Source organism: Luteimonas gilva (genome assembly GCF_005239095.1).
In the GTDB taxonomy this organism is placed as follows: Bacteria; Pseudomonadota; Gammaproteobacteria; order Xanthomonadales; family Xanthomonadaceae; genus Luteimonas_C; species Luteimonas_C gilva.
On the sequence record NZ_SZUA01000002.1, the window covers coordinates 735019 to 790732 of the forward strand.

General features: G+C 66.6%; 58 protein-coding genes, 1 other RNA gene and 1 pseudogene (2 of these 60 running past the window's edge). 27 read left to right on the forward strand and 33 right to left on the reverse strand.

Translation table 11 applies throughout. The annotated features are described in order from the left end of the window. On the reverse strand, positions 1–1948 hold the 5' portion of the coding sequence (locus FCE95_RS11325; protein WP_137267120.1) for a bifunctional DedA family/phosphatase PAP2 family protein. It extends 41 nt beyond the left edge of the window; only the first 1948 of its 1989 coding nucleotides appear in the window; its start codon is at positions 1946–1948; the stop codon falls past the left edge of the window. 197 nt (positions 1949–2145) lie between these two features. Here FCE95_RS11325 and FCE95_RS11330 point away from each other — a divergent pair, with 197 nt between their 5' ends. From FCE95_RS11330 to FCE95_RS11355, 6 genes are all read left to right on the forward strand, one after another. Next, positions 2146–2964, forward strand: a complete 819-nt coding sequence (locus FCE95_RS11330) for an SDR family oxidoreductase (protein ID WP_137267121.1) — start codon at positions 2146–2148, stop codon at positions 2962–2964. A 146-nt stretch (positions 2965–3110) separates the two neighbouring features. After that, entirely contained in the window at positions 3111–3530 is a 420-nt protein-coding gene (locus FCE95_RS11335) for a VOC family protein (RefSeq protein WP_137267122.1), read from the forward strand. 127 nt (positions 3531–3657) lie between these two features. Further along, positions 3658–4194, forward strand: a complete 537-nt coding sequence (locus FCE95_RS11340) for an RNA polymerase sigma factor (RefSeq protein WP_223266870.1) — start codon at positions 3658–3660, stop codon at positions 4192–4194. Continuing rightward, positions 4191–5276, forward strand: coding sequence for a FecR domain-containing protein (locus FCE95_RS11345; RefSeq protein ID WP_137267123.1), 1086 nt, complete (start codon positions 4191–4193; stop codon positions 5274–5276). Before FCE95_RS11340 ends, FCE95_RS11345 begins: the two co-directional genes overlap by 4 nt. Positions 5277–5388: 112 nt before the next feature. Next, positions 5389–6060, forward strand: coding sequence for a hypothetical protein (locus FCE95_RS11350; protein ID WP_137267124.1), 672 nt, complete (start codon positions 5389–5391; stop codon positions 6058–6060). 131 nt (positions 6061–6191) lie between these two features. Then, positions 6192–7397 carry an acetylornithine transaminase gene (locus FCE95_RS11355; protein ID WP_189644733.1) on the forward strand — a complete coding sequence of 402 codons (1206 nt, stop codon included), beginning with the start codon at positions 6192–6194 and terminating at the stop codon, positions 7395–7397. Positions 7398–7572: 175 nt separating this feature from the next. Here the strand turns inward: FCE95_RS11355 and FCE95_RS11360 are convergent, their stop codons facing one another. Genes FCE95_RS11360 through thiE form a run of 4 tightly spaced genes read right to left on the reverse strand, consistent with a single transcriptional unit; the run spans position 7573 to position 11219 of the window. Continuing rightward, positions 7573–8691 carry a trans-sulfuration enzyme family protein gene (locus FCE95_RS11360; protein ID WP_137267125.1) on the reverse strand — a complete coding sequence of 373 codons (1119 nt, stop codon included), beginning with the start codon at positions 8689–8691 and terminating at the stop codon, positions 7573–7575. After that, on the reverse strand, positions 8681–9313 hold the full coding sequence (locus tag FCE95_RS11365; protein WP_137267126.1) for an HAD family hydrolase: 633 nt from the start codon (positions 9311–9313) through the stop codon (positions 8681–8683). The genes FCE95_RS11360 and FCE95_RS11365 overlap by 11 nt, the downstream gene beginning before the upstream one ends. Beyond that, a complete protein-coding gene (gene hemL / locus FCE95_RS11370) occupies positions 9310–10599 on the reverse strand; it encodes a glutamate-1-semialdehyde 2,1-aminomutase (RefSeq protein ID WP_137267127.1) in 1290 nt (429 codons plus the stop codon). The genes FCE95_RS11365 and hemL overlap by 4 nt, the downstream gene beginning before the upstream one ends. Then, positions 10596–11219 carry a thiamine phosphate synthase gene (gene thiE, locus FCE95_RS11375; RefSeq protein ID WP_137267128.1) on the reverse strand — a complete coding sequence of 208 codons (624 nt, stop codon included), beginning with the start codon at positions 11217–11219 and terminating at the stop codon, positions 10596–10598. Before thiE ends, hemL begins: the two co-directional genes overlap by 4 nt. On the opposite strand from thiE, the pseudogene FCE95_RS11380 reads away from it, so the two are divergent. The 6 genes and pseudogenes from FCE95_RS11380 (at position 11218) to FCE95_RS11405 (ending at position 13920) form a co-directional block, all read left to right on the forward strand. Further along, positions 11218–11479 (forward strand): annotated as a pseudogene (locus tag FCE95_RS11380) (rubredoxin). The gene thiE and the pseudogene FCE95_RS11380 sit on opposite strands and share 2 nt — an antisense overlap. Positions 11480–11487: 8 nt before the next feature. Next, the gene (locus FCE95_RS11385; RefSeq protein WP_137267130.1) at positions 11488–11991 is read left to right on the forward strand and encodes a GNAT family N-acetyltransferase; all 504 of its coding nucleotides are present in this window, start codon (positions 11488–11490) and stop codon (positions 11989–11991) included. Positions 11992–12188: 197 nt separating this feature from the next. After that, positions 12189–12536 (forward strand): ArsR/SmtB family transcription factor, encoded by a 348-nt coding sequence (locus FCE95_RS11390; protein WP_137267131.1) that lies wholly within the window; start codon positions 12189–12191, stop codon positions 12534–12536. A 25-nt stretch (positions 12537–12561) separates the two neighbouring features. Continuing rightward, entirely contained in the window at positions 12562–13047 is a 486-nt protein-coding gene (locus FCE95_RS11395) for an SRPBCC family protein (protein ID WP_137267132.1), read from the forward strand. Between the two features lie 44 nt (positions 13048–13091). Next, positions 13092–13520, forward strand: coding sequence for a hypothetical protein (locus FCE95_RS11400; RefSeq protein ID WP_137267133.1), 429 nt, complete (start codon positions 13092–13094; stop codon positions 13518–13520). A gap of 28 nt (positions 13521–13548) precedes the next feature. Next, the gene (locus FCE95_RS11405; protein WP_137267134.1) at positions 13549–13920 is read left to right on the forward strand and encodes a VOC family protein; all 372 of its coding nucleotides are present in this window, start codon (positions 13549–13551) and stop codon (positions 13918–13920) included. A gap of 11 nt (positions 13921–13931) precedes the next feature. Here the strand turns inward: FCE95_RS11405 and FCE95_RS11410 are convergent, their stop codons facing one another. The 11 genes from FCE95_RS11410 to FCE95_RS11460 form a co-directional block, all read right to left on the reverse strand. Further along, a complete protein-coding gene (locus FCE95_RS11410) occupies positions 13932–14687 on the reverse strand; it encodes a DNA alkylation repair protein (protein ID WP_137267135.1) in 756 nt (251 codons plus the stop codon). A gap of 12 nt (positions 14688–14699) precedes the next feature. Further along, positions 14700–15545: a SirB1 family protein gene (locus tag FCE95_RS11415; RefSeq protein ID WP_137267136.1), complete on the reverse strand. Its 846-nt coding sequence runs from the start codon at positions 15543–15545 to the stop codon at positions 14700–14702. A 152-nt stretch (positions 15546–15697) separates the two neighbouring features. Next, complete coding sequence (locus tag FCE95_RS11420) at positions 15698–16144, reverse strand: DUF192 domain-containing protein (RefSeq protein WP_137267137.1); 447 nt, start codon at positions 16142–16144, stop codon at positions 15698–15700. A gap of 52 nt (positions 16145–16196) precedes the next feature. Beyond that, complete coding sequence (locus FCE95_RS11425) at positions 16197–17684, reverse strand: DNA polymerase Y family protein (RefSeq protein ID WP_137267138.1); 1488 nt, start codon at positions 17682–17684, stop codon at positions 16197–16199. Between the two features lie 285 nt (positions 17685–17969). Continuing rightward, positions 17970–18617: a ribose-5-phosphate isomerase RpiA gene (gene rpiA, locus FCE95_RS11430; protein WP_137267139.1), complete on the reverse strand. Its 648-nt coding sequence runs from the start codon at positions 18615–18617 to the stop codon at positions 17970–17972. Between the two features lie 4 nt (positions 18618–18621). Then, positions 18622–19086, reverse strand: a complete 465-nt coding sequence (locus FCE95_RS11435) for an EVE domain-containing protein (protein WP_137267140.1) — start codon at positions 19084–19086, stop codon at positions 18622–18624. Further along, entirely contained in the window at positions 19083–19694 is a 612-nt protein-coding gene (locus FCE95_RS11440; RefSeq protein WP_425481298.1) for a 5-formyltetrahydrofolate cyclo-ligase, read from the reverse strand. Before FCE95_RS11440 ends, FCE95_RS11435 begins: the two co-directional genes overlap by 4 nt. Before the next feature lie 172 nt (positions 19695–19866). After that, a non-coding RNA gene (gene ssrS, locus FCE95_RS11445) (6S RNA) lies at positions 19867–20050 on the reverse strand. 66 nt (positions 20051–20116) lie between these two features. After that, the gene (locus FCE95_RS11450) at positions 20117–20416 is read right to left on the reverse strand and encodes a cell division protein ZapA (protein WP_137267141.1); all 300 of its coding nucleotides are present in this window, start codon (positions 20414–20416) and stop codon (positions 20117–20119) included. Then, a complete protein-coding gene (locus FCE95_RS11455) occupies positions 20413–20634 on the reverse strand; it encodes a TIGR02449 family protein (protein WP_137267142.1) in 222 nt (73 codons plus the stop codon). The genes FCE95_RS11450 and FCE95_RS11455 overlap by 4 nt, the downstream gene beginning before the upstream one ends. 30 nt (positions 20635–20664) lie before the next feature. Then, entirely contained in the window at positions 20665–22977 is a 2313-nt protein-coding gene (locus FCE95_RS11460; RefSeq protein ID WP_223266871.1) for a putative bifunctional diguanylate cyclase/phosphodiesterase, read from the reverse strand. Between the two features lie 136 nt (positions 22978–23113). Between FCE95_RS11460 and FCE95_RS11465 the strand changes: the two genes are divergently transcribed. Next, positions 23114–23656, forward strand: coding sequence for a UPF0149 family protein (locus FCE95_RS11465; RefSeq protein WP_223266872.1), 543 nt, complete (start codon positions 23114–23116; stop codon positions 23654–23656). Between the two features lie 113 nt (positions 23657–23769). Next, on the forward strand, positions 23770–25092 hold the full coding sequence (locus tag FCE95_RS11470; protein ID WP_137267144.1) for an aminopeptidase P N-terminal domain-containing protein: 1323 nt from the start codon (positions 23770–23772) through the stop codon (positions 25090–25092). Between the two features lie 91 nt (positions 25093–25183). Here FCE95_RS11470 and FCE95_RS11475 read toward each other — a convergent pair whose 3' ends face one another. The 14 genes from FCE95_RS11475 to rph form a co-directional block, all read right to left on the reverse strand. Further along, entirely contained in the window at positions 25184–26038 is an 855-nt protein-coding gene (locus FCE95_RS11475) for an ankyrin repeat domain-containing protein (RefSeq protein WP_137267145.1), read from the reverse strand. Between the two features lie 8 nt (positions 26039–26046). Further along, a complete protein-coding gene (locus tag FCE95_RS11480; protein ID WP_137267146.1) occupies positions 26047–26406 on the reverse strand; it encodes a VOC family protein in 360 nt (119 codons plus the stop codon). 22 nt (positions 26407–26428) lie between these two features. Next, positions 26429–26827, reverse strand: coding sequence for a VOC family protein (locus FCE95_RS11485; protein ID WP_137267147.1), 399 nt, complete (start codon positions 26825–26827; stop codon positions 26429–26431). Then, positions 26824–27459, reverse strand: a complete 636-nt coding sequence (locus FCE95_RS11490; protein ID WP_137267148.1) for a hypothetical protein — start codon at positions 27457–27459, stop codon at positions 26824–26826. Before FCE95_RS11490 ends, FCE95_RS11485 begins: the two co-directional genes overlap by 4 nt. Before the next feature lie 168 nt (positions 27460–27627). Further along, a complete protein-coding gene (locus FCE95_RS11495; RefSeq protein ID WP_137267149.1) occupies positions 27628–28425 on the reverse strand; it encodes a LytR/AlgR family response regulator transcription factor in 798 nt (265 codons plus the stop codon). Continuing rightward, positions 28422–29528 (reverse strand): sensor histidine kinase, encoded by a 1107-nt coding sequence (locus FCE95_RS11500; RefSeq protein WP_137267150.1) that lies wholly within the window; start codon positions 29526–29528, stop codon positions 28422–28424. Before FCE95_RS11500 ends, FCE95_RS11495 begins: the two co-directional genes overlap by 4 nt. Positions 29529–29691: 163 nt before the next feature. Further along, a complete protein-coding gene (gene pepQ / locus FCE95_RS11505; RefSeq protein WP_137267151.1) occupies positions 29692–31020 on the reverse strand; it encodes a Xaa-Pro dipeptidase in 1329 nt (442 codons plus the stop codon). A 74-nt stretch (positions 31021–31094) separates the two neighbouring features. Continuing rightward, positions 31095–31457, reverse strand: coding sequence for a PilZ domain-containing protein (locus FCE95_RS11510; protein WP_137267152.1), 363 nt, complete (start codon positions 31455–31457; stop codon positions 31095–31097). Next, complete coding sequence (locus FCE95_RS11515; protein WP_189644734.1) at positions 31454–33712, reverse strand: DUF1631 family protein; 2259 nt, start codon at positions 33710–33712, stop codon at positions 31454–31456. The genes FCE95_RS11510 and FCE95_RS11515 overlap by 4 nt, the downstream gene beginning before the upstream one ends. Before the next feature lie 129 nt (positions 33713–33841). Continuing rightward, positions 33842–34027 (reverse strand): CPXCG motif-containing cysteine-rich protein, encoded by a 186-nt coding sequence (locus FCE95_RS11520; RefSeq protein WP_137267154.1) that lies wholly within the window; start codon positions 34025–34027, stop codon positions 33842–33844. A 112-nt stretch (positions 34028–34139) separates the two neighbouring features. Continuing rightward, a complete protein-coding gene (gene hemW, locus FCE95_RS11525; RefSeq protein WP_137267155.1) occupies positions 34140–35294 on the reverse strand; it encodes a radical SAM family heme chaperone HemW in 1155 nt (384 codons plus the stop codon). 55 nt (positions 35295–35349) lie between these two features. Further along, complete coding sequence (gene rdgB / locus FCE95_RS11530) at positions 35350–35943, reverse strand: RdgB/HAM1 family non-canonical purine NTP pyrophosphatase (RefSeq protein ID WP_137267156.1); 594 nt, start codon at positions 35941–35943, stop codon at positions 35350–35352. After that, a complete protein-coding gene (locus tag FCE95_RS11535) occupies positions 35940–36332 on the reverse strand; it encodes a VOC family protein (protein ID WP_137267157.1) in 393 nt (130 codons plus the stop codon). Before FCE95_RS11535 ends, rdgB begins: the two co-directional genes overlap by 4 nt. Before the next feature lie 91 nt (positions 36333–36423). Further along, on the reverse strand, positions 36424–37152 hold the full coding sequence (gene rph, locus FCE95_RS11540; RefSeq protein WP_137267158.1) for a ribonuclease PH: 729 nt from the start codon (positions 37150–37152) through the stop codon (positions 36424–36426). Between the two features lie 127 nt (positions 37153–37279). Here rph and FCE95_RS11545 point away from each other — a divergent pair, with 127 nt between their 5' ends. The 5 genes from FCE95_RS11545 to FCE95_RS11565 all read left to right on the forward strand — a co-directional run bounded on the left by FCE95_RS11545 (position 37280) and on the right by FCE95_RS11565 (position 42177). After that, positions 37280–38140, forward strand: a complete 861-nt coding sequence (locus FCE95_RS11545; protein ID WP_137267159.1) for a YicC/YloC family endoribonuclease — start codon at positions 37280–37282, stop codon at positions 38138–38140. Positions 38141–38142: 2 nt separating this feature from the next. Then, positions 38143–38763: a guanylate kinase gene (gene gmk / locus FCE95_RS11550; protein ID WP_137267160.1), complete on the forward strand. Its 621-nt coding sequence runs from the start codon at positions 38143–38145 to the stop codon at positions 38761–38763. A 267-nt stretch (positions 38764–39030) separates the two neighbouring features. Continuing rightward, positions 39031–39333: a DNA-directed RNA polymerase subunit omega gene (gene rpoZ, locus FCE95_RS11555; RefSeq protein WP_137267161.1), complete on the forward strand. Its 303-nt coding sequence runs from the start codon at positions 39031–39033 to the stop codon at positions 39331–39333. Positions 39334–39485: 152 nt separating this feature from the next. After that, entirely contained in the window at positions 39486–41666 is a 2181-nt protein-coding gene (locus FCE95_RS11560) for a RelA/SpoT family protein (RefSeq protein ID WP_137267162.1), read from the forward strand. Positions 41667–41793: 127 nt separating this feature from the next. Then, complete coding sequence (locus FCE95_RS11565) at positions 41794–42177, forward strand: RidA family protein (protein WP_137267163.1); 384 nt, start codon at positions 41794–41796, stop codon at positions 42175–42177. A 55-nt stretch (positions 42178–42232) separates the two neighbouring features. On the opposite strand, the gene FCE95_RS11570 is transcribed toward FCE95_RS11565, so the two are convergent. Next, the gene (locus FCE95_RS11570; RefSeq protein WP_137267164.1) at positions 42233–43282 is read right to left on the reverse strand and encodes an AraC family transcriptional regulator; all 1050 of its coding nucleotides are present in this window, start codon (positions 43280–43282) and stop codon (positions 42233–42235) included. Between the two features lie 127 nt (positions 43283–43409). On the opposite strand from FCE95_RS11570, the gene FCE95_RS11575 reads away from it, so the two are divergent. The 8 genes from FCE95_RS11575 (at position 43410) to FCE95_RS11610 (ending at position 53741) form a co-directional block, all read left to right on the forward strand. Beyond that, positions 43410–44618, forward strand: a complete 1209-nt coding sequence (locus tag FCE95_RS11575; protein WP_223266873.1) for a parallel beta-helix domain-containing protein — start codon at positions 43410–43412, stop codon at positions 44616–44618. A gap of 182 nt (positions 44619–44800) precedes the next feature. Further along, positions 44801–45910, forward strand: coding sequence for an SO2930 family diheme c-type cytochrome (locus FCE95_RS11580; RefSeq protein ID WP_223266874.1), 1110 nt, complete (start codon positions 44801–44803; stop codon positions 45908–45910). Positions 45911–45975: 65 nt separating this feature from the next. Beyond that, complete coding sequence (locus FCE95_RS11585; RefSeq protein ID WP_137267166.1) at positions 45976–48411, forward strand: TonB-dependent receptor; 2436 nt, start codon at positions 45976–45978, stop codon at positions 48409–48411. 5 nt (positions 48412–48416) lie between these two features. Then, entirely contained in the window at positions 48417–50603 is a 2187-nt protein-coding gene (recG, locus tag FCE95_RS11590; protein WP_262982805.1) for an ATP-dependent DNA helicase RecG, read from the forward strand. A 36-nt stretch (positions 50604–50639) separates the two neighbouring features. Beyond that, positions 50640–50900 carry an excalibur calcium-binding domain-containing protein gene (locus FCE95_RS11595; RefSeq protein WP_223266875.1) on the forward strand — a complete coding sequence of 87 codons (261 nt, stop codon included), beginning with the start codon at positions 50640–50642 and terminating at the stop codon, positions 50898–50900. A 9-nt stretch (positions 50901–50909) separates the two neighbouring features. Further along, the gene (locus FCE95_RS11600; RefSeq protein ID WP_137267169.1) at positions 50910–51851 is read left to right on the forward strand and encodes a nucleoside hydrolase; all 942 of its coding nucleotides are present in this window, start codon (positions 50910–50912) and stop codon (positions 51849–51851) included. A gap of 83 nt (positions 51852–51934) precedes the next feature. Continuing rightward, positions 51935–52177 carry a type B 50S ribosomal protein L31 gene (locus FCE95_RS11605; RefSeq protein ID WP_137267170.1) on the forward strand — a complete coding sequence of 81 codons (243 nt, stop codon included), beginning with the start codon at positions 51935–51937 and terminating at the stop codon, positions 52175–52177. A gap of 274 nt (positions 52178–52451) precedes the next feature. Then, positions 52452–53741 (forward strand): citrate synthase, encoded by a 1290-nt coding sequence (locus tag FCE95_RS11610; RefSeq protein WP_137267171.1) that lies wholly within the window; start codon positions 52452–52454, stop codon positions 53739–53741. A 145-nt stretch (positions 53742–53886) separates the two neighbouring features. Here the strand turns inward: FCE95_RS11610 and FCE95_RS11615 are convergent, their stop codons facing one another. Together FCE95_RS11615 and FCE95_RS11620 are read right to left on the reverse strand one after the other, a co-directional pair. After that, complete coding sequence (locus FCE95_RS11615; RefSeq protein WP_137267172.1) at positions 53887–54534, reverse strand: hypothetical protein; 648 nt, start codon at positions 54532–54534, stop codon at positions 53887–53889. Between the two features lie 214 nt (positions 54535–54748). Next, a protein-coding gene (locus FCE95_RS11620; protein ID WP_137267173.1) for a penicillin-binding protein 1A crosses the window boundary here: on the reverse strand, positions 54749–55714 show its 3' portion. Its footprint extends 1512 nt past the window's final position; 966 of the gene's 2478 nt are visible here — the last part of the coding sequence; its start codon lies off the right edge, out of view — the gene reads right to left on this strand; its stop codon occupies positions 54749–54751.

Here is a 55714-nt window from a genome sequence, read left to right on the forward strand (position 1 = left end):
TCGGATTGCGCTCCTCGCGCGCGTCCGCGCCGCGCAACGCCTCGCGCAAGGCCGCATGCGCCGGTTGCGGATCCTGCATCGGTTGCCAAAGCCCCGCGACGCCGAAGGGGCGCCGGTATTCCAGGACTTGCGCGGTGCCGATCCAAAGCGGCGCGCCGTCGTTCAAGCGCGCCGGCGCCGGCCACAGCCGCAAAGCGAATTGGTGCTTGCCGTCTTCGCCCGCACGCAGCATCAGCAAGGCTTCGGCGCGGCCTTCGAATGTCGCCGGCAGCACCGGTTGTTCCAGCGGCGGAGTATCGTCGTCCAGCAATCCGAGCGTGGCGATCCAATCGGCTTGCGGCTGCTCGCGCCAGCCCGCGGCGCCCAGGCGATCGCGCAAAGGTTCCAAAGATCCGGCGACTTGCAGATCGAGCGGCCAGGCCAGGCTCTTGGAGCGTTCGTCGCGCCGGGTCGGCAATTCGGCCCAGCCGTGTTGCCACCAGTTTTCCGTTTCCAGCGAATACGCCGGCGGCGGCGGCGCGAATTGCGCCAGCAAGCGTTGCGGCTGATGCGGCGCATGCCACAGCGCGGCGACTACGAACACGCCGTAGAAAATGCCGGCCAACGGCCGCATCAGGAAGGAACGCGCCACATGGCGGCGATAGGCGATGCCCAGCAGCAACAGCCAGACCACGCCGAACAACATGCCGCCGGCGATATCGCTCAACCAGTGCGCGCCGAGATACAAGCGCGCGAAACCCAGCGTCGTGACCACCACGCCGGACACCAGATAAGGCCATACCCGATTGCGCCCCGGCAGTTCGCGCGCGATCAGCACCGCGAAGAAGCCGAAAGCGATGGTCGCCATCGTCACCGAGATCGACGGGAAGCCGAAGCCGCTGGATGCGGTCGGCGGACGCGGCATGTCGATCGCCGCGCCGAGCAATGCGGTCAGCGCCAAGCCGAACACCAGAGCGCCCAGCCAATGCGCCGCCGCCATCCAGCGCCGCCGCCACAACAGCCAGGCCAGCGCGGCCGCGGCCGCCGGCACCAGGATTTGCGCATCGCCGAGCGAAGCCAGCGCCGCCATCAATTGGTCGGCCAGCGGATTGCGCAGCTTCGACATGGCTTCGTAGATGCTGCGGTCGATCGCCAGCGGCCCGCCGCGCGCCAACACCGCGGCCAGCCAGGCGAACCAAGCCCAGCCGATCGCCAGCAAGCAAGCGGCGAGCAGCACCAGCGACGGCGATTCGGGGCGATTGGGGTCGATCAGCGCCGCCGCGTACTTGCCCAAGTGCGGATGCTCGCGCGTCCATTTCAATGCGCGCGCCAGCAGATGGTTGGCGTGCGCGGCGAACCAGCGATAGGTGTACAGCACCACCGCCCAGACCAGCACCAGCACGGCCAACAACGCGCCGATCGCGAGGCTCAGTTTGTCGGCCACCGCCGCGACGGCATCGTAGGAAGCGCCGAAAACCCAGCCCGGGGCCAGGAACGCCGCCGCCCACGCGACGCAGGCGAACAAGCTGGCCGGCGCGTAACGGCGCAGCGGCATCCGCAGCATGCCGGCGATGGCCGGCACGAACGGCCGCACGGCGCCGACGAAGCGGGCGATGACGATGCCCAGGCTGCCGTGCCGGCGGAACATCCGTTCGCCGCGCGCGAGGAACTGCGGATAGCGGCGGAACAGCCACTGTTCGCTCAGATGCGTGCCCCAGCGGCGGCCGATCCAATAGCTCAGGCCATCGCCGAAGAAAGCGCCCAGCGCGGCGCAGGCCAGCGCATACGGGCCGTCGATGTGGCCGAGCCCGATCAGGGTGCCGACCGCGAACAGCAGCGGCAACGCCGGCACCACGATGCCGATCACCGCCAACGCGTCGCAAAACGCGATCAGCGCGATCAGCACGCCGGCGGCGAGCGGATGCGCGGTGATCCAGGCGACCAGGCTGTCTAACCAAGCGGTAGGCATCGGCCGATTATAGGCAACGAATGCGTCATGCCCGCCAGCCGTCTGCTGTTCTCCCCCTTTGAAAAAGGGGGACGCAGGGGATTTTCTTTGATCTTGTTTTAAAGGCAACGGCAAGGAGCAAATCCCCTCAATCCCCCCTTTTTCAAAGGGGGAGGAACAGCAAGGGTAGAATGCGATCCCAGTCCCGGGTACACACCATGCCTACACTTTCCGGAAAAACGCTGTTCATCACCGGCGCCTCGCGCGGCATCGGCCTGGCCATCGCCTTGCGCGCGGCGCGCGACGGCGCCAACGTGGCGATCGCGGCCAAATCCGCGGTGCCCAATCCGAAATTGCCCGGCACCATCCACGAAGCCGCGCAGGCGGTGGAGGCCGCCGGCGGCCGCGCGCTGGCGCTGAAATGCGACATCCGCGAGGAAGACGAAGTGCGCGCCGCGGTCGCGGCGACGGTGGACGCGTTCGGCGGCATCGATATCCTGGTCAACAACGCCAGCGCGATCTGGCTGCGCGGCGCGCTGGACACGCCGATGAAGCGCTTCGACTTGATGCAGCAGGTCAACGCGCGCGGCAGTTTCCTGTGCGCGCAGGCTTGTTTGCCGCATCTGCTGCAAGCGGCCAATCCGCATATCCTGACCTTGGCCCCGCCGCCGTCGCTGGAGCCGAAATGGTGGGCGCCGCACACCGGCTACACCTTGGCCAAGATGGGGATGAGCTTCGTCACATTGGGCCTGGCCGGCGAATTCGGTCCGCAAGGCGTGGCGGTGAACGCGCTGTGGCCGCGCACGCTGATCGCGACCGATGCGCTGAACATGATTCCCGGCGTGAGCCAAGCCAACGGGCGCAAGCCCGAAATCATGGCCGATGCGGCGCACGCGGTACTGACCAAGCCGGCGCGCGGTTTTACCGGGAAATTCCTGATCGACGACGAAGTGCTGCGCGAGGCCGGCATCACGGATCTTTCGCGCTATGCGGTCGACCCTGCGCAGCCGCTGTTGCCGGATCTGTTCCTGGACTGAAGCGCGCCGACTCTACGAAAAGCGGGCGTATGCGCAGTCGTAACGCTCCGTTGCGCATGCGTCGGCGAAAATGGCCTCCGGCAAGCACCCGGCGCGGGTTAAGCTGAAGCCCTGCCTGCTGCTTCAAAGGCTACGGAGACAACGTAATGAAATATCTGCACACGATGATCCGCGTCCGCGATTTGGACGCCACGCTGAAATTCTTCTGCGAAGGCCTGGGCCTGAAGGAGAACCGGCGGATGGACAACGAGCAGGGCAAGTACACGCTGGTGTTCCTGTCCGCGCCGGAAACGCCGCAGGCCGAAATCGAGCTGACCTACAACTGGGGTTCGGAAGAGGACTACGGCAGCGCGCGCAACTTCGGCCATCTCGCGTTCCGGGTCGACGACATCTACGCCACTTGCGAGCGTTTGCAGGCGATGGGCTACACGATCAACCGCCCGCCGCGCGACGGGCATATGGCTTTCGTGCGTTCGCCGGACCTGATTTCGGTGGAATTGCTGCAGGAAGGGCATCTGCCGCCGAAGGAGCCTTGGGCGTCGATGCCGAATACCGGCACCTGGTAATTCATGCCGTGATCCCGGCTTTCGCCGGGATCACGGTCGAATTCAGCATCGGCGGCCTCGACCGGCGGCTCGGTTAACGCTCCGCCTTCCGGTAACGTCTTCCCCTCGGTCCACAGGCAAGGACGACGTGAGCGAGGCGGCCATCCCCGATTTGGTCGAAGCGGCGCGCACCGGCGACGGCAGCGCGATGGACGCGCTTTATCGGCGTTTCGCGCCGGTCGTGCACGGCGTGCTGCTGGGCTACGTGCAAAAGGCCGATGCCGACGATCTCACCCAGGACGTGTTCGAGACCGCGATCCGGCGCTTGCACGAATTGCGCGACAGCGCGGCGTTCCCGGGCTGGATCGTGCGCATCGCGCGCCATGCCGCGCTCGACGCCAAGCGCCGGACCACGCCGTTGACGGGCATGGCATGGGACGACGCGGCCGCGCCGGACAAGCCGGACGAGCATCTGGAAGCCGAGCGTTCGCTGCGCGCGATCGTCGCCTTGCCCGAGGCTTACCGCGAAACCTTGTTGTTGCGCCTGGTCGAAGGATTGACCGGGCCTGAAATCGCCGAGCGCACCGGCCTGACCCCGGGCAGCGTGCGCGTCAACCTGCACCGCGGCATGGCGATGCTGCGCATCGCCTTGGCCACGCCGGCCGCGCGAGGAACCACGGCATGAGCCAAGAGCACGACATCGACCGCGACGACGATTATCTATGGGACCGCAGCGGCCCCGTGGATCTGGAGATCGCACGCCTGGAACGCCTGCTGGCGCCTTACGCGCTGCACGACGCATGCCATGCGCCGCGTCCGGCCGCATCGCGTTCGCGTCGCCGTCGCGGTTGGCGGATCGCGCTGGCCAGCGCGGCGGTGCTGGCGATGTTCGCGGTGGGCGTCGGCACCTGGTACCGGCAACGCCTGCTGTGGCCCGAAGCGCAGCCGTGGCGGATGGCGGCGATCGGATCGGTGCGGATCGACGGCCGCGATGCGTCCGCAGCCGAAACGCTGGCGCCCGGCCGCGTGCTGGAAACCGGCAAAGGCGGATCGGTGCGGCTGCGCGCGGCGCGCATCGGCGAGATCGTGCTTGGCGAAGGTTCCCGCTTCAGTCTGGTCGAAACGCGCAGCGGCCGGCACCGCGTGGATTTGCGCCAAGGCAGCTTGTGGGCGCGCGTCTGGGCGCCGCCGGGCTCGCTGGGCGTGGCCACGAAGCATGGAGACGTGCTGGATCTTGGCTGCGAATTCGTGTTGAAGAGCGACGCCGGCGGCAACGGCAGCCTGGAAGTGCGCAGCGGCTGGGTGCAGATCGACGACTTCTGGCGGGAAACGCTGGTGCCGCAAGGCGCGCGCGTCGAATTCCGCGGCGACGGTCCGCCGGGCACGCCTTACGACGTGGGCGCGAGCGCCGAATTCGTGGCCGCATTGCGCGAAATCGATGCGCAGGGCGGCGACGTCTCCGCGATCGCGCCGGCGGTGCGCCAGCTCGCGGAAAACGCGCGGCCGCAGGATGCGATCACCCTGTTGTCGCTGCTTAAACGGCATCCGCGGCTGGGCGAAGGCCCCTTGTTCGATCGCTTGGCGGCGATCATGCCGGCCGACGCTGGGGTGACGCGCGAGCAATTGCGGCAGCGCGGCGCGGATGCGTTGAGCCCTTGGTGGCAAAGCCTGCCGTATCCGCGCATGAAACGCTGGTGGATGCAGTGGCCGGATGCGTTCGCGAGCAAAGCGCCCGCCGAAGCGTTGTTCAGCGAACAGCCACGCTGAGGGTTAACGGCTCGGCGGCGGCGGCCGTCCATTCGATGCGCACACCTGTGACGCGATCCGGCGGCGCCTAGTTCGCGGCGCCGCGGATCCCACCGCATCGGAGGAATCCCTCATGAAAATTTCCACGTCCCGAACCATCCTGTACGGCGCCGTGCTGTCGGCGACGTTGCTGTTTTCGGCCGCCGCGTTCGCCGGCCCGCCGCTGCTCTGCCATCCCTTCGACACCGCCGGCGCGCCGTCGCTGGCTTGGGGCGGCAAGGGTTGGAACCAAGCGCGCAGCGATTACGACCTGAGCAAGCTCGTAGCCAACGTTTCGGCATTGCTGGCGCCGGAAACGCCGGTGATCGCGCGGATGGAAACCCTGCGCCGCGCATCGATCTACGCCAGCCGCAACGGCGCCGTCGCCCGCGACTTGGCCGCCAGCCTCGACGCGCGCGTCGCCCGGGCTTCGACGCCCGATGCGCGCGCCTCGGCCTTGTTCGACGCGGGTTACTACGCCGAAACCTTGCAGGACATCGTGCGTTTGCAAGGCTACGACATGCCGGGCGTCGGTCGGGCCGACACCGCCGCGCTGCGCGCGATCCTCGCCCAGGGCGACGGCAGCGCGAAGATCGACCAGGCCTTGAAGCTGCGTCCGAACGATCCCGGCATGAACTTCGCCGCCGCCCTCGTCGCCTCCGCGGACCAGCGCCAAGCGGACGTCGCCGCGCACACGCGCCTGGCGCGCGCCGGGGTGGGCCGCGATCGCCTGGTGGCGATGAACATCGGCAAGATTTCCAACTGAGGCACAGGTGCGTTTTCCCTCTCCCTTTTACGGGGGAGGGAAAGGCGCGAAGCACCAGGGAGAGGGTTCGGCTTTTGCCTTGGCGGGAGCGCATCTGGCTACAATTCCGAAAACCTCTCGGAATCCACGTTGTGTCCTCCACCGCCGACCTGATCGCCCTAGGCCAACAGTACTACCTGCCGGTCTACCGCCCGCGCGAAGTGATCCTCGAGCGCGGCCAAGGCTCGCGCCTATGGGATCGCGACGGCCGCGAATACATCGATTTCGCCGCGGGCATCGCGGTGTGCGGTTTGGGCCACTGCGATCCGGATTTGGTCGCTGCGCTGACCGAACAGGCGGGCAAACTCTGGCACACCAGCAATGTCTTCTACAGCGAACCGCCGCTGCGCCTGGCCGAAGAATTGGTCGCCGCATCGCGCTTCGCCAGCCGCGCCTTTCTGTGCAATTCCGGCGCCGAAGCGAACGAAGCGGCGATCAAGCTGGTGCGCAAATGGGCGGCGGCGCAAGGGCGCGCGCCGGAGCGGCGCGTCATCGTCACCTTCCGCGGCAGTTTCCACGGCCGCACCTTGGCCGCCGTTACGGCGACGGCGCAGCCGAAGTACCAGGAAGGCTACGAACCCTTGCCGCAAGGATTCCGCTACGTCGACTTCAACGATGCCGCGCAACTCGAAGCCGCGATGGCGCCCGGCGACGTGGCCGCGGTGCTGCTCGAGCCGGTGCAGGGCGAGGGCGGCGTGATGCCTGCGGCGGACGGTTTCCTGAAAAACGTGCGCGAGCTTTGCGACCGCCACGGCGCTTTGCTCGTGCTGGACGAAATCCAGTCCGGCATGGGCCGCACCGGCACGCTGTTCGCGCATTGGCAGGACGGCGTGGTGCCGGACATCGTGACCTTGGCCAAGGCGCTGGGCGGCGGTTTCCCGATCGGTGCCCTGCTGGCCGGGCCGAAAGTCGCCGAAGTCATGCAATTCGGGGCGCACGGCACCACGTTCGGCGGCAACCCGCTGGCGGCGGCGGTGGCGCGCGCCGCGTTGCGGAAATTGTCTTCCCCGGAGATCGCCGCGAACGTCGCGAAGCAGTCGGCCGCGTTGCGCTCGGCGTTGCAGGAAATGGGCCGCGACACCGGCCTGTTTTCGGAAGTGCGCGGCCGCGGCTTGATGATGGGCGCGGTGCTGTCCGAGGCGCACCGCGGCAAGGCGGGTGAAATTCTCAACCGTGCGGCGGAACGGGGGCTGCTGTTGCTGCAGGCCGGGCCCGATGTATTGCGCTTCGTGCCGGCTTTGAACATCGGTGACGAAGACATCGCCGAAGGCCTGAAACGTCTCCGCGCCGCTGTGTAGAGAGGTTTGCTCCGCTGCTTTTCTTCGTAGGAGCGGCTTTAGCCGCGAGCTGTTTCTCGGAAATCGTGGCGATGTCCCGATTTGAAAGAAAGAGCTCGCGGCTAAAGCCGCTCCTACGAAGAGCCGGAGCCGAAGCAGCGGAGCAAGCTCCGCTCTACAAGAAAGCAGCGAAAAGTCAGCCCAACGCTTGTTCGAGATCGCCGATCAAATCGTCGATATGCTCCAACCCCACCGACAGCCGCAGCAGATTCTGCGGCGACACCGGATTCGGACCTTCGACCGAAGCGCGGTGTTCGATCAGCGATTCGCAACCGCCCAGCGAAGTAGCGTTGGTGAAGATCTTCAGCTTGCCGGCGAAGGCCAGCGCGGCCTCGCGCCCGCCGCGGAACTGCACCGACAGCATGCCGCCGAAATCGCGCATCTGCTTGGCGGCGATGGCGTGCCCCGGATGCGAAGCCAAGCCGGGATAGTTGACCCGTTCGATTTCCTCGCGCGAGGCGAGGAATTCGGCCACGCGGCGCGCGTTGGCGCAGTGCAGCGCCATCCGCGCCGGCAGCGAGCGGCAGCCGCGCAAGGTCAGCCAGGCGCTGAACGGAGCGAGGGTGGCGCCGGTGACGTGCAGCCGGTGCGCGACGCGTTCGAACAGCCCGTCGCGCCGCGCGAACGCGAGCGCGCCGCCCAGCACGTCGCTGTGGCCGCCGAAATACTTGGTGGTGGAATGCATGGCCACGTCCGCGCCCAAGGCCAGCGGCTGCTGCAGCACGGGCGAGGCGAAGGTGTTGTCGCAGGCGAGCAGGGCGCCGTGTTCGTGCGCCAGCGCGGCGATCGCGGCGATGTCGCAGACCTTCATGCCGGGGTTCGACGGCGTTTCGATCCACAGCAGATCGAGCCCCGCTGCGCAGGCGGCGCGCACCGCCTGCAGATCGGAGAAGTCGACCTTGGACACCGTGTGGCCGCGCTCCGGCAGGAATTCCGCCGCCAGCGCGCGCACGCCGGTGTAGCAATCGTCGGGTATCGCGATACGCGAACCGTTCGGCAACGATTCCAACAGCGCGGCGATCGCCGCCATGCCGGAGGCGAAGGTCAACGCCGCCGCGCCGCCTTCCAGCGCCGCGATCGCGCTGCGCAGGCGGTCGTTGTTCGGGTCGCCTTCGCGCTGGTATTCGTAACCGGCGATGCGTTCGCCCGCCGGGCCGTGCTTGAAGGTCGTGGCCAAGTGGAGCGGCGGCGCGACGGCGCCGGTCTCGCGGTCGGCCTCGCCGCCGGCGTGGATGGCCAGAGTCTCAAGTCGCATGGTTTTTCTCCACAAGGCCGAGCGCGCGCAGTTCGGCGCGCAGCGACGACGGGTCGGTGAAATGATGGCCCAGCAAGCCGGCGCGGATCGCCCCTTCCACGTTGGCGAGTTTGTCGTCGACGAAGATCGCGCGCTCCTCGGCGATGCCGAGCGCGGCCAGGCAGCGCCGGTAGATGTCCGGGTCGGGCTTTTCGATCTTGAATTGCGCCGAGCAGAACACGCGCGCCGAGAACAGCGGGAACAGCGGCGGGCAGATCTGCGGCAGATAGTCGCGCACCATCAGGCCGTTGTTGGTGAGGATGGCCACGCCGGCGGCGCGCGAAACTTCGGTCGCCAGCGTCAGCATTTCCGGGAAGATAGACATCGAGGCCGCGCGCGCCCGCACGCAATCGTCCAGCGTCGCCGGCGCGCCGAGTCGGCGCGTCAGTTCGTCGGCTTGGCCTTGCGCGGTGTATTGGCCGCGATCGGAGCCGGCTTCGAGTCCGGAATCGAACAGCGCCGCTTTCACCGCGGCGGTGTCCTTGCCGGTGCTCTTCGCCAGCGAAGCGAGCCGCGCTTCTTGATCGTAATGGACCAATACGCCGTCCAGATCGAACAGCACCAACGCCGGCGCGGCGCTCATGCTTTCGCCTCGCGGAAGGCTTCGCGCGCGGCGGCGACCGTGGCGTCGATCGTTTCGTCGTCGTGCGCCGAAGACATGAATCCGGCTTCGAACGCCGATGGCGCCAGGTAAACGCCGCGTTCGAGCATGGCGTGGAAGAAGCGATTGAACGCGGCGGTGTCGCAGGCCACGGCTTGCGCGTAGGTATCGACTTTTTCGTCGCTGAAGAACAAGCCGAACATGCCGCCGACGCGCTGCGTGGTTATCGCAACGCCGGCTTCTTGCGCCGCGTCCTCGAAACCATCGCACAACGCGTTGGTGCGGCGTTCGATGTCGGCGTAGAAGCCCGGCGCCTGGATCAACTCCAACATCGCCAGCCCGGCCGCCATCGCCACCGGATTGCCGCTGAGCGTGCCGGCCTGGTAGATCGGCCCGCTCGGCGCGATCTGCCGCATCAAATCGGCGCGTCCGCCGTATGCGCCGACCGGCATGCCGCCGCCGATCACCTTGCCGAAGGTCGACAAGTCCGGCGTCACGCCGTAGCGCGCCTGCGCGCCGCCCAGCGCGACGCGGAAGCCGGTCATCACTTCGTCGAAGATCAGCAACGCGCCGTGACGCGTGCACAGTTCGCGCAGATGCTGCAGATAGCCGTCGCGCGGCGGCAGGCAATTGGCGTTGCCGACCACCGGCTCGACGATCAAGCCGGCGATGTCGTCGCCGCATTCGTCGAACAGCGCGGTGGCGCCGTCGAAATCGTTGTACGACAGGGTCAGCGTCAGGTCCGCGAGCGCCTTCGGCACGCCCGGCGAAGTCGGCACGCCGAAGGTCAGCGCGCCGCTGCCGGCCTTGACCAGGAAGGAATCGCCGTGGCCGTGATAGCAGCCTTCGAACTTGACGATGCGCGCGCGACCGGTGGCGCCGCGCGCCAGGCGAATCGCCGACAGCGTGGCTTCGGTGCCGGAATTGACCATGCGCACCATTTCGCAAGCGGGCACCAAGCGCGAGATCGTCTCGGCCATCGTCACTTCGAGCGGATTGGGCGTGCCGAAGCTCAATCCGTCGCGCGCGGTGCGCAGTACCGCGTCCAGCACCGCCGGGTGGTTGTGGCCGACGATCATCGGGCCCCACGAACCGACGTAATCGATGTAGCGGTTGCCGTCGACGTCGAACAAATACGGCCCTTCGGCGCGGGCGACGAAGAACGGCTCGCCGCCGACCGACTTGAAAGCGCGTACCGGCGAATTGACCCCGCCGGGCATCAGCGCTTGCGCGCGGGCGAAGAGCTCGTGGGATTTGTGCGTATTCATCGGTCGAAAAGATTCCGGTAGGCGCGCGCTGCGGCGAGAGGATCGGCGGCGTCGAAGACCCCGCCGACGACGGCGATCAAATCCGCGCCGGTCGCAACGAGTGCAGGCGCATTGTCGGGCGTTATGCCGCCGATCGCCACCCGCGGCAGGCCGAGCGCGGCACTGTCGCGCAGCAGGTCCGGCGTGGCGCGCCGCGTTGCGGCTTTGGTGCGGCTGGGGAAGAACGCGCCGAAAGCGACGTAATCGGCGCCGGCGGCCGCGGCGCGTCGCGCGCGTTCCAGCGAGTCGTAGCAGGAAACGCCGAGGATCGCATCGTCGCCGAGCAGTGCGCGCGCGGCCGCGACGTCGCCGTCGTCCTCGCCCAGATGCGCGCCGTCGGCGCCGATCTCGGCCGCCAGCGCGGCGTCGTCGTTGACGATCAGCGGCACGCCGCGTTCGCGGCACAGCGCCAGCAACGCCTGCGCCTGTTCGCGGCGCAATGCGCCGTCGGCGGCCTTGTTGCGGTATTGGAGCCAGGACGCTTCGGCCAGCACCGCGGCGACGCGATCGAGCAAGCTTCCGGTGTCGGAAGCGTCGGGCGTGATCAGGTACAGGCCGCGGCGCGGCCAGCGGGGGTTCATGGGATGGGTTTCCGTGCCGGGCGCGGGGTGGGACAATGCCGCCTCGCCAGATACGCATTATCGCTCCGATGTCCGAAACCGCCCAAGCCACCGCCTACCGCACCTGGATGTGCGTGGTTTGCGGCTTCATTTACGACGAGGCGGCGGGCCTGCCGGAAGAGGGCATCGCGCCCGGCACGCGCTGGGAAGACATCCCGGACACTTGGACCTGCCCGGATTGCGGCGTGACCAAGGACGACTTCGAAATGATGCCGGTCTGAGCGCGGCGATGGACGGCAAGGACGCGCCGCCGCTGCGCTTCCGCGCCTGGCGCGAGGACGATCGCGATACCGGCTTGGCCTTGTTCGACAGCAACGTCCCGCAATTCTTCGCCGCGCAGGAACGCGCGGATTTCATCGAATTCATCGAAGACCTGCCGGGCCCGTATTTCCTCGCGCTGGACGCCGACGGCGCCGCCGTAGGCTGCGGCGGCTATGCGGTGCACGACAAGAAGCCCGAAACCGCGGCCCTGTGCTGGGGCATGATCCATCGCGATCATCACAAACGAGGCTGGGGCGATGCGCTGCTGCGCCATCGCTTGGACGCGATCGCGCGCGAACCCGTTTTCCGCTGGGTCGAAATCGAAACTTCGCAGTTCAGCCGCGGCTTCTTCGAGCGCTACGGGTTCGTGCAGCGGAAACAGGTGGCGGACGGTTTCGCGCCCGGCATCGACCTGATTGAGATGACGCTGGATATGGACGCATATCGGAAAGCCGGTCGCGCGAATCTTTAATCCCGCGCGTCGTCCCTGCGAAAGCCGGGATCCAGAATTCCCGTCGAGTGTTCGGCTGTTGCGCGGCCGGGATCCCGGCTCTCGCAGGGATGACGGCATCAAAAACCTAACTAAATGATTTAAAAGAAAAAATTATTGCTTGACAGGTGATGACTTTTATATAACCATGAAGTTATGGAACTTTGAGGTTATAGAAGATGACGCCGACCCAACTCGACAACACCTTCGCCGCTCTGGCCGACCCCACCCGCCGCGCCATCCTCGCCCGATTGGCCCTGGGCGAAGCGACCGTCAACGAACTGGCCGAGCCCTTCGACATGAGCCAGCCCGCGATTTCCAAGCACATCAAGGTGCTCGAGCGCGCCGGCCTGGTCAGCCGCGGCCGCGACGCGCAGCGGCGGCCGGTGCGGATCGAAGCCACGCCGCTGGCCGAAGCCAATATCTGGCTCGAGCGCTACCGCGAGATCTGGGAACGCAATTACCAACGGCTGGACGCTCTGCTCGAAGCGATGCAAGCCATGCCGAAAACCCCGCAACGCGATTGAAACCGCCTACGAAAGGAGAGACGAGATGAGCACCGCCAACACCCTGCAAGTCGCCACGCCGAGCGACCGCGAAATCCTGATCAGCCGCGACTTCAACGCGCCGCGGCAAATGGTCTTCGATGCGCACACCCAACCGGAACTGATGAAGCTGTGGCTGTTTGGGCCGGACGGCTGGCGCTTGGACGTGTGCGAAGTCGATCTGCGCATCGGCGGCAAATACCGTCTGGTCTTCGCGAAGGGCGACACCTCGATGGGCATGGGCGGCGAATACCGCGACATCGACGCGCCGGCGCGCTTGGTGACCACCGAACTGTTCGACCAGGACTGGACCGGCGGCGAAACCCTGTGCACCGCCACTTTCGACGAGCGCAACGGCAAGACCCGGCTCGAAACGCGCGTGCTGTATTCGTCCAAGGAAGCCCGCGACGGCGCGCTGCGGTCCGGCATGACGGACGGCATGGAAGCCGGCTACGCCCGCCTGGAAAAAATCCTGGCGGCCAAGGCGGCTTGAAGCCGCCAGCCACCGGTCTTCGTATCCCATCTTGGAGAAAAGCCATGACGACGATCGCAACCACCGATGCGTCCTCGCCCGGACGCAACCTCTGGCGCAGTGCGCGCGCGGTACTGCTGGGCCTGCTCGCGGTATTCGTGCTGTCCCTGGGCGCCGACCAACTGCTGCATATGCTGCGGGTCTATCCGCCTTGGGGCGTGCCGATGCACGATCCCGGATTGAACCTGCTGGCGTTGTCCTATCGCTTGGCGTTCGGCGTGGTCGGCGGATACGTCACCGCGCGTTTCGCGCCTTGCCATGCGCTACGCCATGCGCTTGCGCTGGGCGCCATCGGACTGGCGCTGAGCGCGCTCGGTGCGGTTGCGGCGATGCAGGCCGCTCTCGGCCCGGCGTGGTACCCGGTCCTGCTCGCATTGAGTTCGATTCCGACCGCATGGCTGGGCGGCGTGCTGTACCAGCGCAAGCGCCGCTAAGCCGATCCTTCCATTCCACAGGTGCCCCATGCTCAAGAAAGTCGCTTTCACCATGTATCCGATCCGCGACGTCGCCCGCGCCCGCGATTTCTACGAGAACAAACTCGGCCTGAAGATCGGCTCGCACGGCAACCGCGCCGATCAGCACTGGATCGAATACGACCTGCCGGACGGCGGCTGCATCGCGCTGACCAATTTCATTCCCGACGAGCCCAGCGCCAAGGCGGGCGGGACGATCGCGCTCGAAGTCGCCGATCTGGATGCGCTGATGACGGACCTGAAAGCGAAAGACGTCGTGTTCACCAGCGACGTCATCCCCAGCCCGGTTTGCCGGATGGCGGTGTGCCTGGATTCGGAAGGCAATTCGATCTTGCTGCACCAGCTCAAGCCGAAAACATAGCCGGCGGGCGGTCAGCCCGCCTTCGTGCGGGCGGCCGCTTTCGCGATGTCGCGCAACGCGTCTTTTCCTACCCAGCGCCGCGCGGCATCGGGAGAAGCGGCCAAACGTTCGGCGACGGCGACCGCCGCTTTCTTGAACACCGGGTCGCGTTTCTTGCCGATCGAGCGCAGCGCCCAGTTGATCGCCTTGGACACGAAATTGCGCGCGTCGCCCGCCTCGCGTTCGACCAGCTCCAAGCCGCGCAGGAACAACGCCGGATCCGCATCCCTGTCGTGGATGGTCAAGCTGGCCAGCATCGCGAACGCGGCGCGCTTGACGAATTCGTCGCGCTTGCCGGCCCATTGTTCGACTTTTTTCCACGCGTGCGGCGTGCGGTCGAACAACGAGAAGCAGATCGTGTCGCAGACGGCCCAGCTGTCGAAGTCGCGGGCCCAGCGGTCCATCTGCGTGGGCGCGACCGCAGCCGGGTCGTCCACGTAGGCGCATAGCAGGCGCGCTTCGTACTGGCCGGTTTCCCACAGCGCCAGCGCGAGTTCGTGGTTCTTGCCGAATTGCTTACCCAACTTTTGGATGTCGGGCATGGTCACGCCGTAGGCATTGCCCAGCGGAATGCCGTAGCGCGCCATGCCGTCGCGCCGCGCCTTCGTGCCGTGCCGCTTCAGCCAGGCCAGGGCCTCTTGAACTTGCTTTTCGACCGGTACGGCCGCTGCCGCTGCGGGCTTTTTCTTCGCGACCGCGGGTTTCTTCGCGGATTTTGCGGCGGCCATCGCTCGTTCCGGTCAATGCATGCGCGCCGAGCCGGCGCTGAGTTCCACCAAGCGCTCGCGCATCGCGGCGGCGTCCGAGGCGTCCGCATGGCGCTGCAGATAGCGCGCCAGGTCGTGCCGCGCGCCGCCCGTGTGGCCCAAGCGCAGATAGGCCAGGCCGCGGTCGCGCAGCGCTTCGGGCTGATCGGGCGACAATTTCAGGATGCGGTCGGCGCTGCGCGCCGCGCGCTCCCAATCGTCGCTTTCGGCGTAGACGCTGTGCAGGTTGCGCAACACCCGCACCAGGATCGCGCGGTGCGAGGCGGGATTGAGGATATGCAGCAGCGCGCCGTCGTCGGGCAGCTCGCCGCCCAGATGCGGCTTGGCGCGTTCGCGCAGCTCGTCCACGCCCAGCGGGCGGCCGCGGTTGAACGGGTCCATCACCAGCAGGCCGTCGTCGACCGGCAGCCGCACCAGGAAATGGCCGGGAAAAGACACGCCGTCCAGCGGCACGCCCAGCCGGCGCGCGACTTCGATCTGGACCAGCGCCAACGAGATCGGATTGCCCCGGCGCCGCTCGAACACTTGGTTGAGATAGCTGTTGCGCGGATCGTAGTATTCGTCGCTGTCGCCGGAATAGCCGAGCTCGTCGAACAGGTGGCGGTTGATCGCGGCCATCTTCAGCGGCCAGGCATCGATCGCGTCGATCTCCCCGCGCAGCGCCTCGGCGTGCTCCTGCAGCAGCGTGTCGTACAAGTCGGCGTCGAGCGAAGGATATTCGTCGCGGGCGATCAGCAGCGCGGTGCTGAGCAGCGGCATCGTGTCGTCGTCCAGGCCGGCCAGGCTGTTCCATTCCGGCAGGGGAAAGCGCTCGCGCATGGGCGAAGAGTGAGCCGGTTTTTGCGCGGAATCAAGAGCCCTTCGCCACGCTTTTTGTGGGAGCGGCTTTAACCGCGAGCTTTGCGATCAGATCGTCGCGGCATATGGAAACAGCTCGCGGCTAAAGCCGCCCCCACAAAAAAGCGCAGCGCTCAGCGCGCGGGCGGAATCGCCGGCGAAAGTTTCAGCTCCGCGCCGTCCTGCAGCTTCAGCTTCGCCGCTTGGCCGGCGTTCAACTCCAGCACGTAACGGGCCGGCGCTTCGCTCGGATAATTGGGGCACCTGTCGCCCAGCGTGCAAGGCGGCACGTCGACTTGCTTGGACACCAGCTTGCGCTCGTTGTCGAAGTACAGGATGTCGAGCGGGATCTTGGTGTTCTTCATCCAATAGGCGACCGGTTCCAGCTCGTCGTGGATGAACAGCATGCCGTGGTCGGGCGCCATTTCTTCGCGGAACATCAAGCCGCGGGCGCGCTCGGCTTCGTCGTCGGCGATTTCGACCGTGTAGCGCTGTCCGCCCACTTCGACCCAGGGGCCGCTGGCGCTGGCGCAACCGCTGAGCAGCAGGACGGCGAACAGCAGCGGACGAAGGGGAGTCATGGCGGCTCCGGGCATGGGCGATGGGATTAGTTTATCGGCAATCCGGTGCCGTTCAGAACAAAGGCTGGGTTTCGCCGATCTCGGCGTCCGGATCTTTTTTCCGGGCCGCTCCCCAGCCGCCGGCGCCGGCCTTGAACGGTTCGGCCGCGGGCGGGCGGCCCTTGCGCTTCTGTTGTTCGCGGTGGGCGTTTTCGGCCAGCACCTTGAACTGGCGTTCGCGCTGCAGGTAAAGCTCGTCGGCCGACTCCGCGGCCTTGGCCGCGGCGCGCTTGCGGGTGGTCACGTCCTCGTCCCGGCCCGGTTTGGGAATGCTGGAGAAGGGGATGCGCATCGGCGCCGCGTCGTGGGCCATGGCCTGCTGCATTGCGCCGAAGTACACCGCGTTGTTGCCGTACTTCTCGTTGATCTTGTCGACCACCGCGCTCATGGTTTTGTCGCGGCGGCGCTCGACCATCAGTTCCTCGGTGACGCTGCCCACCGGCTCCAGGCCGACCAGGGTGACGGCCACCGATAGCGGCGGATTGCGTTGCGGATTCCAGCGCTTGCGCTGGATCGCCTTTTGCAGCTGCTCCATCTGTTCGCCCAGCAATCGCAGGAAGGTCGGCGTGTCGTCGATGGGCGCGAAGTTCAGGTCGCGTTCGAACCGGGATTCCAACCCGACGAAGCGGATGCGCAAGGCCATGCCGCTGGCCAGATAGCGTTCGTCGCGCAGCCGCATCGCCGCCTTGGCCAGCAGCTTGAACAGCACCGAGCGCGCGCCTTCGAAGCTGCGCAGTTCGGGGCCGAGCACGTGCGAATGGCCGACCGAGCCGCGCTTGGTCGCGCGATCGGGCACGTCGTGCCCGCGCAACTGCAGCCAATAGCGCTCGCCTTCGATGCTGCCCCAGGCCGCGCGCAGATGTTCGCGGGTGGCGCCGCACAGCTGTTCGACGCTGTGGATGCCGGCATCGCGCAATCGGCGCTCCATCGACGGGCCGATGCCGCAGAAGTCGCGCAGTTCCAGCGCGTGCAGCTTGTGCGGCAGATCGTCCAATTCCAGCACGGTCAGGCCGTCGGGCTTGACGATGTCGGACGCGGTCTTGGCCAGGAATCGGTTCGGGGCGATGCCGATGGAGCAGCGGATCGCTGGGCTGTAGCCGCGATCGACCAGGGTTCGCTTGATCTTGCGGGCGATCGCTTCGGCGTTCTCGCGCTTGCGTTCGCGGCCGATCAGGTAGCAGGGCACTTCGTCGATCGACGCGGCCTGGCCGTGCGGAATGCAATCCTGGATCGCATCCATCAACAGGTGGTGCAGCTCGACGTAGCGCGCCGGCCGCGCTTCCACCAATTTCAAGTCCGGACACTTCTCCATCGCTTCCCACACCGGCGTGCCGGTGGTGATGCCGTACCGCTTGGCTTCGACGCTGGCGGCGATGCAGCAAGTGGTCGCGGCGACCACCGGCACCACGCCGACCGCCTGCCCGCGCAGCGACGGGTCGTCGTATTGCTCGACCGAGGCGAAGAACGAGTTGAAGTCGACGAACAGGCAGCGCAGCGTCATGGCGCGGTAGAGCGGATAGCGCTTGGGACGACAGTATCGCGCCGTTCCGTCTCGGCCTGTGAGACCGCAGCAAAATCAAGCGCTTAAGCTAAACAGTCCTCGCTTGTGTAGAGCGGAGCTTGCTCCGCTGCAATTGCTTTGTAGAGCGGGGCTTGCCCCGCTGCTTGCTCTGGATCCCGGTTGCGAAAAAACAGCGGGGCAAGCCCCGCTCTACAAAGCTAAGCCGGGCAAACAGCGGAGCAAGCTCCGCTCTACACGAGCAAAAGCAAAAACGGCAGGAAGTTGTCAGAGCACCAGCGGCGGTTCGCCGCCGACGATCACCACATCCGCCCGGCGGCGCGCGAACAAGCCGACGCTGACCACGCCGGGAATCTGGTTGAGCTCGCGCTCCATCGCCACCGGATCGACGATCTTCAGGCCGTGCACGTCCAGCACCCAGTTGCCGTTGTCGGTGACTACGCCTTCGCGCCACACCGGCTGGCCGCCGGTGTGGGCGAGGATTTCGCGCGCGACCAGGCTGCGCGCCATCGGGATCACTTCCACCGGCAACGGAAATTTGCCGAGCACGTCGACCCGCTTGGCCGGATCGACGATGCAGACGAACTTGGCGCTGGCCTCGGCGATGATCTTCTCGCGGGTCAGCGCCGCGCCGCCGCCCTTGATCAGGCATTTGTTGGGATCGCATTCGTCGGCGCCGTCCACGTACAGCGCCAGCGGGCCGCTGTTGTTGAGATCGATCACCTCGATGCCGTGGCCGCGCAAGCGTTCCGTGCTCTGCTCGGAACTGGACACCGCGCCGGCGATGCGGTGCTTGATCCGGCCCAGCGCGTCGATGAAGAAGGCGACGGTGGAACCGGTGCCGACGCCGACGATCATGCCGTCTTCGACGTAATCGATGGCTTTTTCGCCGGCCAGGCGCTTGGCTTCGGACACGGAACTACTCCAGGGACAAAAGGAATTTCCATTGCGCCGCCGACACCGGCAGCACCGACAGCCGGTTGCCGCGCTGGGTCAGCGCGAACGGGCCGAGTTCGTCGGCGTGCGCCTTGATCTCTTCCAGCGGGATCACCCGCTTGAGCTTGCGGTCGAAGCTGACGTCGACCATTTCCCAGCGCGGCTGTTCGCGCGCGCTCTTGGCGTCGAAATAATCGGAATTCTTGTCGAACTGGGTCGGGTCCGGATAAGCGGTATTGGCCACCGTGGCGACGCCGGCGATGCCGGGCACTTCGCAGCTGGAGTGGTAGAACAGCACGCCGTCGCCGACCTGCATTTCTTTCATGTGGTTGCGCGCCTGGTAGTTGCGCACGCCGGTCCACGGTTCGGTCTTCACCTTGGCCAGGTCGTCGATGGAGAACGTGTCCGGCTCGGTCTTCATCAGCCAGTAGCGTTTGCGCGCGCTCATGCGGGCTTCCTCGCGGGAATCAGGGCTTCGGTTTCGGTGCAGACCGCGTCCAGCGGCACGTCCCAGGCTTGCGCGTCCAGCGCGTCGATCCGCTGCGCGTCGAACGCAGCGCCGACCAGCCAAGGCGGCGCCGCGCGTTCGTGGCGGAACGCGAAGCTGCGATCGTACCAGCCGGCGCCCATGCCGAGCCGGCGCCCGCGTTCGTCGAAGCCGACCAACGGCGCCACGACCAACGACAATGCGGCGGCTTCGAGCAAGGAATCCGACGAGAGGTCCGGTTCGGGAATGCCGTAGCGGTTGGACACCAGCGGATCGCCGGGACGCCACGGCGCGAAACGCAGATGCTCGCCGTGCAGCACCGGCAGGCAATAGACGACGTCCTTCGGCAAACGCAGCTGCCAGACGTGCAGCGCGATTTCGCCGTCCATGGCCCAATAGCCGGCGACGTAGCCGGTCTTGGGCGCGAACGGCAGCGCCAACAAGCGTTCGGCGACCTTTTCCGCGGCGGCGATGCGTTCGGCCGCGGGGATGTCGCGCCGGCGCCGGCGCAATTCGCGACGCAGAGCGGCGCGGTCTTCGGGCAGGAGCGGGGTTTCGGCGCCGGTCATGGCGCGGATTCTAAACGCTTTTGATTTCTCCCCCTTTGAAAAAGGGGGACGCAGGGGGATTTGCTTTTGCGGTTGCTTCGAGCCGCAAGATCAAGAGCAAGTCCCCCTTGATCCCCCTTTTCAAAGGGGGAAAAAACAAAAGCCCGCGACGAGCGCGGGCTTTCGTAAAAATGCATCCTCCGCCATGCCGATGCATGCGAAACGACCTTGAACCCGGGGTTCAAGTGGGAACGCTGGGAGGCCTTCGGGCTTTCCGCAACGGGGCGGACTTGCACGCCTGGCGTCGTCGCATTCCCGGTGTCGTTTTTAAGGGACAAGGCGAATGTTTTGCACGCCGTCGAACACGGCAGAGGACGCGAACGAAGTATAGCGCGGAGATCCGGATCGTGTCGCCCGTTCGTCGGGCGAAAACATGCCCGCGTTCAGGCCGGCGCGTCGAGCGCGCCGTCGAGCTTGCGCTGCAATTCGGTCAGCGTGCGGGACAATTCGCGGTCGCGGCTGTCGCTTTCGCTGCGCAATTGTTGCAGTTCGTGCGCCAGATTCAGCGCGGCGAGCACCGCGATGCGATCGACCGCGGCCATCCGATTGCCGCCGCGGATCTCGCGCATCTTGCCGTCGAGCAGCTTGGCCGCGGCGAGCAGGCTGTCGCGTTCGTCCGGTTCCACGCCGACCGTGTATTCGCGGTCGAGGAGGCGGACGTTGACCGGTTCGCTGGCGCTCACGTGTGCTGTTCCAGCGATTTGAGGCGGGTGATCATCGCTTCGACCCGCGACCGCGCCTGTTCATTCTTGGCCAGCAGCGCGGAGCGTTCGCCGCTCAGCTGTTCCTGCTGCGCGCGCAGGCTGCGGTTTTCCTCCGCCAGGCGTTGCGCGTGCGCGACCAACTGTTCCACGCGGGCGGCGAGGGCGCGCAGCTGGGCGATGGCTTCGGCGTGGTCCATGGCGGCACGATAGCACCGCCGGACCGGCGGTCAAGCGGGTTCGAACCGGGCCACGCCGGAGCGCCAATTGCGCAGGAAAGCCAGGCAGCGGTAAGGATCCAGCGGCCGCGCCACCCAGTAGCCCTGGATCTCGTCGCAGTGCTGCTCCATCAGCAGCCGGGCCTGGGCCTGGTGTTCCACACCTTCGGCGACGACGTACAAGCCCAGGGTGCGCGCCATCGCGATGATCGAATGGGTGATGGCCTTGTCGTCCCGGTTCTGGGCGATATCGTCGATGAAGGCCTTGTCGATCTTCAGCGTCGTGATCGGCAACCGTTTCAGGTACGCCAGCGAGGAATAGCCGGTGCCGAAATCGTCGATCGCCAGGCGTACGCCCAAGTCGCGCAGCGCCTGCATGGTCTGCGCCGCCTGCGCGGCCTTGGCCATCACCACGCTTTCGGTGAGTTCCAGTTCCAGGCGCTCGCCCGGCACGCCGGTGTCGGCCAGCACCTTGGCCACGTAACGCGGCAGATCGCCGCGCAGCAACTGCAGCGCCGACACGTTCACCGACATGTTCAGCGTGCCCAGGCCGTGCTGGCGCCAGCGGCGCAGGGTGGTGCAGGCCTCGCGCATCACCCATTCGCCGATCGGCAGGATCATCCCGCTTTCTTCGGCCAGCGGAATGAAGTGGTTCGGCGGGATCAGGCCCAGGTAGGGATGCTCCCAGCGCAGCAGCGCTTCGACGCCGGTGATCGCGCCGGTGCGCAGCGACAGCCGCGGCTGGTAGACCAGGCGCAGCTCGCCGTTTTCCAGCACCTTGCGCAATGCGCCGGACAAGGTCGCGCGCTGGCGCAGCTCCCATTCCATTTGTTCGGTATAGCGCTGATAGGTGCGGCGGCCCGCGGCCTTGGCCTGGTACATGGCCGTGTCGGCGTGCTTGAGCAGGTCGGTCGGCACCTGCGCATGGTCCGGATACAGGCTGATGCCGATCGACGGCGAAATGATGATCTCGCGCCGGTCTTCGATCGCCAGCGGCGCGTCGAAGGCGTGAATGATGCGTTCGGCCAGGCGGTCGCCTTCTTCCGGATCGCGTAGGTGTTCGAGCACGACGGTGAATTCGTCGCCGCTGAGCCGAGCGACGGTGGCGCCGGTCGGCGCGACTTCGCGCAGCCGCGCCGCCGCGGCGCGCAGGATGCGGTCGCCGGTGGCGTGGCCGAGCGAATCGTTCACGTCCTTGAACCGGTCCAGGTCCAGGAACAGCACCGCGATCCGGCTGTCCTCGCGGCGCGCGTTGACGATGGCCTGCGACAGCCGCTCGGACAGCAGACTGCGGTTGGGCAGGTTGGTGAGCGTGTCGTAGTTCGCCAGCAGGCGCAGTTCCTGCTCGGTGCGCTTGGCGCGGGTGATGTCGCTGAGCACGGCCACGTACAGGCTGCGCTGGTCGATGGCGCCGTCGACGCGGATCGATTCCAGCGAGCACAGGAAATCCTCGCCGTTCTTGCGCCGCTGCCACATCTCGCCGACCCAGTGGCCCTCGCGCACCACTTGTTCGCGCATTTCGCGGTAGAACTCGGCGTCGTGCTGCGGGCTGTCGAGCATGCTCGCCGAATGGCCGATCGCTTCGTCCTCGGTGTAGCCGGTGGTCTTGGAGAAGGCCGGATTCACCGCGACGAAGAAGAAATTCTCGTCCAGCACCGACACCGCTTCGTTCATGCTGCGCAGCACTTCGCTAGCGATGCGGCGTTCGCGGTCGGCGTCGCGGCGGTCGCTGATGTCGCGCGCGGTGCCCGCCACGCGGGTGACGCGGCCCAGCGCGTCGCGCGCCACCGCGCGGCCGCGGGCGCGCACCCAGGTCCATTTGCCGTCGCGGTTGCGCGAGCGGTGCTCGGACACGAACATCGGCGCGCGGCCTTCGATGTGCGCCTGCATAGCCTGCCGCACCATCGGCAGGTCGTCCGGATGCACTTCCAGCTCCGGGTTGGCGAAGCGCAAGGTGCGGATCGTGCCCGCGCCGCCCTCGACGGGTTCTTCCACGCTCAGCACGTGCGCCGAGTTGCGGATCAGGTCGTTGTCCCAGAAATGCTCGCCCGAGGCCCACAGCGCGATCTTCAGGCGCTCCTCGCGTTCGCGGATCTGTTCGAAGTAGCTGCGCTCGGCGCGCCAACGCCGGCGCCACAGCCAGGCCAGGACGCCGCCGATCGCGGTCGCCGCGGCCGCGTACAGGCCCAGGATCAACAGCAGCAGCGTTCCGCGGTCGCCGCCGGCCAGGCTGGCGCCGGCCCACGCCGACAAGGGAGCCGCGGCCGCCAAACCGGCCGCGAGCGCAAACTGGAAGCGCGTTCCTGCGTCGCCAAAAATGCGCACGTGGGCCGACCGTCAGAGGAGCATGCGCGGCAGTGTAGGGGCGGTCCGCGGCCCGCAACAAGCCGGCCCGGCCGGCGCGGGCATCCTCCTGCCGCCGGCATTGCTACACTGCGCAGACCCCTTCCGTGCGCACCCCGTGTCCGACGAACTGCCCAGCTGGTCCAGTGTCGATGCCCAAGCGCAGGCGCTGAAGCTTTCCGCGACCCCTTCCGAATTGCACGGCGCCTTGTGCGGCTGGCTGGCCGGCGGCGGCGACGGCCCCGATTGGCTGGCGAAAGTGCTCGCCGACGACCAAGCGCCCAAGCCCGAAGCGGGCAGCGCGCTGGACGCGATGAACACGGTCACCCGCACGCAGTTCGAGGACCGCGATTTCGGCTTCGCCCTGTTGCTGCCGGACGAAGACGCGCCGCTGGCCGAGCGCAGCGAAGCCTTGTTCGAATGGTGCCGCGGCTTCCTCGGCGGCTTCGGCTTGGCGGCGGGCAAGGATCCGCCGCTCACGGACGAAAGCCGCGAAGCGCTGGACGATCTGGCGCGTTTGGCCGCGGCCACGCCCGAGCCGGACGGCGACGAAGAGGACGAGGCGGCCTACGCCGAGATCGAGGAGTTCGTGCGGGTCGCCGCGCTGCTGTTGCACGGCGACTGCGTGATGGGCCCGCGCCATCGCCATCGTTTGAATTGATTTTTTGTGGGAGCGGCTTCAGCCGCGAGCTTTTGTTCGCAGGTCGCGACCATCTGGAACGAAGAGCTCGCGGCTGAAGCCGCTCCCACAAAAAGCTTACGGATTCGCAGCCCATGAGCCTAGCCACCGGCATCCCCCTCACCAGCTACGCCAAGCGCCGCAAGCAGCTGATGCGGATCGCCGGCGACGACGCGATCCTGGTGCTGCCCGCGGCGCCCGAGCGCATCCGCAGCCGCGATACGCATTACCCGTACCGGCAGGATTCCGATTTCTGGTACCTGACCGGCTTCGCCGAACCGGAAGCGGTGCTGGTCCTGGTGCCGGGCCGCAAACACGGCGAAAGCCTGCTGTTCTGCCGCGAACGCGATCCCGAGCGCGAAGCTTGGGACGGCCCGCGCTTCGGCCCGGAAGGCGCGGTCGAAAAACTCGGTCTGGACGACGCTTATCCGATCGACGATCTGGACGAAATCCTGCCTGGCCTGCTCGAAGGCCGCACCCGCGTCTACTACCACTTCGGGCGCGACACCGACTTCGACCTGAAGCTGATCGGCTGGCTCAACCGGGTCCGCGCCCAGGCGCGGCAGGGCGCGCAGTCGCCGCACGAATTCCTGGAACTGGGCCACCTGCTCGACGAGCTGCGCTTGTTCAAGTCCAAGGAAGAGTTGAAGCTGATGCAGCGCGCCGCCGATATCAGCGTCGAAGCGCACCGCGCGGCGATGCGCGCGGCGCGCGCCGGCGTGCGCGAGTACGAGCTGCAGGCCGAGATCGAACGCGTGTTCCGCAGCCACGATGCCGAATCCGCCTACGGCAGCATCGTCGGCGCCGGCGTCAACGCCTGCGTGCTGCACTACCGCGCCAACAACGCGCAGGCGAAGGACGGGGATTTGGTGTTGATCGACGCCGGCGCGGAATACCGCGGTTACGCCGCCGACATCACCCGCACTTTCCCGGTCAACGGCCGCTTCAGCAAGGAACAGCGCGCGCTGCACGACCTGGTCGGCGCCGCGCAGCAAGCCGCGTTGGCGCAGGCGCGGCCGGGCGTGCCTTACGAAGCCGGCCATCTGGCCGCGGTGGAAACGCTGACCGAGGGCCTGCTGACGCTGGGCCTGCTGAAGGGCAAGTTGGAAAAGAATCTGGCCGAAGGCAGCTACAAGCGCTATTACCGGCACAAAACCGGCCATTGGCTGGGCTTGGACGTGCACGACGTCGGCGAATACCGCATCGACGGCGACTCGCGGCTGCTCGAACCGGGCATGGTCTTCACCATCGAGCCGGGCCTGTACGTGCCGCCGGACGACAAATCGGTGCACGCGAAATGGCGCGGGATCGGCATCCGCACCGAAGACGATGTGGTCGTCGCCAAAGACGGGCACCAGGTGCTGACCGGCAAGCTCGAACGCAGTGCGGACGAAATCGAAGCGTTGATGGCCCGCTAGCTTGCTTGTGTAGAGTCGAGCTTGCTCGACTGCTTTTTTCTTCCTGAAGCCTCTCTGCAACGTGGGGAAGAGCGGTCGAGCAGGCTCGACTCTACGGAAGCGAGCGGAGATAGCGCGCGATCCCGTCGTGCCCGCCGTATTCGGCCCACTGCAGCGGCGTGCCGCGGTGGATCTTGTCGCGGATATTGAGCCTCGCGCCGGCGCCCGCCAATACTTCCACGGCGCCGAGCGAACCCGCCGCCACCGCTTGGTGCAAAGCGGTGGCGTGCGGATGGATGACGATGCTGTAGGCGTCGATGTCGACGCCTAGCCCGATCAGCGTGGCCAGCGCTTGCGCATCGCCGTTGACCGCGGCGGCGACCAGCGCGATCTGGCGTTCTTCGTGCGTCGCGGTGCGCGCCAGCCGCGCGGCGTCTTCGCGGCGTCCCAGGCATAGCGCGCCGGCCAAGGTGAGCGTCCCGCCGCGATCGAGCAGATGCGCGGCCGCTTCCAGATTCGCCGCACCCAAAGCGCCGATGCCGTCGCCGGGACGCGCGCCGCCGTCGATCAGCGCGTCCATCAACGCGATCTGCACGCCGCTTTCGCGGGCGACTCGGCCGGTCACGATCAGTCCCAGCGCGTAGTCCAGCTGTTCCTGCAAACCTGCATCCTCTGCGTGGCGCGCGGCTTCGGCGAGCATCGCGGCGATCGCGGCGATATCGCTGGGCAGCCGCTCGTTGCGCACCGGATTGCCGGCTACGAACCACAGCAGATAGGGCCGGTGGAAATAGCCCTCCAAGGCATCGCCGACTCGATCGCGCAACCAGGCGCCCGGCGATTCGAGCCTCGCGTGCGCCAGCGGCGGATGCGCCGCGAGCAGTCGCGACAACGCATGCGTATCGGCCGCATCGATCGCCTCGACGGCTTCGCGGAAGAGATCGTCGGTGCTGCGGTCGCCCGTGCTCATCCCTGTGTTTACGGCAGTTGCTGGCCGAAGGTGACCCAGAACCGGTTGCAATCGCGGACGATGAATTCGCGCATGCCGTAGAACGTGTCGTGCGGCTCTTCAACGATTTCCGCTCGCCCGTCCAGGCGCGAGCGCAGAGCATCGATGTCGTCGGAATAGACATACAAATCGACTTCCCGCCGCGCCGCGTCGCTTGCGCGTCCCGCAGCGCTGAACATCACCCGACCATCGCCGTAGGTCATCGACGCCCAATCCATCTCGCCGCAATCCTCGTTGGCGGCCGCGAGATAAAAGCCGATGCTTTCGTACCAGGCGACAGTGGCGCGCACGTCGGGCACATGGATCATCGGCACGATGTTTCTGGCCATGGCTATCGCCTTGTCGAGGAATTCACCCTTGCCGTTGGAAGCAGAGCACGTAACCGTCTGGATCGTTCACGTACAGCTGTTTCATGCCGTAGCCGGTGACGATGGGCGGCTTCGGCCGCAGACCCTTGGACAGAAGATACGCGTAAGCGGCATCGACGTCGCGGCAGCCGAAAAACAAGCCGGTATCGTCGTGGACCGCGATCCGCGCCGGATCCGGCGCGGCCGGCCGGTGCTCGGCTTCGTAGCGCGTATTGAGCATCAAGTCGACGCCGTCCAGCCGCAACCAAACCCAGTCCGAAGCATCGCCCGCGCCGGAATCCGAAACCCGCTCGAAGCCGAGGATGTCGCGGTAGAACGCCAGCGACGCCGGCATGTCGAACACCTGCAGCAACGGCGTCATGCCATCAATTTTCAAGCTCATAACGGTGCGGACTCCTCGCCCGGCGATTTCGCGCCCGCTTTCCTGCCCGGCGGCGTGAACGCGGGCAAGCTGCGCGGCGGTCCGATCCGCCGAGCTTCCAGCACCTGGTGGTTTTTTGTCCAGGTCTTGCCGTCGTCCAGCGACCGGTCGGCGCTCCAGGCGAACGCGTCGGCCCGGATATCGTGGTAGCGGATCTTCCAGAACGAAGGGCGGGGACCGGACACGCCGAAATGCTGTTCGATCCGCATCTCGCCGCCGTCGCGCCGGGCGGTGCCGAAATCCTGCAGCCCGCCGCCGTCCATGCCGATCAGTTCCCAGCGGTCCAAACCGGGGTTATAGGCGCGGATCGTGGTGGTCACGTAATAGGTCTCGTCTTTCGGGCCGACCACGCGGTATTCGTCCAGGATCTGGCCGCCGGACAGACGCACCGCGCTCCAATAGCCGCGCAGCTTGCCGTAATCGCCGTTGTCGGCGGTGAATTCCCAGTCGCCGAGCAGGTAGTCGAAGTCGCCTTCGTGCTTTTCGATCAGCGCTTGGCGTCGTTCGCCTTGTTTGTCGGCATCGCTTTGGGCGAAGACGGGCAGACAGGCGTTCGCGGCGACGAGGAGAACGGGAAGAACGATCTGGCGCATGGGTGCCTCGCTGCCGGTTCGGTCGGGATCGAGGCTAGGCGCGCGGGTTGCCGGAGACAAGGCCAATGCAGCGGGCGGCGAAAATCCTGCAGCGAGCGGCGGACAACTCCCTCTCCCGCTTGCGGGAGAGGGCTCGAGCGCAGCGAGCGAAAGAGCTCGGTAGCAGCGTCAGACCATAAGATCGACATAGCGCCGGATCGCCGCGGAAACCTGCTCGCGCCTGCGTCGGCTCAGCGGCACGATCGTCCCGTCGCGGAGCAGCACGCCGCCGTCCTCGCCGGGTTGCAAGCCCCGCACTTGCGCCAAATTCACGATCGCGCGGCGATGCACCCGGACGAAACAAGCCGGATCGAGCCGGTCTTGCATCGAAGCGAGCGATTCGCGCACCAAATGGCGTTTGCCGCGCGCATGCACGGCTGCGTAATAGTCTTCGGCCTCGATCCATTCGATTTCCGACGGGTCGAAGATCAAGCCGCCGCCGGTCGCGCCGATCGCCAGCGGACGCGACGTAGGCCGCATGTCTGTCGCCAGCGATTCCAAGTCGAAGCCGTCGGCGAGCAACGCCGACAGCCGTTGCGACAACGCCAGCGCTTCGGCCGAACGCATCCGCTCGCGCACCCGCGTCAGCGCCAGCTCGAAACGCGCCTCGTGCACGGGCTTGACCAGGTAATCGAGCGCATGCGCCTCGAACGCGCGCACCGCGAACGCATCGTGCGCGGTGACGAAGACCACCGCCGGCAGCCGCTCCGGCCGCCACCGGCGCAGCACGGCGAAGCCGTCCAGTTCCGGCATCTGCACGTCCAGGAAAACCAAGTCCGGCCGCAAGGCCTCGAGCAGCCGCACCGCTTCGCGGCCGTTGCGCGCTTCGCCGGCGATCTCCACGTCGCCGTGCGGCTCCAGCAATTGCCGGATGCCGCGTCGCGCCAGCGGCTCGTCGTCGACGATCACGGCGCGGATCGCGTTCACGCCGGCCCTACGCGCAAAGGCAGCGTCAGCACGACTTCGGCGCCGCCGCCCGCTGGGCTGTTCAACGCGAGCGAAGCCTGAGCGCCGTACATCGTGCGCAGGCGTTCCTTCGTGTTCGACAAGCCGACGCCTCCTTCCGCTTGGGCGGGCGAAGAAAAGCCGACGCCGTCGTCGCGCACCGACAGTTCCAGCCGATTGCCGGATGCGCGCGCCGCGATTTCGATCTTGCCGGCGTCGGCGCGCTTGGCCACGCCGTGCTTGATCGCGTTTTCGACCAGCGGCTGCAGCACGAAGCCGGGCACCAGCGCTTCGCGCGCGGCTTCGTCGATCCGCCAGCGCACGTCCAGGCGGTCGGAGAAGCGCACTTGCTCGATCGCCAGGTATTGTTCGATGAAAGCCAGTTCCTCGCTCAGCGGCACTTCGTTGGGCTGATTGGAGCGCAGCAATTGGCGCAGGACGTCGCCGAGCAGTTCCAGCACCCGCGCCGCGTCGCGCTGGTTGCCGTCGCGAACCAGGACCAGCAGCGCGTTGAGGCTGTTGAACAGGAAATGCGGGTTCAGCTGCATCCGCAGCGCGCCCAGGCGCGCCTCGGCCAATTGCGCGGTCAGGCGCGAAGCCTGCAGTTCGCGTTCGCGCGCCTCCAGGAAATAGCGGAACGCGTGCACGCAGCCGAGGACGGTGAAATACATGAACACCGACCACGGCACGCTGGTCAGGATCCAGCTCAAATACGCTTGCGGCAACGGACCTTGCGCGGGATAGCGCTGCAACACCACGCCCAACAGCAAACCCAGCGAAGCCCAGCCCAGGCACAACGCGAACGCGCCGGCCAAATGCACTGGCAGCGCGCGTTTCCAGCGTCCGCGGCCGAGCGGATAGCGTTGGCCCAAAAGATAGGCGATCGGCGTCAATGCGCCGAGGAATAGCCATTCCGCGCCCTGGAAAACCAAGTTCTGCCAACGCACGGGTTCGCCGGCCAGCCGTGCTTGCATCCAGGTTTGCAGGGTGTCCAGGGCGGCGGGCACCACGCAGGCCAAGGCGATCAGCAGCCAGATGCGATGCTGGCTCGGATTCGCGCCGGTTGGGAGGCGTGGCTCGCTCATGCTCCGGGTACCGGACGGCAGTGGCGCCGAGTATAGGTCCGCCGGGTTTTTGTAGGAGCGGCTTTAGCCGCGAGCTTTCTCCCTCAAATCGCTGCAGCTTCACGATCTGAAGCGAAGAGCTCGCGGCTAAAGCCGCTCCTACAAAAGCGGCCGCAGCGGATGGTCATGCGGCTTCCGCGAACGCCGGCCGGGTCAGATTCACCGGATCGCCGTCGGTGACCAGCACCTCGTCTTCGATGCGGATGCCGCCGTAGGGACGGAAGGCTTCGACGCGATCCCAGTTCACTGCGCCGGCTTGCGGGCCTTGCTTAAGCGCGTCCAACAGCAGATCCACGAAATACAGGCCCGGCTCGTTGGTCACCACCATGCCCGGTTCCAGCACCCGGGTCAGGCGCAAGTAGGGATGGCCTTCCGGCTTGGCGATCTTGCCGCCGCGGTCGGATTCGGCGAAACCGGCCACGTCGTGCACTTGCAAGCCGATGCCGTGACCCAGGCCGTGCGGGAAGAAGGCCGAGCTGACGCCGGTCTCCAGCGCCGCTTCCGGCGACAGGTCGACGATGCCGAAATCCTTCAGCACGCAGGCCAGCAGCAGATGCGCATCCAGGTGCACGCGCTTGTAGTCGTTGCCGGCGCGGTAGAGCTGCCCGATCTTCTGCTGGGTCGCGTCGACCGCATCGATCAAGGCTTGGAATTCGCCGTTCGCGTCCGCGGCGTAGGTGCGGGTGATGTCGGCCGCGTAGCCGTGGTGGCTGGCGCCGGCGTCGATCAGGAAACTGCGCGCCGGTTTGGGCGGCAATCGACCCAGTTCGGTGTAATGCAGCACCGCGCCATGCTCGTTGAGCGCGACGATATTGCGGTAGGGCAACTCCACCGCGTCCTGGCCGACCGCCTGGCAATACGCCAGATGGATGCCGAATTCGCTGGCGCCGGCGCGGAACGCGCGCTCGGCGGCGCGATGGCCGCGCACGGCCTTGCGCTGCGCTTGACGCATCGTCGCGATCTCGTACGGCGTCTTGTAGGCGCGGTGGTATTCCAGATAGTCGACTACCGCTTGCGGATTGTTCGGCGCATAGCCGCCGAGCGCGCTCTGCGCTTCGCCCAGGATCGCGCAGCGCGCGGCGTTCTTGGGCAGATGCTGCAGGGCTTCTTCCGGCGTGCGAATGACGGCGATGTCGAAATGCTCGGTCCATACGCCGCTGGGCGCTTCCGGCACCACGTGCCAATAATCGAAAGGCTGGTGGTAGACGACTTTGGGCCGGTCGCCGGGCGTGTACACCAGCCAGCTGTCCGGCACCTGGGTCAGCGGCAGCCAGGCTTTGAATTGCGGATTCACCGCATACGGGTAATCGCGGTCGTCGAACAATTGGTAATGCAGGCTGCCGCTGGGCACGACGAGATGGTCGAAGCCACCGCGCGCCAGCGCTTCTTGCGCGCGCGTTTCGAGGACGGCGAGGTGTGCGGCGTACAGCGTTCGCAGGTCGGACGTGGGCATCGCGGATCTCGGGAAGGCGAACCCCGATTTTGCCGCATCCGCCCTCCGGCTGCAGGTGCCGGAAAGGCCGAGGTTCAGTCGAATTCGCCGCCCGGCGCGTCGACCCACGCATTCAGCGCTTGATGCGCGGCCTTGGGCAGCAGGATGAAGCGCGCGCCTGCCCAGAGCTGGCCGCTGGCGCTGGTCCGGTCCAGCCACAGCACTTGCGCGCCGCATTCGATCTCGGCGTCGCCGCCGCCGGGTTGCGGCAAGCGGAAGCGCCATTGGTACAGCGCATCTTCGTTCAAGGGCGCATTGGCGATCAGCAGCAGGCCCGATTCGGACAAGTTGCCGAGCTGGCCGATGACCGCGTCGGTCATCGCATCCACCACGTCGATGCGGACGATCGCGCGGCGGCGGCGGGCGCGGCGGAATTCGGGACTCGCGGTCGTGTTCATGCCGGTGCGCCCCCTGCAGCTTGTTCGCTTTGGCCGGCAAAGCTGCGCAGCACCGACAGCGTGGCCTGCCAGGCGCGGTCGACCAAACGGCTGCCTTGCACGGTGATCACGCGCAGCTGGTTCTGCGCCATCAGCCGGGCGAGATGGTCGAGAGTCATCTCGGCCGTACGCTGGCCGCGGTTGTTGACGAACAGCGCGTTGTCGGTGACCGGGCTGTACCACGACAGGCGGCGGCGGGTGGCCTCGCCTTGCTGGTTGTGGACGAATTCCATCCAAGTGCCGAACGGCAGCGAGCGCAGATGTTCGTAGCAGGCCTGTTCTTCCTTGGTGCGCGGCCGCAATTCGGTCTTCTTGGCGGCCACTTCCTCGCCCAGGCGCGCATGCGATTTGAGCTTGAGCGTCAGTTCGGTGCGCGAGGTGGCGTCGTCGCTCTCGGTCGGCGCGCGGCTGAGCTGACGCGCCATCGCCGTGGCTTCGCTGGCGTGATAGCCCACTTGCAGCATCGACTGCTCGATCTGGGTGGCCAGATCGGCGTCGAGTGTGGAGTCTTTGGCGCAAGTGACCTCGATGATGCGTTTGGTGGCGTCCAGATGGGTGCGCCACAGTTCCGACGATTCGCCGTTGCGCAGCAGCACCAGGGTCAGCACGTCCGCCCAGGCCTGGCGCAGCAACGTTTGCACGAAGCGCGGCAGCGACTGGTCCTTGAGCATGCCGTCCAGCACTTCGGCGGCGCGCTGCTTGGCCACCGCCAGCTTTTCCTTGCCGCGCGCGGCTTCGACGTGGCGGCGTTCGCTGATCTCGGCGCGGCGCGCCTGCACCTGCAACTGCTGCTGCAGGTCGGCGTTGGCCTGCTCGAAGACGCCGACATCGCCTTGATAATCGCTGACCACGCGCTCGACGGTCTGGGCGAGCTGGTTCTCGAAGTGCGGATCCACGCCGTCCTCGCCCAGCCAGGATGCGCCGGACTCCGCCACGGTGTTCAGGAACATGCGGCCCGGATGCTCGCTGCGCACGAAGAACGCGCGGTCTTGCAGGGCCAGGCGCAGCAGCGGCACCTGCAGGCGGTCGAGCAATTCGCGGGCGAAGGTGTCCGTGCGGACTTCGCGTTCCAGTTCGGTGTACAGCAGGCCGAGCAGGTCGAAGGTATCGCTGTCCTCGCGCGACAGCGTGGCGGCCGAACCGCGTTGTTGGCGGGCCATGGCCAGCACCGCTTGCTGCACGTCGCGCAGCGAGCGTTTCTGCTCCGGCGCCGCGGCGCTGCGCGGATTGCGTTGCAGGGTGCCCAGCATCTCGTCCAGTGCCGGCGCAGCGAGCGCTTCGGCGCCGGGCGCGGCAGTGCCGGCCTGCAGTTTGCCGATCAAGCCGCGGCGCCCGGACAGCAATTGCTGCAGCAGCGCGAACTGCATCGCATCGTCGGCCGCACTCGGCGCGTTCGCTTGGCCGAGCCAACCGGTGTACGGCGCCTGCGCATCTTCGCCCGCCGGCCGCGGCGCGGCCGCTGGCTTGGCGCGGATTTCGGACGCAGCTTCGGTTTCGGCGCGGCCCTGGGCCGCGGGCCGGATCCGTGCGGGCACGAATTCCAAGCCGGGCAGGATGCCGGCCTTGCCGAGCGTGTCGTTCATCAGCTCGACCAGGGTCGGATAGCCCGCCAGCACGTGATGTTCGAAAGCGCGGTAAAGCGACAGGCGCAGCACGTTGTCGTGATGCAGGGACTGCGAGGTTTCCTGGGCGATGCGCAGCAGCGCGCGCGGCCCGACCGGCAAGCGGTCGGTTTCGAACGCGGGCGCCGCGGCCATCACGCCGAAACGCTGGCCGAGCAAGTAGAGCGTGAGCGTGGCGCGCGACTCGTAGCGGACCGAAAGATCGCGCAGCAGGATGTCCTCGTCGCCGGCGTCGTGTTCGACCAACTGCCAATTCTGGCTGATCGGCTTGGCTACGGGCTCTTCGTTCTCCGCGCGCGCGGTGCGCACCCGCGCCAGCGCGTCCTCGAGTCCGTGCAGATAGCGCGGAATGAAGTCGGCGCGGGTCAGGCGCAAGTTGCGCAGCGCGTTGAACTGGTCGTCTTGGGTGGAGGCGTTGCGGGCGTGGTTGGCCTGTTGGAACAATTGCTGCTCGAGCTCGTTCAGCATCTTGCCCAGCCCGCGCACGATTTCCTCGGAAATCACCGCCAACAAGGGTTCGAGCGCGGAACGCACGCGCGGCGGCAGATCGCTGCCGACAAGAGTCGCGAATTGGCTGTCTTTGGAATGCACCATGGCCTGCCCGTTTTCGCCTCCCCTGCGAAAATCGTCCTCGTTAAATAGCATGCCCGGCGCCGCGAGCGCCATACGCCACGGCTAACGCGATAGGGGCCGAAAGGCGGCCAACGGCCGGTAGCGCGGCGCTCAATCGCCGCGAAAGGCTTCCAATTCGCCGGTTCCGCCTTCTTCGTCCAGACGCAAGCGCAGTTCGATCGGGCGGCAGCAGACCGGGCAGTCTTCGACATAGGCGGCATCGCCCGCGCTGGCGTCCACCAGCGCCTCGAAGCGCTCGCCGCAGTAGGGGCAACGCAGGGTGCGGGATTCGAGCATGGACGCATCATCGCGCCGATGCGGGTTCCATGGTGTGAATCTTCGCGTTTTCGCGTTCGCGGCGATTTAGCCCTCTCCCGCATGCGGGAGAGGGGCGATCTCGCGAACGTGGTCAGTCCGGCAGGAACAGTTCCATGACATCGTTCGCGAAGCGCCGGCCCAGCTCGCTCGGCACCACGCGTTCGCCGTCGTTCGACAGCCAGCCACGGTCGGCCGCGGTCGCCAGCTCGGCGGCGATCGCCGCGCGCGGCAATCCGGTCGTGGCTTCGAAGCCCGCGAGCGAAAAACCTTCGTTGAGGCGCAGCGCATTGAGCATGAAATCGAAAGGCCTGCGCTCGGCGGAAATCCTTTCGTCGCCGCCGATCGCGCCGGCGCCGCCGGCCTTGGCCAGGTACTCGGCCGGATGCTTCGCCTTCCAGCGGCGCAGGATCGCCTGCTCCGAACCCAGGGTCAGCTTGCCGTGCGCGCCGGCGCCGATGCCCAGGTAATCGCCGAAACGCCAGTAATTGAGGTTGTGCGCGCATTGCCGTTCGGGCCGCGCGTAGGCGGAGATTTCGTATTGCGCGTAGCCGGCTTCGGCCAGCATGGCTTGGCAGCGCTCCTGCATGTCCCAGGCTTCGTCGTGTTCCGGAATGCCGGCCGGCGGCCGCGCCGCGAACAGCGTGTTCGGTTCCAACGTCAGCTGGTAGTGGCTGATGTGCGTCGGCTGCAGCGCCAATGCCCGCTCGACGTCGTATTCGGCCATCGCCAGCGTTTGTTCGGGTAGCGCGTACATCAGGTCGAGATTGAAATTGTCGAAGCCGGCGTCTTGCGCCAATTTCACCGCGTAGTCGGCCTCGCGGCTGTCGTGGATGCGGCCGAGCCGGCGCAGGCAGCCGTCGTCGAAACTCTGCACGCCGAAACTGAGCCGGTTGACGCCGGCGGCGAGGTAATGCTCGAAGCGGCCGTGCTCGGCCGTGCCGGGATTGGTTTCCAGGGTGATTTCCAGGCCCGGCGCGAAACGCAGCCGCGCCGAAGCCGCTTGCAGGAAGCGGTCGACCGCTTCGGCCGGGAACAAGCTGGGCGTGCCGCCGCCGAAGAACACCGTCTGCACGGTGCGGCCCCATACCAGCGGCAAATCGTGGTCGAGATCGGCGATCAGCGCGTCGACATAAGCCTCGAACGGCAGCGGCCCGCGGCCTTCGTGCGAATTGAAATCGCAGTACGGGCATTTGCGCACGCACCAAGGCAGGTGCACGTACAGCGACAGCGGCGGCGGGATGAGCATCGCGGTGATTGTAATTCTTCGCCCCTGGCCGAGCCGGGCTTGCTCCCACAAAAATCTAGAGCAGCTCGGACAGGCGGCGCTTGAGGGCGACCAGCGCAAGGCCGCGGTGGCTGACGCGGTTCTTCTGCTCGGGCGCCATTTCGGCGGCGGACAATCCCGAAGCGGGATCGAAGAACACCGGATCGTAGCCATGGCCGCCGTTTCCGCGGCGCGCGCGCAGGATGCTCCCGCGCCAGCTGCCTTCGACGACAATCGGTTCGGGATCGTCGGCATGGCGCAGCAGCGCCAGCACGCAGTGGAAGCGCGCGCCGCGGCGGTCGTCCGGCACCGCTTCCAGCTCGCGCAAAAGCTTGTCGATATTCGCCTCGGCGTCGCCGTGCGCGCCGCTGTAGCGCGCCGAATACAGCCCGGGCGCGCCGTTCAGCGCGTCGACGCAGATGCCCGAATCGTCGCCGAGCGCCGGCAGGCCGGTTTCGCGCGCGGCGTGGCGGGCTTTGATCAGCGCGTTTTCGATGAAGGTCGTGCCGGTCTCGTCCGCGTCGGCCACGCCGAACTCGGATTGCGCGTGCAGATCGATGCCGTGGCCGCCCAGCAATTCGCGCAGCTCGCCCAATTTGCCCCGGTTGCTGCTGGCCAACACCAATTTCATCGTTTCGGCTCGATCATGTCCCAGCGATTGCCGTACAGATCTTCGAACACGATCACGGTGCCGTAGATTTCCTCGCGCGGGGCTTCGACGAAGTTCACGCCTTGCGCCGACATCGCGGCGTGGTCGCGGCGGAAATCGTCGGTGTGCAGGAAGAAGCCGACGCGGCCGCCCATCTGGTCGCCGACCTGCGCGCTTTGGCGGTCGTTGGCCGCTTTGGCCAGCAGCAGCGAGGTTTCCGCCGCGCCTCGCGGCGCCACCCGCACCCAGCGCTTGCCGCCGTCGAGCGGGGTGTCTTCCAGCAACACGAAGCCGAGCTTCTGCGTGTAGTAGGCGATCGCTTCGTCGTAGTCGCGGACGAGCAGCGAAATCGCGGCGATGTGTCTTTCCATTCGTACCTCGTAGGCTGGGTCGGCTTCACCGACCCAGCATCGCGTTCGTGGCGGCGCGGCGCTGGGTTGATGGAGCCAACCCAGCCTACGCTTATCGCGCCAGCGCCTCGCGTTGCGCGGCGAGCAATTCGCCGATGCCTTGTTCGGCCAAGGCGAGCAGCGCATCCAACTCGTCGCGCCGGAAAGCATGGCCTTCGGCCGTGCCCTGCAGTTCGATGAAGCCGCCGCCGTCGTTCATCACCACGTTCATGTCGGTGTCGCAGTCGCTGTCCTCGGCGTAATCCAAGTCCAGCACCGGCGCGCCGCGATAGACGCCGACCGACACCGCCGCGACCGCGCCGAAGATGGGGTCGCGCGCGATTTCGCGCCGCTCCTGCAGCCAGCGCACCGCATCGACCAGGGCCACGTAGGCGCCGGTGATCGCCGCGGTGCGGGTGCCGCCGTCGGCCTGCAGCACGTCGCAGTCCAAGGTGATGGTGCGCTCGCCCAGCGCGCCGCGATCGATGCAGGCGCGCAGCGCGCGGCCGATCAGGCGCTGGATTTCCAAAGTGCGGCCGCCTTGCTTGCCGCGCGCGGCTTCGCGGTCGCCGCGGGTATGGGTGGCGCGCGGCAGCATGCCGTATTCGGCGGTGACCCAACCTTCGCCCTTGCCGCGCAGGAAAGGCGGCACCCGGCTCTCGACGCTGGCCGTGCACAGCACCCGGGTGTCGCCGAACGCCACCAGGACCGAACCTTCGGCGTGGCGGGTGTAGCCGCGCTCGATGCGGACTGCGCGCATCTGTCCGGGCGCGCGGCCGCTGGGGCGGGAGAGGGTGGACATCGGGGATTCCGCGATTTACGGCGCAATAGGATACGCCAACGCCGCGCCCGCCGAAGCCGGGCCTCAAGGCGCGCGATCGGGCCGAGGTGGATTACCATCGGCACCTTCGTCCCTACCGGCCCCTTGCATGATCCGCAGCATGACCGCCTTCGCCGCCGGCGAGCGCAACACCGAAGCCGGCGTGATCGGCTGCGAATTGCGCGCGGTCAACCACCGCTTCCTAGAAGTCGGCACGCGCCTGCCGGAGGAGCTGCGGATCTTGGAACCGATGCTGCGCGAGCGGATCGCAGCCCGGGTATCGCGCGGCAAGCTCGACCTGACCCTGCGCCTGCGGCCGTCCGACGCCAGCGAGAATTTGCAGTTGAACCAGGCGCTGGTGGCGCAGCTGAGCGCGATCGCGCAGGACCTGGACGGCCGCTTCCCGCAGCTGCGCACCGATTTCGGCCAACTGCTGCAACTACCCGGCGTGCTGCAATCGCGCAGCACCGACGCCGACGCGCTGCAGGCGCAAGTGCTCGCGCTGCTCGACGTTGTGCTCGACGATTTCGTCGCCGCACGCGAGCGCGAAGGCGCCAAACTGGCGGCGGGCATCGGCGAACGCGTGGACGCGATCGCCGCGCGCGCGGCCGAAGTGCGCACGCTGATCCCGCTGATCCGGATCGGCCAGCGCCAGAAATTGGAAGCCCGGCTCGCCGACCTGTCGCAGCCGGCCGATCCCGGCCGTTTGGAGCAGGAACTGGTGCTGTGGCTGCAGAAGCTGGACGTGGACGAGGAATTGGATCGCCTCGACAGCCACGTCGTCGAGATCAAGCGGGTGTTGGCGCAGAAGGAGCCGGTCGGCCGGCGCTTGGATTTCCTGCTGCAAGAGTTCAATCGCGAAGCCAACACGCTCGGCTCCAAGTCGGTTGACACCCGCACTTCGCAGGCGGCGGTCGAGTTGAAAGTGCTGATCGACCAGATCCGCGAACAAGTGCAGAACATCGAGTAAACATGCGCGGAACCCTCTTCATCGTCGCCGCGCCGTCGGGCGCCGGAAAATCCAGCATCGTCAACGCCTGCCTGGCGCGCGACAGCAACATCGCGCTGTCGATCTCGTTCACTTCGCGCGCGCCGCGTCCAGGCGAGCGCCACGCCGAGCACTACCACTTCATTTCCGAAGCGCAGTTCCAGGCCATGATCGACGCGGGCGACTTCTTCGAATACGCCCGCGTCCACGGCGACTGGAAAGGCACCGCGCGGCAGTCGGTGGAGCCGCTGCTGATGCAGGGCAAGGACGTGCTGCTGGAGATCGATTGGCAGGGCGCGCGCCAGGTGCGCAAGCAGGTGCCCGACGCGGTGAGCGTGTTCATCCTGCCGCCCTCGCGCGCCGCGCTGGAAGAACGCATGCGCAAGCGCGGCCAGGACAGCGAGGCCACCATCGCCCAGCGCTTCGCCGCCGCGCGCGAGGAGATGTCGCACTACGGCGAGTTCGACTACGTGATCGTCAACGAGGATTTCGACGCCGCCGTCGACGACATGTGCGCGATCTTCCGCGGCAGCCGCTTGCGCAAGGACATCCAGGTCGCCCGGCACGCCAAGCTGATCACCGCCTTGTTGTCCGACGAAGCGTAGGGCGGGCTTTAGCCCCGCCAGCGCCCTATTTCGGACGCGTCGAAAAACGATCGAAGCCGGTCATGCCAGGGTTGTTCTTTTCGTTCCGGTCATGGGTCGTCGCGGCTGCCAGATGGCGATGGTGGGCTAAAGCCCACCCTACGGCCCTCGATTTATTCGTAACTAGCTGATTTTATTGAAGGCCGCTTGCGTTCTTCCGGCCAACCGCCATAAAATCCGCACCCCTCCTTATAGATATGAGCGGCCCCGGCGGCCGCCGGGAAGCCTATGGCCCGCATCACCGTTGAAGATTGCCTGGAAGTGGTCGATAACCGCTTCGAACTGGTCATGATGGCCGCCAAGCGCGCGCGCCAGCTGGCCAACGGCGTCGAGTCCAAGCTCGACAACACCGAACACGCCGACAAGCCGACCGTGCTGGCGCTGCGCGAAATCGCCGCGCGCCAGATCGACCAGGACTACATCGACCAGGTCGAGAAGGCCGAGAAGGAACGCGCCGAACGCGAAGCCCTGGAATGGGCCGCCGCCGAAGTGGTCGCCGACGACGATCTGTCCAAGGGCGACGATCTGTAAAGCCTGGGAATCGGGAATAGGGAATCGCCAAAGCCCTACCCGGATAGCCCGCTCTTGCGAAAAGCCCCGCTTCTGCGGGGCTTTTTTCGTTGGTTTTGCCCCATTTTCCACTCCCAATTCCCCATTCCCGGCTTTCCGCGTACGCTCAACCCATGACCCCCGGAGAGCCCGCCCACGCCGTTTCCCTGCCCGCCGCGCCCGCGTTGCAGGACGTGCCGGATTACGTGCAGGCGCTGGACGGCGCGGCTTCCTACCTGCCCGACGACCAGCGCGCGCTGATCCGCCGCGCTTGGGCGGTGGGCGCCGCCGCGCATGCGGGCCAGACCCGCAAATCCGGCGAGCCGTACATCACCCATCCGGTGGCCGCGGCCACGATCCTGGCCGAGCAGCGGCTGGACATGGAGACGCTGATCGCGGCGATCCTGCACGACACCATCGAAGACACGCCGCTGTCGCGCGAGGCGATCGCCGGCGAGTTCGGCGAGACCGTGGCCGAACTGGTGGAAGGCGTCACCAAGCTGGACAAGCTGCAGTTCCGCGACCGCCAGGAAGCCGCCGCGGAAAGCTTCCGCAAGATGCTGCTGGCGATGTCGCGCGACCTGCGCGTGATCCTGATCAAGCTCGCCGACCGCCTGCACAACATGCGCACGCTCGGTGCGCAGTCGGGCGAGGCGCGCGAGCGCATCGCGCGCGAGACGCTGGAGATCTACGCGCCGATCGCGCAACGGCTGGGCATGAACCTGCTCAAGTCGGAATTGCAAGACCTGGGTTTCCGCGCGCTGCACCCGTGGCGCCATGCGGTGATCGAGAAGCGCATCCGCACCCAGCCGGTGGTGCGGCGCGAGGCCTTGGCGAAAATACAGTCGCAGCTGGCGCAGCGCTTGGCGATGGAAGGCTTGGCGCACCGCTTGGTCGGCCGGGTCAAGACGCCGTGGAGCATCTACACCAAGATGCGCGCCGAGCAGAAGAGCTTCGACCAGATGATGGACGTGTTCGGTTTCCGCGTCGTCGTCGCCACGGTGCCGGACTGCTACCACGCGCTGGGCGTGGTGCATTCTGTGTTCAAGCCGCTGGACGGGCGCTTCCGCGATTTCATCGCCATCCCCAAGGCCAACGGCTACCAGTCGCTGCACACGGTGCTGTTCGGCCCTTACGGTTCGCCGATCGAAGTGCAGATCCGCACCGAAGAAATGGACCTGATCGCCGAACGCGGCATCGCCGCGCATTGGTCGTACAAGCATGGCGGCGCCGGCAACAGCGCGCAGAGCCGCGCCAGCAATTGGATCGCGGGCCTGCTGGAGTCGCAGCGCAGCACCGGTTCGTCGCTGGAATTCCTGGAGAACGTGAAGGTCGACCTGTTCCCGGACGAGGTCTACCTGTTCACGCCCAAGGGCGACATCCTGTCGCTGCCGCGCAACTCGACCGCGCTGGATTTCGCCTATGCGGTGCACACCGACGTGGGCAACCACGCGGTGGCGGCGCGCGTGGACAAGAAGCTGGTGCCGTTGCGCACCAAGCTGGTCAGCGGGCAGCGGGTGGAGATCATCACCGCGAAATCGGCGGCGCCGAATCCGCAATGGCTGGAGTTCGTCGTTTCCGGCAAGGCGCGCACCGCGATCCGGCATCAGCTGAAGCATCTGGAACACGAGGACGCGGTGCAGCTCGGCCATCGCATGCTCGACCGCGCGCTGGAAGACCTGAAGACGTCGCTGGAACGATTGCCTTCGGCGCAGCTGGAAGCGTATCTGGCCGAATTCAAATATCCGCGGTTGGAAGCGCTGCTCGCCGACATCGCGCTCGGCAACCGCATGCCGGTGCAAGTGGCGCAGGCGCTGGCGCGGCAAGCGCCGGGCACCGGCGATCTGCTCGACACGGCGCGGGCGACGCTGCCGCAGGACAAGATCCTGATCACCGGCCAGGAACGCGGCGTGATCAGCTTCGCCAACTGCTGCCTGCCGGTGCCGGGCGACGAGATCATGGGCTTCCACACCACCGGCAAGGGCATCGTCGTGCATCGCATGGATTGCCCGAACGTGGTCGATTACCGCAAATCGCCCGAGCGCTGGGTGCCGATCGGCTGGGACCGCGAAGTGTCCGGCGATTTCCAGGCCGCGTTGCGCATCGAAGTGGAAAACCGGCCGGGCGTGCTGGCGCAGGTGGCGGCGGCGATCGCGCAAGCGGAGTCCAACATCGACCGCGTCGAATACCTGGAACGCGACACCAGCGTGGCCGGCATCCGCTTCTCGATCGAAGTGCACGACCGCAAGCATCTGGCCGAAGTGATCCGGCGCGTGCGGCGATTGAACGTCGTGCACGGCGTGCAGCGCCTGTAGCCCGGGTAAGCGAAGCGCACCCGGGACCAAGTCGCGGCTGTTTCCCCGGGTGCGCTTCGCTTACCCGGGCTACAATTCCGTATCCCTGGGTCCCGGCTTTCGCCGGGATGACGACATCGGAGACACCATGCCCCGCGACCCCATCAGCACCAACAAAGCTCCGGCCGCCATCGGTCCGTATTCGCAGGCCGTGCGCGCAGGCGACACCGTCTATTTGTCCGGCCAAGTCGCGCTCGACCCGATCAGCGGCCTGCTGATCGAAGGCGACGTGCAGGCCCAGGCGCGACGCGCGTTCGACAACCTGCGCGCGGTTTGCGAAGCGGCGGGCGGTTCGATGGACGACGTCGTTCGCGTCGGTTTGTACCTGACCGATCTGGATCAGTTCGCCGCGGTCAACGCGGTGATGGCCGAATACTTCCAGGCGCCGTATCCGGCGCGCTCCACCATCGAAGTCTCGGCGCTGCCGCGCGGCGCGCAGTTCGAGGTCGATGCGGTTATGGTGCTGGATTAAAAGCGTTAGACACGGATAGAAGCGGCATTGGCTGTTGATCCGCGTTCATCGGATCTTATCCGTGTCGAAATGCTTTAGCTCCGCGCGCGTCGCTCGGCGCCACTCCCGTCCAACGCTTGAACGCGCGCCGGAATTCGCGCGCGTCCTTGAATCCGAGTTCGGCGCCGATCTGCGCGATCGGCATCCGGCCTTCGTGCAGAAGATCCTGCGCGCGTTCGCTGCGCGCATCGTCGTGGATCGCTTTGTAATGCGTGCCGGCGTCGGCCAGCTGCCGGCGCAGGGTGCGCTCGGTCAGGTGCAGTTCGGCGGCGATTTCCGCCAAGCGCGGGTTCTCGCGCAAGCGTTCGCGCACCAGCCGGCGCACGCCGGCGACGAGCTCGCTGGGCTTGCGCTCGCGCGGCAACTGCGCTTGGCATAGCGCCAGCGCTTGTTGAGCGCTGACCGGGTTGTAGGTCGGCAGTTTGTATTCCGCCCAGGCCGCGTCGACCAGCACGCGGTTGCGCGGCATGCCGAACCGCACCGGACAGCCGAACACTTCGTCGTAACGCGCGGCATAAGCCGGCGCGGGGTAGGTCAATTCCAAGCGCAACGGCCTGAAGCTTTCGCCGATCAGGCCGCGGCAAAGCATCAGCGTGCTCGCGAACAGTTCTTCGCACAGGAACGGCAGCAAGTGATCGTCGGGCGCGCGCTGGTGCGCGGCCATCGCGATCGCGCCGGGATCGGAGGTGTCGAATTCCAGGTCCATCAGGCTGCCCGACAGGCCGGCGTACTGCAGGCCGATGCCGATCGCGTCGCCGAACGTGCGCGCGGTCATCATCGCCAGGCCCAGCAGGCCGAAATTGCCGATGTTCTGATGGCAGCCCAGCTGCAGGCCCAAATCGGGTTGCGGCATCGCCTGCAACGCGGCTTCGACGATGCGGCTGGCCTGACGATAGGAAACGCGCACGGTCGGGTCGTCGATCTGGGCCCGGGTCAGCGGCAGGCCCGCCAGCCACGGCTCGCAGGAAATGCCCGCCTCGTCCGCCAGCTGACACAGCCCAGCGAGGATGTTGGTGGCGGTGTCGGCGGTGGTCAGCCGCGGATCGAGCGAGGCTTTGGCGCCCATCGAACGTAATTTGTCCGTTTTTCCCCCCGTGAGTATGCCGCCCCGGCCCTCTCCATGCGAGTGCGTACGGCGGGAGACTTCATGTTTGTGACATGGCGCCGCAGACAGGCGGAACGGGGAGGCGGAAATGGTGCGGATCGGAACGTTGACAGGCATCGCGATGGCGATGCTGCTGGCCGGCTGCGGGCGCGAGCAAGCGCCGGCGCCCGTCGCGGATACGGCTTTCCAGAAACAACTGCAGGAACGCTTGCTCGACGCCAAGCCGGGCGACGTCATCGACATCCCCGCCGGCCGCCACGCCTTCGACCGCAGCCTGAGCCTGCGCGTGGACAACGTCACCATCCGCGGCGCCGGCATGGACAAGACCATCCTCAGCTTCAAGGGCCAGAAGAGCGGCGCGGAAGGCCTGATCGTCAACGCCAGCGGCTTCACCCTGGAGAACCTGGCGATCGAAGACAGCAAGGGCGACGGCCTGAAGGTCAACGAAGGCGAGAACATCGCCATCCGCAAGGTGCGCGTGGAATGGACCAACGGCCCCGACACGGACAACGGCGCCTACGGTTTGTATCCGGTGCAGACCAAGAACGTGCTGATCGAGGATTCGGTGGTGATCGGCGCGTCCGACGCGGGCATCTATGTGGGCCAGTCGCAGAACATCGTCGTACGCCGCAACCGCGCCGAGCGCAACGTGGCCGGGATCGAGATCGAGAACTGCATCGGCGCCGACGTGCACGACAACATCGCCACCGAGAACACCGGCGGCATCCTGGTGTTCAACATGCCCGATTTGCCGCAGCCGGGCCACACGACCCGCGTGTTCAAGAACAAGATCGTCAAGAACAACACCGCCAATTTCGGCCGCAAAGGCACCGCGGTGGCCAGCGTGCCGGCCGGCTCGGGCGTGGTGATCATGTCCAACGACCAAGTCGAGGTGTTCGACAACGACATCGCCGACAACAAGACCGCGAACGTGGTCATCGCTAGCCACTACTCGGCCGGCTACGAAGGCAAGTACAAGCCGTCGGCGGCGTTCGATCCGTACCCCGAACAGATCTACGTATACGGCAACCGTTTTTCCGGCGGCGGCGACTCGCCCGATGGTTTGGACCTGAAGGCGCTGAAGATCGCGCTGTTCGGCCTCAACGGCCGCCTGCCCGACGTGCTGTGGGACGGCTACGCCAATCCCAAACACGCCGGCGGACCGCAGATCTGCATCGAAGGCGCCTCCGGCGTGCTCAACGCGGACGGGCCGAACAAGAACAAGAATCCGAAGTCGGATGCGGCACCGTTCAAGTGCGAGCTGCCGAAGTTGCCGGCGGTGGAATTGAAGGTCTGAGCATCCCGATGCCGCTTCTTGTTTTTAGCCGTCATTCCCCCGAAGGCGGGAATCCAGCGACTTTCGTGCCGATCGCAGCGATCTGGCTTGCCCTCACCCAACCCTCTCCCGCAAGCGGGAGAGGGTTCGAGGCAAGTCGCTGGATTGCCGCCATCGTGGGAACGGCGGTGCGGGTATCCGCCGTGGCGCTCGTTTTCTTGCTGGCCGCTTGCTCGCGCCAACCGGCGCCCGTGCAATTCCACGCCGACGGCTACCCGCCCAAGCTCAGCGACTGGCGCGTCGTCTACCGCGACGGCGACAAGCTCGCCTTGAACCAGGGCGTGGTGCCTTTCGATCTCAACACGCCGTTGTTCAGCGATTACGCGCACAAATTGCGCACCGTGTGGATGCCGAAGGGACAGGCGGCGAAATACGAGCCGAAAGAGAGCTTCGATTTCCCGGTCGGCACCATCCTCAGCAAGACCTTCTTCTATCCGAAGGCGAAAGGCGGGGCGGATGCCGTCGCGCGCACCTACGACGAGTCGCGCGACCGCAGCGGCGAGGGCTTGGATCTGCGCAACGTGCGCATGATCGAAACCCGCTTGCTGGTGCATCGCGCGCAGGGTTGGGTGGCGTTGGCTTACGTGTGGAACGCGGAGCAGACCGAAGCCGAACTGGCGCGCACCGGCGATAGCGTAGCGCTGTCGCTAGTCGCCGACGACGGCGGCCGCGAGGATTTCACCTATCAAGTGCCGGACCAAAACCAATGCGCCGGCTGCCACGCCAGCAACAACACCACGCGGTTGATCCGGCCGTTGGGGCCGAAAGCGCGCCATCTGAACCGCGACTACGCCTACGCCTCCGGCAGCGAGAACCAGCTCGCGCATTGGACCATGCTCGGCTATCTGCAAGGCGCGCCCGCATCCGGCGCGCCGCGCAACGCGAATTGGCGCGACGCGGCGCGGGCCAGCCTGGACGACCGCGCCCGCGCCTATCTGGACGTCAACTGCGGCCATTGCCACAACGCGCGCGGCCCGGCGGATACTTCCGGTCTGTTGCTCGACATCGGCGACCACGAACCGCGCCATCTGGGCCTGTGCAAGCCGCCGATCGCGGCCGGCCGCGGCACGGGCGGCCATCGTTTCGGTATCGTGCCGGGCAAGCCCGACGAATCGATCCTCGCTTTCCGCATCGACAGCGACGATCCGGGCGTGATGATGCCGGAGCTGGGGCGCGATGTGGTGCATAAAGAGGGCGTGGCGCTGATCCGCGCCTGGATCGCGGGGATGCAGGGGGACTGCGATCCGATTTGAATGCGTTCGCGCGGCAAAAAAAAGCGGCACGATCCAAAACATTCGCAACCTGGAGGGGAGAAGCGATGACGTCGAAACCGAAGATCCTGGCGGTGAGTTTGCGCCGCGCGTTGGCCGGCGCCTGCCTGCTGCCCCTGGCTGCGGCCGCATGGGCTCAGCAACAGCCGTCCGCAACGCAAACGCAGCAGAACGAAGCGGTCACGCTCGACCGCATCGTCGTCACCGCGCAAAGCCGCGAGCAAGAACTGCAGGACGTGCCGATCGCGTTGCAAGTGGTCACCGACCAATTGCTCGGCGACGTCGCCGCCGAAGACTTGGGCGATATCGACAGCTTCGTGCCCGGCTTGGTGGTGGACAGCAACCAGCCGACCCAGCCCAGCTTCACGCTGCGCGGCATCAGCACCGACGATTTCGGCATCGGCACCGATCCCGCCGTCGGCGTCTACGTCGACGGCGTCTACGCCGGCCGCGGCGGCGGCGTGCTGCTGCCGTTCACCGACGTCGAACGCATCGAAGTGCTGAAGGGGCCGCAGGGCACGCTGTTCGGGCGCAATACGGCCGCGGGCGCCATCTCGATCATCACCCGCAAGCCGGGCGACGAACTCGAAGGCCGCGCCAAAGTGCGTCTGGGCAAATACGGCAAGGCCTATGTCGAAGGCATGTTGAACGTGCCCGCCGGCGAGGATTCCGCATTCCGCTTCAACGCGTTGGCCAACCACGGCAACGGCTGGGTGCGCGATGCGATTACCGGTCAAGACCTCAAGCCGGAAGACAACTGGGCCACCCGCGCCGCGTTCCGTACTCGCTTCAGCGACGCGACCAGCTTGTTCGTCAGCTGGGATCACGAGAAGCTCGACCAGCGCGCGCAGGTGACCACCGGCATCGTCGCGTTGCCGCCGTATCCGCTGACGCCGTCGCTGCCGGTGGACGAAGCGGCGTACCTGGATCCGCGCAAGATCCCGACCGCCAACGACGCCGAGGACAGCCGCGAATACCGGCGCTTCGACGGCGTGACGCTGATCGTCGATCACGCCTTCGATTGGGGCAGCCTCACTTCGACCACGTCCTGGCGCGACTACGATTCGGAAAACCGCGCGGTGGACGAAGACGGTACCGCGCGCCGCGACCTGTACGTCGATTCGACCAACACCGAAAGCAACCACAGCCTTTACCAGGAGTTCAAATTCGCCGGCAGCACCGACAAGCTCGATTGGGTGGCCGGGGCGAGCTTCTTCCAGGAAAAGGCGAAACAGACCAGCGAAGTGAACACGTTCACGGACGCGGTGGACACGATCCTGAAGAATCTCGGCGCCGCGCCCGACGGCTTGTTCGGCCCGGTTTCGGACCAGTTGGCGATGCTGGGCGTTCCGATCAGCCTGCGCGGCCATCGCTGGAACGAGGCTTTCCGCAACAACCTCGACACCAAGGCCTACGCGGTCTACGGGGACGTGATCTGGCACGTCACGGACAAGTTCAACCTCACCGTCGGCGGCCGATTCACCCGCGACGAGAAGAAATTCACCTGGTTCAACAGCCTGCGCAACGCGCCGACCTTGGATTTGGCGCTGGATCAATTGGCGGCGCTCGGCTTCTTCGGTTTTCCGGGCGTGCCGCCGCGCGAACAATTCGTGTTCGACGTCGCGTTCATCGATCCGCCGGCCATGCTCAACAAGGGCAAGACGAACCGGACTTCGAAATCCTGGAGCGACTTCAGCCCGCGCCTGGTCGCCGACTATCACTTCGACGACAACACGATGGGCTTCGCCTCGTTGGCCAAGGGCTACAAGGCCGGCGGCTTCAACGCGCTGCAGATCGGCAGCGAGTTCGAGAACGAGGAAGTCTGGAACTTCGAGACCGGCATCAAGAAGGCGTTGCCGGACTACAACCTGTCGTTCAACGCATCGGCGTTCTACTACGTCTACGACAACCGCCAGGCCGTGGTGCTGGACATGACCACCGATATTCCGCGTTTCGTGGTGGACACGTCCGACTTGGAAGCCTGGGGCGTCGACTTCGACGCGCGCTGGCAGGCGACGAAGGGGCTGGGCCTGGATTTCAACGCCGAATACATCGACGCGACCTACAAGGAATACACCAACGCGCAAGGCGTCGACCTCGACGGCCAGCCGACCGGCACGCCGCATTGGTCCTTCGCCGCGGGCCTGGACTATGTGTGGGATCTGGGCGAACACGGCGATCTGCGTTTCGTCGTGCGCCACGCCTACCGCGGCAAGACCCGCTGCAACGCCGAATCGCAGTCGCAGAACGCTTGCGGCATCAGCCCGGCACTGGATCTGGGCGAAGCGCAGAACGTCACCGACGCGCGCATCGCCTGGAATTCGGCGCAAGGACATTGGTCCTGGGCGATCTACGGCAACAACCTGGGCGACAACCAGTACATCAACTCGCTGGGCACCTACGGCAAGACCGTGCTCGGCACCGTCGGCGCGCGCGTCACCGAACCGCGCACTTACGGCGTGGAGGTCGGCTTCAAGTTCTGATCGGGCTGTCCCGCAGTGCATGGGGAGCCCCGGCGCCGAAAGGCGCCGGGGTTTTTGTTTGCGCGCGATCCCGGCATGCTTGGCGCATGCCCGTCACCCGTTCCGAAGCCGGCGCCGACCCCGCGCACTTGCCTTTGAGCCGACTGCCCGGCGTCGGCGAACGCATGGCCGAGAAGCTGGCCGCGCGCGGGATGCTGACGCTGCAGGACCTTTGGCTGCATTTGCCGCGCCGTTACGAGGACCGCACTTCGATCGTGCCGATCCGTGCGCTGCAACCCGGCCTCGCCGCGCAGGTGGAGGGCCGCGTCGAAGCGGTCGAGCGCGGCTTCCGTTATCGGCCGATGCTGCGGGTGGCGGTCGGCGACGATTCGCAGGCCACGCTGGTGCTGCGTTTCTTCCATTTCCGCGCCGCGCAGGCCGCGCAATTCAAGCCGGGCGCGCGGATCCGCTGCTACGGCACGCCGCGCGCGGGGCAGCACGGTTTGGAGATCGTGCATCCGAGCTACCGGTTGCTGGACGAGGAGGATGCCGGCCAGCTCGGCGAGCTACTGGACCCGGTCTATCCCGCCTTGGAAGGCATCGCACCCGGAACCGTGCGCCGATTGATTGGTTTGGCGCTGGATCGGCTGCCCGACGACGAAACCCTGGAATTGCTGCCGCTGGAATTGCGCGTCGGCCTGAACTTGCCTTCGCTGAAGCAGGCGCTGCTGACCGCGCACCGTCCGCCGCGCGATGCCGACTTAGCCGCGTTGTCGGCCGGCACGCATCCGGCGCAGCGGCGCTTGGCGCTGGAAGAATTGCTGGCCCACCATTTGAGCTTGCGCCGGCAGCGCATCGCCTTGCAGCGGCAGCGCGCCGCGCGCTTGGCTGACGGCGGGGCGCTCGCGGACCGCTTGCGCGCGAATCTGCCGTTCGCGCTGACCGGCGCGCAGGAACGCGTGTTCGGCCAGATTCGCGCCGATCTCGCCAAGCCGGCGCCGATGCTGCGTTTGGTGCAGGGCGACGTGGGCAGCGGCAAAACGGTGGTCGCGGCGATGGCGGCGCTGCTGGCGATCGAAGCCGGCAAGCAGGCCGCGCTGATGGCGCCGACCGAACTGCTGGCCGAACAGCATCTGGCCAATTTGCGCGGCTGGCTGGAACCGCTGGGCGTGCGCGTCGCCTGGCTCGCGGGCAAGGTGACCGGCAAAGCGCGTGCCGGCGTGATGCGGGCCGTGGCCAGCGGCGAAGCGCAGATCGTGGTCGGCACGCACGCTTTGATGCAGGAAAACGTGGTCTTCCACGACTTGGCGCTGGCGATCGTCGACGAGCAGCACCGCTTCGGCGTGCATCAGCGCCTGGCGCTGCGCGACAAGGGCGCCGGCGGCAACGTGGTGCCGCATCAATTGGTGATGACCGCCACGCCGATTCCCCGAACGCTGGCGATGGCCGCTTACGCCGACCTGGACGTGTCCGCGATCGACGAACTGCCGCCGGGCCGCACGCCGGTGCAGACCGTGGTGTTGAGCGCCGAACGGCGTCCGGAATTGATCGAACGGATCCGCAATGCTTGCGCGGAAGGGCGCCAGGCCTATTGGGTCTGCACTCTGATCGACGACAGCGACGAAGTCGTCGCGCAAGCGGCGCAGACCACGTACGAAAACCTGTCGGCTTCGCTGCCGGAATTGCGGGTCGGCTTGGTCCACGGCCGGATGAAGCCGGCCGACAAGCAAGCTACGATGCGCGCGTTCAAGGACGGCGCGATCGACTTGCTGGTGGCGACGACGGTGATCGAAGTCGGCGTCGACGTGCCGAACGCGTCGCTGATGATCGTCGAGAATGCCGAACGCCTGGGTCTGGCGCAACTGCACCAATTGCGCGGGCGGGTGGGGCGGGGCAGCGCGGCGTCCAGCTGCGTGCTGCTCTACCAGCCGCCGCTGTCGGCGATGGCGCGGCAGCGTTTGGAGACGATGCGCCAGACCAACGACGGTTTCGTCATCGCCGAAAAGGACTTGGAATTGCGCGGCCCGGGCGAACTGCTCGGCGTGCGCCAAACCGGTTTGGCGGCATTCCGCGTCGCCGACCTGGCGCGCGACGCGGCGTTGCTGCCGCAGGCGCGCGAGATCGCCGATGCGTTGTTGGCCGGATCGCCGGACGCGGCCGATCGCATCGTGCAGCGATGGGTGGGCGGCGCGGCGCGGTATGCTTCGGCGTAGTCGCGGCGGCTGGGCCGGCCAATGAAGAAGTTACTCTTGCTGGCGGTATTGGCCTTCGCGGCATGGAAAGGATGCGCGTATCTGGATCGCGGGTCCGCGACGGCGGCCTCGGTTTCCGCACCGCTGGACGCGACCCAATCGCCTGCACCCGCGCCCGTGTTCCGTTGCGACGGCAGGCAGCACTGCTCGCAGATGACGTCGCGCGCGGAAGCCGAATATTTCGTCCGTCATTGCCCCGATACGAAGATGGATGGCGACCACGACGGCGTCCCGTGCGAAAATGACAGCCGCTTCTGAGTTCGACCCATGACCGACAAAATCCCCCTCCTGATCGACACCGACCCCGGCGTCGACGACGCCCTCGCCCTGCTGATGGCGTTCAACGACGCCCGCCATGAAATCGTCGGCCTGACCGTCGCCGCGGGGAACGTCGGCTTGCAACACACCGTCCGCAACGCGCTGAAGCTGTGCGAAGTGGCTCGTCGCGACGACATTCCGGTGTTCGCGGGCACGCCGGCGCCGCTGCTGCATCCTTCGCCCGACGCCGGCTACGTGCATGGCCGCGACGGCTTCGGCGATGTCGGTTACGAAGCGTCCAAGCGCCAGGCCGAAGCCGAGCATGCGGCGCTGGCGATCCTGCGCCTGTCGCGCGAACACGCCGGCCGGCTGCTGCTGGTGGCGTTGGGGCCGCTGACCAATCTGGCGCTGGCGCTGAAGCTAGATCCGACCTTGCCGCAGCGCGTCGCCCGGCTGGTGGTGATGGGCGGCGCCGTCACCGGCCACGGCAATATCACCCCGAGCGCCGAGTTCAACGTCTACTTCGACCCCGAAGCGGCGCATATCGTGTTCCAGGCATTTCCGCGTTTCGATCTGGCCGATTGGGAGGCGGTGCTGGTGCACGGGCTGAAGCACGCCGATTTCGACGAATGGCTCACCGCCGATTCGCCGCGGGCCGCCTTCTACGATGCGATTTCGCGCCAAACCCGCGCCTGGTCGGCCGAGCGCCGCGGCGGCGAGCGCTGGCACTCGGCCGACGCCTTGGCCATGGCCTACGCCCTGCAGCCGGACGGGGCGACCCAGGTGCTGGAGCGGCCGGTGGCGGTCGAACTGGACGGACGCCTGACCCGCGGGACGACCGTGGTCGATTGGCTGCGCCAAGCCGGCGGGCCGGACAACGCCCGGATCCTGATGGCCTACGACGAAAAGCGCTTCCAAACCCTGATCCGGACGGCTTTGGCCGCCCGCTAAGGCCGGGAACGCCGGCGTTTGCGCCGGGGGAGGGTGTCGGTCTACAATATCCGACTCTTTCCCGCATACAGTTGGTGCCCGCCATGAAAGACGGCGTACATCCCGATTACCGCGCTGTCGTCTTCCAGGACGTCACCTCGGACTTCAAGTTCCTGACCCGTTCCACCCTCGGCAGCAAAGAGACGGTGAAGTGGGAGGACGGCAACGAGTACCCGCTGATCAAGATCGAAATCTCGTCGGCCTCGCATCCGTTCTACACCGGCCAGCACAAGGTGATGGACACCAGCGGCCGCATCGACAAGTTCAAGCGCCGCTACACCAAGTAAGCGCTCGGGCCTCCGGCTCGCCGCAACGGCCGCCTATGGGCGGCCGTTCGCGTTTATGGCTTGGCTTTTGTGGGAGGGGCTTTAGCCCCGACAGATGCTTGTCGGGGCTAAAGCCCTTCCCACAAAGGCGAAAGGACGTCGCCATAGGACTTTGGTTTAGAGCCCGGCATCGAGCGGCTATGCGATAATGCTGCATCGCGGCAAGGCCGCGGTTCCGTCCCTTGCCGATGGCGCCCCCTCACGGAGGCGGCGCCGGCCTTACGAGGAGCCTCTCGTGTCCGATCTGGATAAAGTCACCCTGACCGCCGGCGCCAAGTCGGTCGATCTGCCGGTGCTCAAGCCCACCCTGGGCAACGACTGCATCGATATCGCCAAACTGCCGAAAGAAACCGGCTGCTTCACCTACGATCCCGGCTTCACCGCCACCGCCGCGTGCAAGTCGGCCATCACTTATATCGACGGCGACAACGGCGTGCTGCTGTATCGCGGCTACCCGATCGAACAACTGGCCAAGCAGTCGAGCTTCCTCGAAGTCGCCTACCTGCTGATGAACGGCGAGCTGCCGAACAAAGCGCAGTTCGACAAATTCGACCACGAAGTCGCGCATCACACGATGATGCACGAGGCCTTCAAGAACTTCCTCGGCGGCTTCCGCCACGACGCGCATCCGATGGCGATGCTGGTGGGCATGGTCGGTTCGATGGCCAGCTTCTACCACAACACCTTGGACTTGGAAGATCCGGAACAGCGCCGCTTGGCCGCGATCCGTCTGATCGCCAAAGTGCCGACCATCGCCGCCGCGTGCTACCGCTATTCGATCGGCTGGCCGGTGCGCTTCCCGCGCAACAACCTGGAATACGTCGACCGCTTCCTGCACATGATGTTCGAAGTGCCGAGCGAGCCGCTGGAATTGCCGCCGGTCGCGGCCAAGGCGCTCGACTTGCTGTTCATCCTGCATGCCGACCACGAGCAGAACGCGTCGACCTCGACCGTGCGCCTGGTCGGTTCCACCGGCGCCAATCCCTATGCCTGCGTCGCCGCCGGCGTGGCGGCGCTCTGGGGTCCGGCCCACGGCGGCGCCAACGAGGCCGTGCTGAAGATGCTGGCCGAGATCGGCGACGCCAAGAACGTGCAGTCGGCGGTGGACAAGGCCAAGGACAAGGAATCGGGCTTCCGCCTGATGGGCTTCGGCCACCGCGTCTACAAGAACTTCGATCCGCGTGCCAAGATCATCCGCGAGATGACCTACCAGGTGCTCAACGACCTGGGCGTCAACGATCCGCTGCTCGATGTGGCGATCAAGCTGGAAGAGGCGGCGCTGAAGGACGATTACTTCGTCCAGCGCAAGCTCTATCCGAACGTCGATTTCTACAGCGGCATCATCTACAAGGCGCTGAAGATCCCGACCGAGATGTTCACCGTGATGTTCGCCATCGCCCGCACCGCGGGTTGGGTGGCGCACTGGCTGGAGCAGCAGGAAGATCCGGACGCCAAGATCGGCCGTCCGCGCCAGATCTATACCGGCTACGACAAGCGCGATTACGCCGATATCGGCAAGCGCTGAGCCTTCCAAGCGCGCAAATAAAGAACGCCCCGCATCGCGGGGCGTTCTTTGTTTTTGTGGGAGCGGCTTCAGCCGCGAGCTCTTTTCATAAGATCGCTGCGATTTGCGGGCAAGAGCTCGCGGCTGAGGCCGCTCCCACAAAAGCTCAGGGACCCGCTTCGTAACCGGCGATCTCGTCTTCGGCCAGCATCTGCCGCAACTGCGACGCCGAAGCCCGTTTCATCGGCTTCTCGTCCACGCTCGCCAGCGGCGCCTGGCGCAGCACGTCGGCGGGCAGCACGGTCACGTCGAAGGTGAGTTCTTCGGCGCTGAACAGCCACACCGGAAACACGTCGCCGCGCTCGCGGTCCAGGCGCACGTGGCGGGTGCGCGATTCGGCGGGGATGCGGTGCTCCTCCAGGAAACGGGGCACCGCATCGGCGTCGTCGGTGTACAGCTGCAGCATCACCGGCGAATTCGGATCGGCGGTGCCGTCCAGCACCGGGCCCACTAGGCGCGCATCGAAATCGGCGAAGAATTCGAGCGCGCGCAGGGCCGCCTCGCGGCGCGTGCGCAGGCCGGCGGTCAAGCTGTCGCCGAGGAACAGGCGCTGGTATTCGCGCAGCGCGTCTTCGATCTCGCGGTTGCGCGGCAGCGAAGCGTCGTCGTGGATGCCGAGCCGGTGCGCAGCCTTGAGCTTGGCTTGATGGAAATCGCGGATGCCGCCCTCGGCCATCAATCGCGCGGCTTCGTGGGCGAGCCGGCGGCGGCGTTCTCGGGTCCGCGTCTCGGCGTGCTGACGGGCGTGGTGCATCTCGCGCTCCCGGTCGAAGCCTGGGCCGACTGTAACCGATTTGCGCGTCACGTCAACGTCACGGCAGGCGGTGGTTCGGGTGCCTGCCTGTATTTGTGGGAGCGGCTTTAGCCGCGAGCTCTTGCCTACAGGTCGCAGCGTCGTGAGGAAAGGAGCTCGCGGCTAAAGCCGCTCCTACAAAAGCCCGCGCCACGAAGGAGCGCGGGAGCGTGCTTCAGAAGATATCGAAGGCGGCCTCGTCCGGCGCCTGCTCGGTGTCGTAGTTGGTGTAGGTCTCCATCCGCTCCAGATCTTCGACCTTCACGTACTCGACGATGCCGCCGCTGCCTTCCGGCAACAGCGTGCCGTTGGCGCCGACCGATACTTTGATCATGCCGTCGGGCGGATCGTTGCGGGCGATCGGCACGTCCTTCAGCGCCACCCGCATGTAGTCGATCCAGATCGGCAGCGCGGCCTTGCCGCCGTACTCGCGGTAGCCCAGCGATTGGAAGTTGTCGCGCCCGACCCAGACCGTGGTGACCAGGTTGCCGCCGAAGCCGGAGAACCAGGCGTCTCGGTGGTCGTTGGTGGAACCGGTCTTGCCGCCGACGTCTTCGCGGCCCAGCACCTTGGCCGCGGTGCCCGTGCCGCGTTGGACCACGTCGCGCATCATCGACACCAACTGGTAGGCGACGCGTTCGTCGATCGCGCGCGGCGCGAGCACGGCGTCCGGGTCGGCGACGGCGATCGCCTTCGGATCGGCTTCCTTCGGCTCCTTGCCGGGCTTGCCGGCCGGCGCCGGCGCGGCGGGCTTGCTCGCAGTCGGACCCAGGTCGAAACCGTCGACGATGTTCGAAGCCGCGCGCTCCTGGCCCGCGCGCTGGCCGCAACCGCGGCAGGCGGTCGGCGGCTTCTCCTTGAAGATCACGTTGCCGGAGCGGTCCTTCACCTCATCGATGAACCAGGTTTTCACCTGGAAGCCGCCGTTGGCGAACACGGCGTACCCGCGCGCCACGTCCAGCGGCGCCAGCGAGGCGGTGCCGAGCGACATCGATAGGTTGGGCGGCAATTGCGCTTCGTCGAAACCGAAATGGCTGATATAGCGGCGCGCGTAGTCGACGCCGATCGCGTCGAGCAGGCGCACCGAGACCAGGTTGCGCGATTGCACCAGCGCCTCGCGCAGGCGCATCGGGCCGGCGAA

Coding starts and splice junctions, on each gene's coding strand:
- thiE (WP_137267128.1), bottom strand. CDS start 11,219: ATGAACCCCCGCTGGCCGCGCCGCGGCCTGTACCTGATCACGCCCGAC.
- rpoZ (WP_137267161.1), top strand. CDS start 39,031: ATGGCCCGCATCACCGTTGAAGATTGCCTGGAAGTGGTCGATAACCGC.
- FCE95_RS11605 (WP_137267170.1), top strand. CDS start 51,935: ATGAAAGACGGCGTACATCCCGATTACCGCGCTGTCGTCTTCCAGGAC.
- FCE95_RS11585 (WP_137267166.1), top strand. CDS start 45,976: ATGACGTCGAAACCGAAGATCCTGGCGGTGAGTTTGCGCCGCGCGTTG.
- FCE95_RS11515 (WP_189644734.1), bottom strand. CDS start 33,712: ATGGTGCATTCCAAAGACAGCCAATTCGCGACTCTTGTCGGCAGCGAT.
- FCE95_RS11485 (WP_137267147.1), bottom strand. CDS start 26,827: ATGAGCTTGAAAATTGATGGCATGACGCCGTTGCTGCAGGTGTTCGAC.
- FCE95_RS11350 (WP_137267124.1), top strand. CDS start 5,389: ATGAAAATTTCCACGTCCCGAACCATCCTGTACGGCGCCGTGCTGTCG.
- FCE95_RS11615 (WP_137267172.1), bottom strand. CDS start 54,534: ATGCACCACGCCCGTCAGCACGCCGAGACGCGGACCCGAGAACGCCGC.
- FCE95_RS11415 (WP_137267136.1), bottom strand. CDS start 15,545: ATGCGCGAGCGCTTTCCCCTGCCGGAATGGAACAGCCTGGCCGGCCTG.
- rdgB (WP_137267156.1), bottom strand. CDS start 35,943: ATGAAATTGGTGTTGGCCAGCAGCAACCGGGGCAAATTGGGCGAGCTG.
- FCE95_RS11545 (WP_137267159.1), top strand. CDS start 37,280: ATGATCCGCAGCATGACCGCCTTCGCCGCCGGCGAGCGCAACACCGAA.
- FCE95_RS11535 (WP_137267157.1), bottom strand. CDS start 36,332: ATGGAAAGACACATCGCCGCGATTTCGCTGCTCGTCCGCGACTACGAC.
- FCE95_RS11390 (WP_137267131.1), top strand. CDS start 12,189: ATGACGCCGACCCAACTCGACAACACCTTCGCCGCTCTGGCCGACCCC.
- pepQ (WP_137267151.1), bottom strand. CDS start 31,020: ATGCCCACGTCCGACCTGCGAACGCTGTACGCCGCACACCTCGCCGTC.
- FCE95_RS11510 (WP_137267152.1), bottom strand. CDS start 31,457: ATGAACACGACCGCGAGTCCCGAATTCCGCCGCGCCCGCCGCCGCCGC.
- gmk (WP_137267160.1), top strand. CDS start 38,143: ATGCGCGGAACCCTCTTCATCGTCGCCGCGCCGTCGGGCGCCGGAAAA.
- FCE95_RS11560 (WP_137267162.1), top strand. CDS start 39,486: ATGACCCCCGGAGAGCCCGCCCACGCCGTTTCCCTGCCCGCCGCGCCC.
- FCE95_RS11360 (WP_137267125.1), bottom strand. CDS start 8,691: ATGCGACTTGAGACTCTGGCCATCCACGCCGGCGGCGAGGCCGACCGC.
- FCE95_RS11395 (WP_137267132.1), top strand. CDS start 12,562: ATGAGCACCGCCAACACCCTGCAAGTCGCCACGCCGAGCGACCGCGAA.
- FCE95_RS11475 (WP_137267145.1), bottom strand. CDS start 26,038: ATGAGCACGGGCGACCGCAGCACCGACGATCTCTTCCGCGAAGCCGTC.
- FCE95_RS11575 (WP_223266873.1), top strand. CDS start 43,410: ATGGTGCGGATCGGAACGTTGACAGGCATCGCGATGGCGATGCTGCTG.
- FCE95_RS11570 (WP_137267164.1), bottom strand. CDS start 43,282: ATGGGCGCCAAAGCCTCGCTCGATCCGCGGCTGACCACCGCCGACACC.
- FCE95_RS11425 (WP_137267138.1), bottom strand. CDS start 17,684: ATGACGCTGCGCTGCCTGTTCGTCGACTTCAACTCGTTCTTCGCCTCG.
- FCE95_RS11400 (WP_137267133.1), top strand. CDS start 13,092: ATGACGACGATCGCAACCACCGATGCGTCCTCGCCCGGACGCAACCTC.
- FCE95_RS11420 (WP_137267137.1), bottom strand. CDS start 16,144: ATGACTCCCCTTCGTCCGCTGCTGTTCGCCGTCCTGCTGCTCAGCGGT.
- hemL (WP_137267127.1), bottom strand. CDS start 10,599: ATGAATACGCACAAATCCCACGAGCTCTTCGCCCGCGCGCAAGCGCTG.
- FCE95_RS11435 (WP_137267140.1), bottom strand. CDS start 19,086: ATGAGCGCGCGCAAACGCTACTGGCTGATGAAGACCGAGCCGGACACG.
- FCE95_RS11365 (WP_137267126.1), bottom strand. CDS start 9,313: ATGAGCGCCGCGCCGGCGTTGGTGCTGTTCGATCTGGACGGCGTATTG.
- FCE95_RS11600 (WP_137267169.1), top strand. CDS start 50,910: ATGACCGACAAAATCCCCCTCCTGATCGACACCGACCCCGGCGTCGAC.
- FCE95_RS11470 (WP_137267144.1), top strand. CDS start 23,770: ATGAGCCTAGCCACCGGCATCCCCCTCACCAGCTACGCCAAGCGCCGC.
- FCE95_RS11335 (WP_137267122.1), top strand. CDS start 3,111: ATGAAATATCTGCACACGATGATCCGCGTCCGCGATTTGGACGCCACG.
- FCE95_RS11500 (WP_137267150.1), bottom strand. CDS start 29,528: ATGAGCGAGCCACGCCTCCCAACCGGCGCGAATCCGAGCCAGCATCGC.
- FCE95_RS11520 (WP_137267154.1), bottom strand. CDS start 34,027: ATGCTCGAATCCCGCACCCTGCGTTGCCCCTACTGCGGCGAGCGCTTC.
- FCE95_RS11440 (WP_425481298.1), bottom strand. CDS start 19,694: ATGACCGGCGCCGAAACCCCGCTCCTGCCCGAAGACCGCGCCGCTCTG.
- FCE95_RS11385 (WP_137267130.1), top strand. CDS start 11,488: ATGGACGGCAAGGACGCGCCGCCGCTGCGCTTCCGCGCCTGGCGCGAG.
- rph (WP_137267158.1), bottom strand. CDS start 37,152: ATGTCCACCCTCTCCCGCCCCAGCGGCCGCGCGCCCGGACAGATGCGC.
- FCE95_RS11330 (WP_137267121.1), top strand. CDS start 2,146: ATGCCTACACTTTCCGGAAAAACGCTGTTCATCACCGGCGCCTCGCGC.
- FCE95_RS11480 (WP_137267146.1), bottom strand. CDS start 26,406: ATGGCCAGAAACATCGTGCCGATGATCCATGTGCCCGACGTGCGCGCC.
- hemW (WP_137267155.1), bottom strand. CDS start 35,294: ATGCTCATCCCGCCGCCGCTGTCGCTGTACGTGCACCTGCCTTGGTGC.
- FCE95_RS11410 (WP_137267135.1), bottom strand. CDS start 14,687: ATGGCCGCCGCAAAATCCGCGAAGAAACCCGCGGTCGCGAAGAAAAAG.
- FCE95_RS11405 (WP_137267134.1), top strand. CDS start 13,549: ATGCTCAAGAAAGTCGCTTTCACCATGTATCCGATCCGCGACGTCGCC.
- FCE95_RS11345 (WP_137267123.1), top strand. CDS start 4,191: ATGAGCCAAGAGCACGACATCGACCGCGACGACGATTATCTATGGGAC.
- FCE95_RS11565 (WP_137267163.1), top strand. CDS start 41,794: ATGCCCCGCGACCCCATCAGCACCAACAAAGCTCCGGCCGCCATCGGT.
- FCE95_RS11455 (WP_137267142.1), bottom strand. CDS start 20,634: ATGGACCACGCCGAAGCCATCGCCCAGCTGCGCGCCCTCGCCGCCCGC.
- FCE95_RS11490 (WP_137267148.1), bottom strand. CDS start 27,459: ATGCGCCAGATCGTTCTTCCCGTTCTCCTCGTCGCCGCGAACGCCTGT.